This window comes from Microbacterium esteraromaticum (assembly GCF_017303215.1).
GTDB classification, from domain to species: domain Bacteria; phylum Actinomycetota; class Actinomycetes; order Actinomycetales; family Microbacteriaceae; genus Microbacterium; species Microbacterium esteraromaticum_C.
The window spans coordinates 170,924-227,288 of record NZ_JAEMWU010000003.1; the positions used below are offsets into that span (position 1 = coordinate 170,924).

The 56,365-nt window shown below is 67.7% G+C and carries 55 protein-coding genes, 1 tRNA gene and 1 riboswitch (2 of these 57 cut by a window edge); of the genes, 43 read left to right on the forward strand and 13 right to left on the reverse strand.

Annotated elements, in window-relative coordinates; all coding sequences use genetic code 11:
• The 3 genes in view from murI to rdgB are tightly spaced (at most 19 nt apart) and all read left to right on the forward strand, a layout consistent with a single transcriptional unit that may run on beyond the window.
• Positions 1–99 carry the final stretch of a glutamate racemase gene (gene murI / locus JF543_RS13600; RefSeq protein WP_179410380.1) on the forward strand. Its footprint begins 765 nt before the window's first position, so 99 of the gene's 864 nt are visible here — the last part of the coding sequence; the start codon falls outside the window, past its left edge; it ends in the stop codon at positions 97–99.
• A 19-nt stretch (positions 100–118) separates the two neighbouring features.
• Positions 119–856 (forward strand): ribonuclease PH, encoded by a 738-nt coding sequence (rph, locus tag JF543_RS13605; RefSeq protein ID WP_179410381.1) that lies wholly within the window; start codon positions 119–121, stop codon positions 854–856.
• A complete protein-coding gene (gene rdgB / locus JF543_RS13610) occupies positions 856–1,449 on the forward strand; it encodes an RdgB/HAM1 family non-canonical purine NTP pyrophosphatase (protein WP_179410382.1) in 594 nt (197 codons plus the stop codon). Before rph ends, rdgB begins: the two co-directional genes overlap by 1 nt.
• Here the strand turns inward: rdgB and JF543_RS13615 are convergent.
• On the reverse strand, positions 1,446–2,144 hold the full coding sequence (locus JF543_RS13615) for a DedA family protein (RefSeq protein ID WP_206551745.1): 699 nt from the start codon (positions 2,142–2,144) through the stop codon (positions 1,446–1,448). The genes rdgB and JF543_RS13615 overlap by 4 nt on opposite strands.
• Before the next feature lie 177 nt (positions 2,145–2,321).
• Here JF543_RS13615 and JF543_RS13620 point away from each other — a divergent pair, with 177 nt between their 5' ends.
• Positions 2,322–3,242, forward strand: a complete 921-nt coding sequence (locus tag JF543_RS13620; protein WP_179410384.1) for a cation diffusion facilitator family transporter — start codon at positions 2,322–2,324, stop codon at positions 3,240–3,242.
• Positions 3,243–3,260: 18 nt separating this feature from the next.
• Here the strand turns inward: JF543_RS13620 and JF543_RS13625 are convergent, their stop codons facing one another.
• Positions 3,261–5,663 (reverse strand): ATP-dependent DNA ligase, encoded by a 2,403-nt coding sequence (locus JF543_RS13625; RefSeq protein ID WP_206824779.1) that lies wholly within the window; start codon positions 5,661–5,663, stop codon positions 3,261–3,263.
• A gap of 45 nt (positions 5,664–5,708) precedes the next feature.
• Here JF543_RS13625 and JF543_RS13630 point away from each other — a divergent pair, with 45 nt between their 5' ends.
• Positions 5,709–6,545, forward strand: coding sequence for a Ku protein (locus JF543_RS13630; RefSeq protein ID WP_206824788.1), 837 nt, complete (start codon positions 5,709–5,711; stop codon positions 6,543–6,545).
• A gap of 1 nt (position 6,546) precedes the next feature.
• On the opposite strand, the gene JF543_RS13635 is transcribed toward JF543_RS13630, so the two are convergent.
• Together JF543_RS13635 and JF543_RS13640 are read right to left on the reverse strand one after the other, a co-directional pair.
• A complete protein-coding gene (locus tag JF543_RS13635) occupies positions 6,547–7,251 on the reverse strand; it encodes a DedA family protein (protein ID WP_206824790.1) in 705 nt (234 codons plus the stop codon).
• Positions 7,252–7,336: 85 nt separating this feature from the next.
• Positions 7,337–7,418, reverse strand: a tRNA-Leu gene (locus JF543_RS13640).
• 124 nt (positions 7,419–7,542) lie between these two features.
• On the opposite strand from JF543_RS13640, the gene JF543_RS13645 reads away from it, so the two are divergent.
• Positions 7,543–8,805 (forward strand): hypothetical protein, encoded by a 1,263-nt coding sequence (locus JF543_RS13645; protein WP_206824792.1) that lies wholly within the window; start codon positions 7,543–7,545, stop codon positions 8,803–8,805.
• A 241-nt stretch (positions 8,806–9,046) separates the two neighbouring features.
• Here the strand turns inward: JF543_RS13645 and JF543_RS13650 are convergent, their stop codons facing one another.
• Positions 9,047–9,613 carry an HIRAN domain-containing protein gene (locus JF543_RS13650; protein WP_206824794.1) on the reverse strand — a complete coding sequence of 189 codons (567 nt, stop codon included), beginning with the start codon at positions 9,611–9,613 and terminating at the stop codon, positions 9,047–9,049.
• A 14-nt stretch (positions 9,614–9,627) separates the two neighbouring features.
• Positions 9,628–10,365, reverse strand: a complete 738-nt coding sequence (locus JF543_RS13655) for a hypothetical protein (protein ID WP_206824796.1) — start codon at positions 10,363–10,365, stop codon at positions 9,628–9,630.
• A 199-nt stretch (positions 10,366–10,564) separates the two neighbouring features.
• Between JF543_RS13655 and JF543_RS13660 the strand changes: the two genes are divergently transcribed.
• Entirely contained in the window at positions 10,565–11,074 is a 510-nt protein-coding gene (locus tag JF543_RS13660; RefSeq protein ID WP_206824798.1) for a hypothetical protein, read from the forward strand.
• Position 11,075: 1 nt separating this feature from the next.
• Positions 11,076–11,237, forward strand: a complete 162-nt coding sequence (locus JF543_RS13665; RefSeq protein WP_206824800.1) for a hypothetical protein — start codon at positions 11,076–11,078, stop codon at positions 11,235–11,237.
• A gap of 179 nt (positions 11,238–11,416) precedes the next feature.
• Here JF543_RS13665 and JF543_RS13670 read toward each other — a convergent pair whose 3' ends face one another.
• Positions 11,417–16,399 carry an ATP-binding protein gene (locus JF543_RS13670; RefSeq protein WP_206824802.1) on the reverse strand — a complete coding sequence of 1,661 codons (4,983 nt, stop codon included), beginning with the start codon at positions 16,397–16,399 and terminating at the stop codon, positions 11,417–11,419.
• A 477-nt stretch (positions 16,400–16,876) separates the two neighbouring features.
• Positions 16,877–18,340 carry an ATP-dependent nuclease gene (locus JF543_RS13675; RefSeq protein ID WP_206824804.1) on the reverse strand — a complete coding sequence of 488 codons (1,464 nt, stop codon included), beginning with the start codon at positions 18,338–18,340 and terminating at the stop codon, positions 16,877–16,879.
• 246 nt (positions 18,341–18,586) lie between these two features.
• Between JF543_RS13675 and JF543_RS13680 the strand changes: the two genes are divergently transcribed.
• From JF543_RS13680 to JF543_RS13690, 3 genes are all read left to right on the forward strand, one after another.
• The gene (locus JF543_RS13680) at positions 18,587–18,919 is read left to right on the forward strand and encodes a TadE/TadG family type IV pilus assembly protein (RefSeq protein WP_347401170.1); all 333 of its coding nucleotides are present in this window, start codon (positions 18,587–18,589) and stop codon (positions 18,917–18,919) included.
• A gap of 146 nt (positions 18,920–19,065) precedes the next feature.
• Positions 19,066–19,440, forward strand: a complete 375-nt coding sequence (locus JF543_RS13685) for a TadE family protein (protein ID WP_242519761.1) — start codon at positions 19,066–19,068, stop codon at positions 19,438–19,440.
• The gene (locus JF543_RS13690) at positions 19,437–19,883 is read left to right on the forward strand and encodes a pilus assembly protein TadG-related protein (protein ID WP_206824806.1); all 447 of its coding nucleotides are present in this window, start codon (positions 19,437–19,439) and stop codon (positions 19,881–19,883) included. The genes JF543_RS13685 and JF543_RS13690 overlap by 4 nt, the downstream gene beginning before the upstream one ends.
• Positions 19,884–19,889: 6 nt before the next feature.
• Here JF543_RS13690 and JF543_RS13695 read toward each other — a convergent pair whose 3' ends face one another.
• Positions 19,890–21,113, reverse strand: a complete 1,224-nt coding sequence (locus JF543_RS13695; RefSeq protein ID WP_179411809.1) for an MFS transporter — start codon at positions 21,111–21,113, stop codon at positions 19,890–19,892.
• 74 nt (positions 21,114–21,187) lie between these two features.
• On the opposite strand from JF543_RS13695, the gene prfB reads away from it, so the two are divergent.
• A complete protein-coding gene (prfB, locus tag JF543_RS13700) occupies positions 21,188–22,297 on the forward strand; it encodes a peptide chain release factor 2 (RefSeq protein WP_179410428.1) in 1,110 nt (369 codons plus the stop codon).
• Positions 22,298–22,387: 90 nt separating this feature from the next.
• Here the strand turns inward: prfB and JF543_RS13705 are convergent, their stop codons facing one another.
• Positions 22,388–23,365 carry a DUF2510 domain-containing protein gene (locus JF543_RS13705; protein ID WP_179410429.1) on the reverse strand — a complete coding sequence of 326 codons (978 nt, stop codon included), beginning with the start codon at positions 23,363–23,365 and terminating at the stop codon, positions 22,388–22,390.
• 176 nt (positions 23,366–23,541) lie between these two features.
• Between JF543_RS13705 and ftsE the strand changes: the two genes are divergently transcribed.
• Genes ftsE through smpB form a run of 3 tightly spaced genes read left to right on the forward strand, consistent with a single transcriptional unit; the run spans position 23,542 to position 26,027 of the window.
• Positions 23,542–24,588, forward strand: coding sequence for a cell division ATP-binding protein FtsE (ftsE, locus tag JF543_RS13710; protein WP_206824808.1), 1,047 nt, complete (start codon positions 23,542–23,544; stop codon positions 24,586–24,588).
• Complete coding sequence (gene ftsX, locus JF543_RS13715) at positions 24,585–25,499, forward strand: permease-like cell division protein FtsX (RefSeq protein ID WP_206822218.1); 915 nt, start codon at positions 24,585–24,587, stop codon at positions 25,497–25,499. Before ftsE ends, ftsX begins: the two co-directional genes overlap by 4 nt.
• A gap of 51 nt (positions 25,500–25,550) precedes the next feature.
• Positions 25,551–26,027: an SsrA-binding protein SmpB gene (gene smpB / locus JF543_RS13720; protein ID WP_179410432.1), complete on the forward strand. Its 477-nt coding sequence runs from the start codon at positions 25,551–25,553 to the stop codon at positions 26,025–26,027.
• A gap of 44 nt (positions 26,028–26,071) precedes the next feature.
• On the opposite strand, the gene JF543_RS13725 is transcribed toward smpB, so the two are convergent.
• Both JF543_RS13725 and lexA read right to left on the reverse strand, forming a co-directional pair.
• Complete coding sequence (locus tag JF543_RS13725; RefSeq protein WP_206824810.1) at positions 26,072–27,937, reverse strand: S9 family peptidase; 1,866 nt, start codon at positions 27,935–27,937, stop codon at positions 26,072–26,074.
• A gap of 68 nt (positions 27,938–28,005) precedes the next feature.
• Positions 28,006–28,692 (reverse strand): transcriptional repressor LexA, encoded by a 687-nt coding sequence (lexA, locus tag JF543_RS13730; protein ID WP_179410434.1) that lies wholly within the window; start codon positions 28,690–28,692, stop codon positions 28,006–28,008.
• Positions 28,693–29,009: 317 nt separating this feature from the next.
• Here lexA and JF543_RS13735 point away from each other — a divergent pair, with 317 nt between their 5' ends.
• The 6 genes from JF543_RS13735 to JF543_RS13760 all read left to right on the forward strand — a co-directional run bounded on the left by JF543_RS13735 (position 29,010) and on the right by JF543_RS13760 (position 33,400).
• Positions 29,010–29,366, forward strand: coding sequence for a LysM peptidoglycan-binding domain-containing protein (locus tag JF543_RS13735; protein WP_206824812.1), 357 nt, complete (start codon positions 29,010–29,012; stop codon positions 29,364–29,366).
• An 89-nt stretch (positions 29,367–29,455) separates the two neighbouring features.
• Positions 29,456–30,538 carry a histidinol-phosphate transaminase gene (locus JF543_RS13740; protein ID WP_206824813.1) on the forward strand — a complete coding sequence of 361 codons (1,083 nt, stop codon included), beginning with the start codon at positions 29,456–29,458 and terminating at the stop codon, positions 30,536–30,538.
• Complete coding sequence (hisB, locus tag JF543_RS13745; RefSeq protein ID WP_206551760.1) at positions 30,535–31,158, forward strand: imidazoleglycerol-phosphate dehydratase HisB; 624 nt, start codon at positions 30,535–30,537, stop codon at positions 31,156–31,158. Before JF543_RS13740 ends, hisB begins: the two co-directional genes overlap by 4 nt.
• Positions 31,155–31,787, forward strand: a complete 633-nt coding sequence (gene hisH, locus JF543_RS13750; protein WP_179410438.1) for an imidazole glycerol phosphate synthase subunit HisH — start codon at positions 31,155–31,157, stop codon at positions 31,785–31,787. The genes hisB and hisH overlap by 4 nt, the downstream gene beginning before the upstream one ends.
• 88 nt (positions 31,788–31,875) lie before the next feature.
• A complete protein-coding gene (priA, locus tag JF543_RS13755; RefSeq protein ID WP_179410439.1) occupies positions 31,876–32,622 on the forward strand; it encodes a bifunctional 1-(5-phosphoribosyl)-5-((5-phosphoribosylamino)methylideneamino)imidazole-4-carboxamide isomerase/phosphoribosylanthranilate isomerase PriA in 747 nt (248 codons plus the stop codon).
• Positions 32,606–33,400 carry an SseB family protein gene (locus tag JF543_RS13760; RefSeq protein ID WP_206824814.1) on the forward strand — a complete coding sequence of 265 codons (795 nt, stop codon included), beginning with the start codon at positions 32,606–32,608 and terminating at the stop codon, positions 33,398–33,400. The genes priA and JF543_RS13760 overlap by 17 nt, the downstream gene beginning before the upstream one ends.
• Here the strand turns inward: JF543_RS13760 and JF543_RS13765 are convergent.
• Complete coding sequence (locus JF543_RS13765) at positions 33,393–33,779, reverse strand: DUF1844 domain-containing protein (protein WP_179410441.1); 387 nt, start codon at positions 33,777–33,779, stop codon at positions 33,393–33,395. The genes JF543_RS13760 and JF543_RS13765 overlap by 8 nt on opposite strands.
• A gap of 241 nt (positions 33,780–34,020) precedes the next feature.
• On the opposite strand from JF543_RS13765, the gene infC reads away from it, so the two are divergent.
• The 22 genes from infC to tyrS form a co-directional block, all read left to right on the forward strand.
• Complete coding sequence (gene infC, locus JF543_RS13770) at positions 34,021–34,626, forward strand: translation initiation factor IF-3 (RefSeq protein ID WP_179411810.1); 606 nt, start codon at positions 34,021–34,023, stop codon at positions 34,624–34,626.
• Positions 34,627–34,700: 74 nt separating this feature from the next.
• A complete protein-coding gene (gene rpmI / locus JF543_RS13775; protein WP_179410442.1) occupies positions 34,701–34,898 on the forward strand; it encodes a 50S ribosomal protein L35 in 198 nt (65 codons plus the stop codon).
• A gap of 36 nt (positions 34,899–34,934) precedes the next feature.
• Positions 34,935–35,321, forward strand: coding sequence for a 50S ribosomal protein L20 (rplT, locus tag JF543_RS13780; protein WP_206551762.1), 387 nt, complete (start codon positions 34,935–34,937; stop codon positions 35,319–35,321).
• 92 nt (positions 35,322–35,413) lie between these two features.
• On the forward strand, positions 35,414–36,220 hold the full coding sequence (locus JF543_RS13785) for a TrmH family RNA methyltransferase (protein ID WP_206822230.1): 807 nt from the start codon (positions 35,414–35,416) through the stop codon (positions 36,218–36,220).
• Between the two features lie 86 nt (positions 36,221–36,306).
• Positions 36,307–37,056, forward strand: a complete 750-nt coding sequence (locus JF543_RS13790; RefSeq protein ID WP_206551764.1) for an amino acid ABC transporter ATP-binding protein — start codon at positions 36,307–36,309, stop codon at positions 37,054–37,056.
• 32 nt (positions 37,057–37,088) lie between these two features.
• Positions 37,089–38,000 (forward strand): glutamate ABC transporter substrate-binding protein, encoded by a 912-nt coding sequence (locus JF543_RS13795; RefSeq protein WP_206822232.1) that lies wholly within the window; start codon positions 37,089–37,091, stop codon positions 37,998–38,000.
• Between the two features lie 67 nt (positions 38,001–38,067).
• Positions 38,068–38,724, forward strand: a complete 657-nt coding sequence (locus tag JF543_RS13800) for an amino acid ABC transporter permease (protein ID WP_206822234.1) — start codon at positions 38,068–38,070, stop codon at positions 38,722–38,724.
• On the forward strand, positions 38,721–39,638 hold the full coding sequence (locus tag JF543_RS13805; protein WP_179410448.1) for an amino acid ABC transporter permease: 918 nt from the start codon (positions 38,721–38,723) through the stop codon (positions 39,636–39,638). Before JF543_RS13800 ends, JF543_RS13805 begins: the two co-directional genes overlap by 4 nt.
• 42 nt (positions 39,639–39,680) lie before the next feature.
• Complete coding sequence (gene pheS, locus JF543_RS13810) at positions 39,681–40,721, forward strand: phenylalanine--tRNA ligase subunit alpha (protein WP_206822236.1); 1,041 nt, start codon at positions 39,681–39,683, stop codon at positions 40,719–40,721.
• Entirely contained in the window at positions 40,721–43,219 is a 2,499-nt protein-coding gene (pheT, locus tag JF543_RS13815; protein WP_206824815.1) for a phenylalanine--tRNA ligase subunit beta, read from the forward strand. Before pheS ends, pheT begins: the two co-directional genes overlap by 1 nt.
• 84 nt (positions 43,220–43,303) lie before the next feature.
• Positions 43,304–44,269, forward strand: coding sequence for an NAD-dependent epimerase/dehydratase family protein (locus JF543_RS13820; protein WP_206824816.1), 966 nt, complete (start codon positions 43,304–43,306; stop codon positions 44,267–44,269).
• A gap of 47 nt (positions 44,270–44,316) precedes the next feature.
• Positions 44,317–44,410, forward strand: a riboswitch (TPP riboswitch).
• The gene (gene thiM / locus JF543_RS13825) at positions 44,402–45,244 is read left to right on the forward strand and encodes a hydroxyethylthiazole kinase (protein ID WP_206824817.1); all 843 of its coding nucleotides are present in this window, start codon (positions 44,402–44,404) and stop codon (positions 45,242–45,244) included. (Overlaps the previous riboswitch by 9 nt.)
• A complete protein-coding gene (locus JF543_RS13830) occupies positions 45,241–47,367 on the forward strand; it encodes a bifunctional hydroxymethylpyrimidine kinase/phosphomethylpyrimidine kinase (RefSeq protein ID WP_206824819.1) in 2,127 nt (708 codons plus the stop codon). The genes thiM and JF543_RS13830 overlap by 4 nt, the downstream gene beginning before the upstream one ends.
• Positions 47,368–47,624: 257 nt before the next feature.
• The gene (gene argC, locus JF543_RS13835; RefSeq protein ID WP_206824821.1) at positions 47,625–48,677 is read left to right on the forward strand and encodes an N-acetyl-gamma-glutamyl-phosphate reductase; all 1,053 of its coding nucleotides are present in this window, start codon (positions 47,625–47,627) and stop codon (positions 48,675–48,677) included.
• The gene (gene argJ, locus JF543_RS13840) at positions 48,674–49,831 is read left to right on the forward strand and encodes a bifunctional glutamate N-acetyltransferase/amino-acid acetyltransferase ArgJ (RefSeq protein WP_206824823.1); all 1,158 of its coding nucleotides are present in this window, start codon (positions 48,674–48,676) and stop codon (positions 49,829–49,831) included. The genes argC and argJ overlap by 4 nt, the downstream gene beginning before the upstream one ends.
• Positions 49,828–50,727 (forward strand): acetylglutamate kinase, encoded by a 900-nt coding sequence (gene argB, locus JF543_RS13845; RefSeq protein WP_179410456.1) that lies wholly within the window; start codon positions 49,828–49,830, stop codon positions 50,725–50,727. Before argJ ends, argB begins: the two co-directional genes overlap by 4 nt.
• Positions 50,724–51,947, forward strand: coding sequence for an acetylornithine transaminase (locus JF543_RS13850; RefSeq protein WP_206824825.1), 1,224 nt, complete (start codon positions 50,724–50,726; stop codon positions 51,945–51,947). The genes argB and JF543_RS13850 overlap by 4 nt, the downstream gene beginning before the upstream one ends.
• Positions 51,944–52,912, forward strand: coding sequence for an ornithine carbamoyltransferase (argF, locus tag JF543_RS13855; RefSeq protein ID WP_206824827.1), 969 nt, complete (start codon positions 51,944–51,946; stop codon positions 52,910–52,912). Before JF543_RS13850 ends, argF begins: the two co-directional genes overlap by 4 nt.
• Positions 52,909–54,348: an argininosuccinate lyase gene (argH, locus tag JF543_RS13860; protein ID WP_179410459.1), complete on the forward strand. Its 1,440-nt coding sequence runs from the start codon at positions 52,909–52,911 to the stop codon at positions 54,346–54,348. Before argF ends, argH begins: the two co-directional genes overlap by 4 nt.
• Before the next feature lie 97 nt (positions 54,349–54,445).
• The gene (locus tag JF543_RS13865; RefSeq protein WP_206824828.1) at positions 54,446–55,093 is read left to right on the forward strand and encodes a SatD family protein; all 648 of its coding nucleotides are present in this window, start codon (positions 54,446–54,448) and stop codon (positions 55,091–55,093) included.
• Complete coding sequence (locus JF543_RS13870) at positions 55,090–55,839, forward strand: hypothetical protein (RefSeq protein ID WP_206824830.1); 750 nt, start codon at positions 55,090–55,092, stop codon at positions 55,837–55,839. Before JF543_RS13865 ends, JF543_RS13870 begins: the two co-directional genes overlap by 4 nt.
• Positions 55,840–55,879: 40 nt before the next feature.
• Positions 55,880–56,365, forward strand: the 5' end (the start) of a protein-coding gene (gene tyrS / locus JF543_RS13875) for a tyrosine--tRNA ligase (RefSeq protein ID WP_179410462.1). The gene runs 816 nt beyond the window's last position; the window shows 486 of its 1,302 coding nt (coding positions 1–486); the start codon lies at positions 55,880–55,882; its stop codon lies off the right edge, out of view.

The following is a 56,365-nucleotide window of genomic DNA, read 5'->3' on the forward strand; positions in this document are numbered from 1 at the left end:
GAGGTACGCGATGTGCAGCTGGTGCAGACCGGCGTCATCGTGCTGCCCGAGCTCGCCGGCCCCGACGGCACCGATTTCACAGATGCCGCCCGGCACTGAACCCTTTCGAGAGGACACCATGACCGACATCGTCCGCGCAGACGGCCGCAGCACCGATCAGCTCCGTGAGATCACCATCGAACGCGGCTGGGCTGCGCACGCCGAGGGATCCGCGCTGATCAGCTTCGGGGGCACGAAGGTGCTGTGCACCGCCTCGTTCACCAACGGCGTGCCCCGGTGGCTGACGGGCAAGGGCAAGGGCTGGGTCACGGCCGAGTACGCGATGCTGCCGCGCGCCACCAACTCGCGCAACGACCGCGAGAGCGTCAAGGGACGCATCGGCGGACGCACGCACGAGATCTCTCGGCTGATCGGGCGCGCGCTGCGCGCCGTGGTCGACACCAAGGCCCTGGGCGAGAACACCATCGTCATCGACTGCGACGTGCTGCAGGCAGACGGCGGCACCCGTACGGCGGCGATCACCGGTGCGTACGTGGCACTGGCGGATGCGATCGAATGGGGCCGCGAGAAGAAGTTCATCGGCAAGAACGCCACGCCGCTGCTGGATTCGGTCGCGGCCGTCTCGGTGGGCATCATCGACGGCGAGCCGATGCTCGATCTGGCCTATGTCGAGGACGTGCGCGCAGAGACCGACATGAACGTCGTCGTCACCGGCCGCGGGCTGTTCGTCGAGGTGCAGGGCACCGCCGAGGGAGCGCCGTTCGACAAGCGCGAGCTCGATGCCCTCACCGAGCTCGGCATGAACGGCTGCGCCGAGCTCAAGCAGCACCAGCTGACCGCACTGGCGGCCGAGTGATGCGGGTCGTTCTCGCCACCCACAACCCGCACAAGATCGCCGAGCTGCAGCAGATCGTCGCTCTCACCCGGCCCGATCTCGAGGTCGTCGGCTACGACGGGCCCGAGCCGGTCGAGGATGGCGTGACGTTCGCCGAGAACGCTCTGATCAAGGCGCGCGCCGCGGCGGCGCACACGGGTCTTGCCGCTGTCGCCGACGACTCGGGCATCTGTGTGGACGTGCTCGGCGGGTCACCCGGGGTCTTCTCGGCCTACTGGGCGGGGCAGAAGAAGGATGCCGTCGCGAACCTCGACCTGCTGCTGGACCAGCTGCGAGACATCGCCGATCCGCACCGCGCGGCGCAGTTCCGCTCGACGATCGCGCTGGTGACCGCCGACGGCGCTGAGCACGTGGTCGAGGGCATCTGGGCGGGCAGGCTCGCGCATGCTGCGGCGGGGGAGGGCGGCTTCGGCTACGACCCGATCTTCATCCCGGCCGGTCAGGATCCGGCATCCGAGCGCACGGTCGCGGAGTTCTCAGCCGACGAGAAGCAGGCACAGTCGCACCGTGCGCGGGCGTTCGCCGCGCTGGTGCCGCTGCTGGAGAACCTCTAGCCGAGCTCAGCGGGGCCGGTGCCGTTCGCCTCGCTGATCCGGCGGCGGCGCAGCCGCAGCAGTCGCGCGACGACGAACCAGATCATCAGCAGGGCGATCACGACGAGCACGGCCTTCGACAGCACGCCGCTCCATCGTTCGAGCACGGGGTCGATGGCGGGTCCGAACGCGAAGCCGAGGCCGATCCAGATGCCGTTCCAGATCGCCGAGCCCAGGAACGTGTACGTGGTGAACTTCCACAGCGGCATCCGCTCGATGCCCGCGGGGATCGAGACGAACGAGCGCACCAGCGGTACGCACCGCCCGACGAACACGGCAACGCCGCCCCAGCGCTGGAAGAACACCTCGGCCTTGTCGAAGTCGTCGGTGTCCATCAGCGGGATGCGGCCGACCAGCCGGCGCGTGCGGTCGCGTCCGAGCGCGGCACCCAGCGCGTACCAGATCCATGCTCCGACGAGCGCGCCGGCGGTGGCGGCGATCCACGCACCCCAGAAGCTCATCAGCCCCGCGTAGGCGAGAAAACCGGCCCCGGGCAGGATCGCCTCGGAGGGCACCGGCGGAACGAACGTCTCGATCAGCACGGCGACGCCGACGCCGACCTCACCGAGCGACTGCATCAGCGAGAGCACCCAGCCGATGAATCCCTCGTACTGGGCATCGGCGGCGCTGCGCGCCACAAGCGCACTCGTGATCATCTGCGTCGTCCTCTCGTCTCGCGACGCAGGTGCGTCCCTCCCATCGTGCCATGCGCGGGCGCACACGACCTGAACACGCACTGCGCGACGGAGCCCGCGATGCCGATGAGAATCGTTACCGTTCCCGACTGCGCGAAACCGGCATCCGCGGGCATTCGCCCGGCCTAGCCTGGAGGCATGCACGATCACGCACCTGCCCCCGGCGGCATCCGCGGCGCCGGAAACCGCCGCCTGCTTGCCATCTCGCTCGCACTGACCGCCACGATCATGGTGGTGCAGGTGATCGGCGCGATCCTGTCGGGGTCCCTGGCGCTGCTGGCCGATGCAGCGCACATGTTCACCGACTCGTCCGCACTGGTGATCGCGCTGATCGCCAGCATCGTCGCGGCGCGCCCGGCCGACGACCGCCGCACCTTCGGCTACCAGCGGGCCGAGGTCTTCGGCGCGCTGATCAACGCCATCATCCTGATCGTGCTGATGGTGGTCGTCGCCGTACAAGGCGTCGGGCGGCTGATCGACCCGGGTGACGCCGAGGTCGCCGGACCGCTGATGCTGATCGTCGCCGTCATCGGCATGCTCGCCAACGCCGTGTCGATGTGGCTGCTGAGCGCAGCGCAGAAGACCAGCATCAACGTGCGGGGCGCCTACCTGGAGGTCATGGGTGACCTGATCGGCTCGGCGTTCGTGATCATCGCCGCCGTCGTGATCGTGACGACGGGGTGGATGCCGGCTGACGCGATCGCCTCGTTGCTGATTGCGGCGATGATCCTGCCGCGCGCGATCTCGTTGCTGCGCGAGGTGTTCTCGGTGCTCGCCGAGTCGGCGCCCAAGGGCATGGCGGTGAGCGAGATCCGCACGCACCTGAAGGTGTATGACGGGGTCGTCGACGTGCACGACGTGCACGTGTGGCAGCTGACGCGTGGCGCACCGGTGTTCACCGCGCACGTCGCGGTCGACCCTGCGGTGCTCGCGCAAGGGCGCTCGGCGCAGTTGCTGCAGGAGCTGCAGTCGTGCCTGGCCGATCATTTCGACGTCGAGCACTCGACGTTCCAGCTCGAACCCGCCGGGCACGACGAGTGCGAGGCGACGCACGCCTGAGCGTGCCACCTGGTCGGCTCAGCTCTCGCGCCGCACGTCATTCGCTGTCTTATCGGGGCGCAGGCCCCGCCAGCGCGAGTGGCGCAGCACCCCGGCGGGCGACCAGTTCGCGAACTCCACCTCGCCGACCAGCGTCGGTCGCACCCACAGTGCGTCGCGGCGGTCGGCGTCCGGAACGCCCTCGAGTGGCGGATGCTCGATGCGCAGCGGCTGCAGGCGCTGGTCGAGGTCGCGCAGCATCCGATCGGTGAAGCCGGTGCCCACGCGGCCGACGTACCGCAGCCGGCCGGCCTCCTCGGGCACGGCGAGCAGCAGCGAGCCGATGCCACCCGCGCGGTTTCCCTGACCCGTGCGGATGCCGACGATCACCACCTCTTGTGTCTGCGTGTTCTTGATCTTCAGCCACGACGCTGAGCGGGTGCCGGCGCGGTAGGGAGACGCGGGGTCCTTGATGACGATGCCCTCCAGGCCGTAGCCGCGGCTGAGTGCCAGAGCCGCGTCGAGGTCGTCGAACACCGGCGGTACCTGCACGGGCGCGTCGAGATCCGACGCGAGGCGTTCGAGCAGTTCGCGCCGCTGCCGCAGTGGCAGACCGGTGAGATCGTGTCCGTCCAGGCGCAGCAGGTCGAACAGCACGTAGATCACCGGCGTGCGCACGACCTCGCGTTCGATCTCGCGGGGTCGGGTGAGGTGCATCCGGTCCTGCAAGCGCGCGAAGCTCGGGCGTCCCTGCGCGTCGAAGGCGACGACCTCGCCGTCGACGACGGCGTCGGATGCCGGCAGGTCGGGCGCCCCGTCGGCGGTGAGCTCTGGGTAGCGCGACGTGATGTCGGTGCCGCTGCGGGCCCGCAGGGTGAAACGGCCACCGGCATCCGAGGTCTGCCACGTGCCGATGGCGCGGATGCCGTCCCACTTGACTTCTGCCCAGGCGGGCGTGCCGAAGGCGCGCGCAAGACCTGGCGTGCCGGGCTCGCAGAGCATCGGAGCCGGTGCGGCGGGCGCTTCTACCGGAGCCGGCCGGTGTGGTGCGGCGGACGAGGCGGATGCCATCCGGTGCAGCAGCCACTGCGACTTCTCGCCCTCGCCGGTGGTGCGGATCAGGGCGAGCCGTGCGGTTCCGAGCCGGCCGCCGGTCTGCCCCGTGAACGTGCCGATCACCTCGTCATCGCGCCACTTCTCAACGGTCACGGTGCCGGTGTCCCACACCGTCATCGACCCGGCGCCGTACTCGCCGCGGGGGATCTCACCCTCGAAGTCGAGGTACTGCAGCGGATGCGGCTCAGTCATCACCGCGAGGTGGTTCTCGGTGCCCGACGTGGGGATGCCCTTCGGCACCGCCCAACTGACCAGCACGCCGTCGCGCTCGATGCGCAAGTCGTAGTGCACACGCCGAGCGTGGTGCTCCTGCACCACGAACCGTGTCGTACCGGCGGGGGAGGCCCCGGCTGTGGTCGGCATGGGCTCGGGGGTGCGGGCCGCGTCGCGTTTGGCGAGATAGGCGGCCAGCGCAGCCGGGGCGGGAGCCAGGGCGGCCAATGGGTCGAGCCCGGCGTCGACCCGTTCGAGCACCTCGGTGAACTCCAGCTGCCGCAGATGCGGGTCGTCGAGCTCGTGCCACTCACGGGGTGCGGCGACCCAGGGGTGCGCGCGCCCGCGCAGGGAGTATGGCGAGATGGTCGTCTTGGCGGCGTTGTTCTGGCTCCAGTCGATGAACACCCGACCGGGTCGCGCCGACTTCGCCATCACGTGCGTGGCGAGATCGGGGTGGTCGGCCTCGATCAGTCGGGCGAGTTCCTTCGCGACGGCCGAGACCTCGGCGCTGCTCTGCAGACCGGTTCCATCGGCGGCCGCCGGCAGCGATGCGTAGAGGTGGATGCCCTTGCTGCCACTGGTCACCGGGATCGGCGCCAACCCCATCCCGACCAGGACGTCGCGGGCAAGGCGCGCCACCTCAGCGCACTCGGCAAGTCCGGCGCCCGGCCCCGGATCGAGGTCGAGCACCAGCCGATCGGGGTTCGCCCGCTGCCCGGACGGCGAGAACCGCCACTGCGGCACGTGTAGTTCGAGCGCGGCGACCTGGGCGAACCAGGCGAGGGTGGCGACATCGTCGGCGAGCGGATACTGCTTCGGGCCGTCGGAGTGCTCGATCGGCAGGTGCCGCACCCAGTCCGGCGCACCGGGTTCGAGCTGTTTCGTGAAGAAGCTCGGCTCGGGGGCATCCGCTGTTCCCACACCACCCACCCAGCGCTTGCGGGTCACCGGACGCCCCCGCAGATGCGGCAGCAGCACCGGGGCGATCCGAGTGGCGTACGCGAGCACCTCGCCCTTGGTCGTGCCGGTGGCGGGATAGACGATCTTGTCGAGGTTCGTCACACGCAGGCGGCGGCCGTCGATCTGCACGACCTGCCCGGTGCCCGCCATGCAGAAAGGGTAGCCGCCTGCGTGGCCCTGGTGTGTACTGGTGCCATGAGGAGCATCTGGAAGGGCTCACTGACCTTCGGGCTCGTGAACGTGCCCGTGAAGGTGTACTCGGCGATCGAGGATCACGATGTCTCGCTGCACCAGGTGCACGACGAGGACGGCGGGCGCATCCGCTACCACCGCGTGTGCGAAGTGTGCGGTCAGACGGTCGCGTACGCCAACATCGACCGCGCCTACGTCGACGAGGGGCAGACCGTCGTGCTCACGAAGGACGATCTGGCGGCGCTGCCCGCCGAACGCAACCGCGAGATCGACGTGGTCGAGTTCGTGCCCAGCGATCAGGTGGATCTGCTGCTGCTCGACCGGCCGTACTACCTCGAACCCGATTCGAACTCGCCGAAGGCGTACGTGCTGCTGCGCCAGACGCTGCAGAAGACCGATCGCACCGCGATCGTGCGCTTCACCCTGCGGCAGAAGACCCGTCTGGCGGCGTTGCGGGTGCGCGGCGACGTGCTCGTGCTGCAGACACTGCTGTGGGCCGATGAGGTGCGCGAGGCGGCGTTTCCCGCGCTGGAGGAGAGCATCACGATCAGCGACAAGGAACTCGAGCTGTCGGCGGCGCTGGTCGACAGCTACTCGGCCGATTTCGCACCCGAGGAGTTCGTCGACGAGTACCAGAACGAGCTACGCACGCTGATCGACGCGAAGATCGAGGCGGGCGAGGGCTTCGAGGTGACCGAGACGTTCGGCGAGACGGGCGAGGCAGGCGGCGGCGAAGTCATCGACCTGATGGAGGCGCTGCGCGCGAGCGTCGAACGCACGAAGGCCGAGCGTGCGGCAGCGGCGGAGTCGGCTGCGCCGCAGGCCAAGGACGCCGGCTGAGTCAGCTCGGGTCGTCCACCGATGCGTCGGCCGCGGCGGCCTTCTTCGCGCGGTGTCGCTCGACGAGGTAGTGCCAGCCGGTGACGATGATCGTGCCGCCCACGGCGACGAGCAGGATCAGGTCGATGTACTCCACGACGAACTCCGACACCCAGGGGATGTACGCGATGAGGTAGCCGAACATCGTCAGCCCGAAGCCCCACAGCAGAGCGCCGATCAGGTTGTACAGCGAGTACCGCTTCCAGGGCATGTGTCCGACGCCGGCGGCGACAGGGGCGAACGTGCGCACGATCGGCACGAAGCGGGCCAGGATGATCGTGATGCCGCCGAAACGCTCGAAGAAGGCGTTGGTGCGGTCGACGTTCGTGCGGCTGAACAGACCCGATTCCTTGCGCTCGAACACGGAGGGTCCGCCCTTGTGCCCGATGAAGTACCCGACCTCGCCGCCGACGAACGCCGACAGGGCGATCAGCAGCGACACCGGCCAGATGTTCATACCGAAGATGTCGTTGGTGTGCGTCAGCAGACCCGAGATGATCAGCAGCGTGTCGCCGGGCAGCAGGAAGCCCACCAGCAGGCCGGTCTCGGCGAAGACGATGAAGCACACGACGAGCAGCGCCCAGGGGCCGGCTGCTTCGATGATGACGGCGGGATCGAGCCAGTCGGGGAGGATGCTCGCCGGAGCCGTCAGTGCGGAGTGGAGCAAGAGGGTTCCCGTCGTCGGATGTCAGCGGTCCGCCGGACGGCGGACCGGGCCCGTCACGGCCCGGTGATCCGCGCGTCGGCACCGGTGCGGAAGGTGGGACTTGAACCCACACACTCGAAAGCACAGGAACCTAAATCCTGCGTGTCTACCAATTCCACCACTCCCGCGCAGGCACAAGTCTACTGGCGGGAGCGGTGCTCGTTTCCGTCTATCCGCTGGAAATCGTGCCGAGAGCTCCGCGGCTGTGGATAACTTCTGCGCCCGGATCGCGGGTTCTGTCAGGATGCCTGCGTGAGTCATCCGTCTGTGATCGTCGCCGAGAGGGTGCGGCGCCGCCTGCGCCTGGAGCACACCGACCCGTCGGCGCAGCCAGACGAGGCCAGGCGCATCGCGCAGACCGAGGTGCGGCGCCACAACGATCAGGCGCTGCAGCGCGGCGGGGTGATGATCGACGACGAGGCGGCGCTCGTGCGCGACGTGCTCGCGTCGGTGTCGGGGTTCGGAGTTCTGCAGCCGCTGCTCGATGACGACACGGTCGAGGGTATCCGTCCGATGTACCGGGGTTTCAGATTAACACCCGGCGGACGTTCTTGGCCGCTACTTCTCGGTCTCGAAGGGGTTGCCGATGACGGCAACCGCGCCGTGCGCGGGACAGCGCCACGCGAGGGCGATGCCGGTGAGATGCTCGGGGATCAGAGGCCCCCCGCACATGGGGCAGTCCAGGCCTCCGGGGATGCCGTCGGCGCTGAGGGAGTCGTCGGCCATGGTCATAAGTTATGCCATGGGTGGGGGCCTGGGCGACCGACTGCATCGACGAAGGGAACTACTTTGATGGCACTCAAGATCTTCGGCACCGAACCCGAGAACAAGCCCAAGCCGCGCCAGCACTTCTCTGACAACTTCGTCGGGCAGCTCCACGCCAGCTACCAGCTCGACGGCACGCCGAGCGCCCTGGAGGAGTGGCGCATCACGACCGGCGACCCCGAGGTGGCCGACCGCGTCCACGAGCTCTACAAGGGCGAGGCCCCCGAGGAGTGGGAAACCAAGTCCGAGCGCAACCTCCAGGTGTTCACGGATGCCGCCGCCATCGAGGTCATCGTGGACGGCCCCAAGGCCATCCGCCAGCGCATGATTCTGTGGGGCAATGACCGCAAGCCGGTCTACATCTCCGACGGCGAGTTCATCCTGGACGACAACGGGCACCTGACCGAGGACCGCGACCCGGACGCCGAGCTGACGTTCCAGGAGCGCACGGACAAGAAGGCGTACGGCGCCAACCCGTCCGCCGAGATCACCTTCCGCCTGGCCGACGACCCCGACCTGGGCATCTTCGTGCTCAAGTCGAACTCGTGGGGCCTGGCGCACTTCCTGGCCGCCGAGGACATCGAGGGCCAGATCGAGGCGCTCGACGGCCCGGCGATCCTCCGCCTCAAGCTCGTGCCCGTGAGCTTCAAGCCCAAGAACGGCCCGCGCAAGGGCAAGACGGTCAGCTACACGGCAACCGAGATTGAGGTCGTCGGCGCCGCTCCGGCCCGCGACGGTGGCACTAGGTAGACGATCTCGCTGACGAGCGAGATCGGGGCGCCGAGGTCCCCGGCTCTGTCCGTTGTGACTAGCCGTCGTGATCTAGATACCCGGTCGATCCCCGCGTCGTAGGCCGCGCAGGGAGTCGCGTTGGCGTCGACGCCGTCGGCGGTGAGGGCGAGGGGTAGCGCCGGAGAGCGGCTTAGGCGGCGTGTTTGACAAGGTCGTCGGAGAAGACGGGCTGGTTTCGGCGCTGACGGTCATGCAGCGCTCAGAGACGGCGGCGGAGGTGGGCGAGCACCTCCGGGCGAGCTGCCAGGACCTTGGCGGGATCGGTGGATATGACGACGGCCTCCAGTGGCTCGCCAGCGTCGAGGAGCTTGGCGAGGCCGGGGGCCATGCCCTTGTTGTAGTAGCCGATCATCCGGCCCTCAACGTGGATGGCGACGGCGTTGGCGTCGTGGGGGTTGTCCGGCTCGCGGATCAGGTCGGCGGGGCCGAGGCGCTGCGCGCCACCGTAGAGCGTGCGCCCGCGAACCTTGACGCCCCAGATGCCGAGGCGGCGGAGGTAGCGGTTGTCGACGTTGAGGAGCTTGCCGGTCGTGTCCTCTGCGAGCCATAGGGCGCCGTTGCGTCGGACGAAATGCAGGGGCGCCAGGCCGTCGGCGCCGGGCTGGAGGAGACGGGCGTGGTCTTCCTGGTCGAGATAGGCGCTCTCTTGTGGCTCGCGGACCACCTCGGCGCGGAAGGCGACGCGCGTTGTGGGCGGTGAGGAGGGGGCAGTCGGCGCTGGTGGCTTGGCGCCGAGCAACGCGCGGATGGAGTCGAGGAGGCCCATGGCGTCATCCTCCCCTATGCGGCTGGCGGGACCGCATCGGCAGCGTTTCCCTGGTTCAGGAAGTGAAGGAGAGCGCGACCGCGGCTGGTGATGCGTGGCTGGAGCATGCCGCTCTGGCTCATGAAGGTGCGGAGCGGGACGTCGACTAGACCTCGCCGCTGGATGTCGGCGAGCGCATTTTCGACAGGTGCGCTGGATGTGTGCCCGAAGTGGCCGAGGGCAGCCTCTAGAGGCAGGGCGGGACTTCCTGCGCTGACGTTCGCGTATGTGTGTGCGAGATCGTGCGTTTCGAGCCACTTGCGCGGGTGGACGAAGTACGACAGGAGCCAGATGTGGAGGTCGTCTAGCTCGATGATTAGGCGGAGGTAGCCTTCGCGCTCGGCGCGGGACGGCGCGCCGGGATCGAGTGAGGATACCGCGGCGCGGGCGAGGCGTTGCCGCTTGGTCGTGCTCGCAGTCTCGGCGGCCTCGCGCCGGGTACGGGCGAGGGTGGCGAGGAACTCGTCGGAGCTGACGACGTCGGCGACGGTGAGGGCGGTCTCGGCCTGTTCCGCGAGGCGTTGGACCTCGCCGACGATCGCGAGATCGAACTCGCGGCGGCGCTCGCGTTCGCGCATGGCGAGGGCATGGTCCAGGGCGCGACCGGCGAGAGGGCCGACGAGCGGGATGGCGTCCAGTGCCATGCCGCCGACGGTGGCGAGGGTGTCCTCGGAGGGTTCGTGCGACGGGATTAGGTTGGTGAGGTCGGTCATGGGCTGAGCGTATCGGCGTGGGGAAAGCCGATAGCATCCAGTCAGCCAGTCGTGGAGGTCCTTGGCGCGTGCCGCATCATCATTCGACAGCGACGGGTGACTGATAGAGGCCAATGTTGCTCCTTCGCAAGAGAGTCACCCCCACGGTAGACCTCGCCTCCGACCTTCGATGTCGGTGACCGCAAGTACACTCGGGGGCATGGCGAAGGATGACAAAGCAGCTGCGGCAACCGCAGCGGCGAAACGCATTGCGTTTGACCGGGTTCGCCTCATCCACGAAGACCTCGACCGGCTGACCACCGACGCCAGCGAACGCACCGCTAGCATCTCCACCAAAGCGTCGTTCTTGGCCGTGTCTGCGGGGGTGATCATCGCGGCGCTCACCGCGCAAGTCTGGGAGCACTTCCCAATCGTTGGTGTCGTTGCCATGGCGCTCGCCGTTGCGGGCCTGCTCTGCGCAGCCGTCGCGCTCCGGCCCGGCCGACGTCAAGGGACGACCGGTCGCTCGCTTGCGGACCGATTCATCGACTCCTCCGCTTCTGTGCAACAGATCGAACCGATCCTCGTCCGTGAGAAAGCCAGCCATCTCACTGCGCGAGAAGACGACCTTCGAGCCCGCTCTGTGTGGGTGTGGGTAGGCTTCATCGCTCTCGGTGGCGCAGCGATCCTGCTCGCCATCATTTTCTCCGCCGAACTCTTAGGAGCCTGACATGGGACGCCCCGACTACGACCCCGCCGCGAACGACGAACCGCTCTACACTACCCCGGACATGGGTACCGAGTACCTGTACGCCTCCCAGGACCCGCCGTCGCGGCTCACCGAAGGCTTCCTCGGTGAGACCTTCACTGTGAAGGGCGCCGAAACCGACTGACCCCGACCTTCGGTTGCCTGGTCGGGGAACGCAGCGGGAGCTGTTCAGTGACCGCGATCTTCCCATCGATTCCGCATGTATCGACCACAGCCGGAAGCCGCGCGGCGCGTCGCGAGTGCTCCGGAACGGGACGGCGGTCGTGAACCGCGCGCGCGGAACTGACATGCTCGACATCAGGATCAACGAGAGTGAGCAGCGAGCGTCGTGTTCCCTTCGTAAACCAAGCGGTCCACCAGATCGAGCCACGCAACTCCCGCCCCAACGCGTTCGGCCTCCGACTTAATGCTGACGAGCCACTCCTCCATCGGGGCATAGTGCACGAGCTGCCGGGTGGGCTCGTAGAGACAGAGGTCGCCCACCCAGCTGGTCCCCTGGCGTGCCTGTATGTCGGTAGGTAATTGTCTTATGAATCGGACAAGTTCGAGCAAGCACGCACTCCTGCCGGCCGCGTAGGGAAGCCACCGCGGGATGTACTCCGTAAGCTCGTCCGGCCGCATCCAATCGAACGTCCGCAAGCCGATCTCGCCATGCATCGTCTGCGTTGTCTCGGGATGGTTCGGAAGCAATTCGCTCAGCGCGTGCCCAACGAACGCATCAGATCGGCTGTAGGTCTCCGCGTTCGCGTCGACTTCATCAAGAGCATGGGCGAATACGCGCGGCCACACCCGCCTCGCGGCATCCGCGAGTTCCTGAGATTCGGCACCCGCAGTCGCGAGGTGCTGCAAGAAGCTGCTGAACAGGTGGGGTGTGGGGGCGACGATGGTGATGTAGTCCATCAGCAATTCGTCGCCCGCGCCTGCGGACCTAAGCAGTAGAGCGCGGGCTGCAGTCTGGGTCTCAGCACCCCGCTCATCGACGAAGAGGATGCGCTCGGAGGACTCCAGTGCAGCCATCGCTTGCGCTTGTGTTCTGAGCAGCCTGTCCAGGTCTTCATGAGCGGCAGTTGCCACGCAAGCGTTGGATGCCGCGGCGTGCCCAACCGCTCGGATGGTTGCGCTCATGCGTGACGTATCTAGGCGGTCGTGCCGGATAGAAGAGAGCCGGGAAATGACATCTCCGACGAGCGGCGCATCCACGGCGTCATGCAGGTCTTCATCGAACTCGCCCACTTCGCAGTAGCGTGCGAGGTCGAGTACCCAGTCGTAGACGGTCTTGTGGATGCACGGGTCGCCGCTGCACGCATGGCTCCATACGAGATCGCAGCCGCGGGCGAAGCTTAGACAGGTTTCGGTCGCGGCGGATGAGCTAAGCGCTGCTACGGAGTCCGCCACGTCCGTCGAGTTCGCGCCCGCCGCCGTGAGACTGGTCGCCAGCTCAGGAAGGAACAGCCAGGGGAGGGCTTCGGCCGCGGCTCGACGCGTGCCGATGTCGGATTCGTAGTCGCGGGCGCTGGGGTCGCTTTCCGCGTCGTGAGCGGCTTGCCTGAGAATGTCGAGGATCGACTCGATGGCATAGGGGATCTGGGAAGCGAACGGCTCGCTGCTCTCAGCGACGGCGAGGCGAATGGCTTCTTTGGCGATGTGCGCGCGTGCAAGATGGGGTTCGGTTCCGGCGTGTCTTGGAGGGTCGTTGTGGAACTCTTTAACCTGAGCCAAGTCCTGAAAAATCTCAGACGCCGTTGGTGGCTTCCAATCTCCCTTCTGCTCGCGCGGCGGAATCCAATACTTGTTCTGAAGGCTCAGGAGTAGGTTGCCGCGCTCAAGGTCAGCGCGCACCGGGGCGAGCGCTTGTTCAATGTCTTCCGGTTCCTTGACGGACACCTCAACTCCGCCTTCCACACGCTTGGTGGTGATGTTGTTGGCGTCGAACGAGGCCGCCCAGCGGCGCAACCGGGATTCGCTGACATCCGAATGAGTGGCTTTCTCGATGAGCTCGGCACCTAGGCCTCTCAGTTCCTGTTGGCGCGCGTCGTCCGCGCCGAGCACAAGGAGCGGCATCAGGTTCGCGAGTTGCCAGCTGCGACGCTCTGGATTGGTGATTCCTTCATCTGACGGGTGAAGGAAGCCGAAGCCCTCTTTCGCGGCGCGGTATTGTTCAAACGCCCATACATAAGGCTCGACGAGGTACCGGTCGAGTGACCTCGGATCCTCACCAAAGTGTCGGATGGCTGCTCCGATGACGAGGCCGGGCATCGCGAGATTCTCGCATCCGTTGAGCAGATCGGCTTCCAGCGACTCCATCGAAACGCCAGCTTCGACGCTGCGGTCGATCCACCGCTCGATAGCTTGCAGCGCGCTCACGCAAGGATAGGGGCCGCCGGTGCTGCCGCGGTACCAAGCCCATACGGCGTCGTCGCCGACATACTCGCGCTGTACTCCGTCAATGGACAGAGTGACTAGACCCGGTGCATCGTCCGGTCTGGAGCTTTCATCCATGAGGCATCGGACTCTCGCAGCGTGGTTGAGTATCCGGTTTACAACAGGGACCCAGTCTGCTGCAGCGGCCGACTCCACCAACAACCAGAATGGTCCCCGAGTCGGTCCCTGAAGGGCCCCTCCGCCGCGGGGCTCGTGATTTCGGATGCCGTTCCAAAGGCTAGCGCCGCGGTCTCCTCTGTCGTCGATGAAGTAGGCCTCGGTCAACTGCAAGAGGAACGCCGGGTCGTACATGCTTAGTCCCCAGGCGCTCCAGCCCAGGTCAACAGCGGGTGACAGGCGGGACGGGGCGCGTGCAGCGATCTCAGAAAGGCAGTTTCGTACTTCGTCGTCGATATCGGGTCCGAGGAGGGCGAGCAAACGAACGTACCGCTCCTGGGTGATCTCCCCACTGAGATGTTTCGGTCTCCGTCGCGGGATCGAGTAGCCGTCGAAGACGTTGTAGATGACGTCCTCGGTCGATTCTTCGGGGGAGCCGTCATCGGTCGCAGTGGGGCGATGCTCGCGCCACCGAACGAGCAGCCGTTCGCGTAGTTGCAGTCTCAACCGCTGCCCGGCAGGAAGCTTCGTGAGCAACGCAGAGTTGAGCCACTCACATAGCAGCTGGAACGCTTCGTCATCCCGGTCCCACGGTGGCTGACTACCCTCAAGTAGCAGCCGTACGACTGACTCGCCACGCGATACATCAACCATTCCGTTGTGTCGTTGGTGAAGCGAGACCACCTTCACCAACGTTGCGAGAACAGCGTCACGCTGTGCCGGATTCGCGTCGACCATATGTCGCAGCAACTCGTATGCGTTTGGCATCTCGAGCACGGCCTCGAACGGCACATCTCGCCAGCGCACCGAAGACTTCGTGCCGAGCGACTCGAACTGCGTCACAAGTGCGGCCAGCGCGTTCGCGTCGTCGGCCTCCGTAAGCAGACCCTCGCAAGCGAGCTTGGCGGCTGACATGGACCATCGCTTCGGACCGGACGCCTCTAGAGCCTGAACTATGGACGGAGCTTGTACCAGCCGCACGGCAACAGCGAAGCGGCGGACCTCGTCATGCGCGAACGTAGGTCGAGGCTTCCGCAGGTCCTCGGCCGACACCAAACGGTCAGCCCGTAGCGCGTCAAGGGCGGCATACTCGACTCGCGAGTGTCGTTCCGCGTCGGGGAGTTCAAGCTCCTCCTCGCTGATTGCCAGGAGGGTCTGCGTGCGCGCCGCCGCAGGACTGCCGACGGTAGCCCTGCCGATGAGCTTCGTCCACACCAACTGGAGGCAATCCCAATTCCCCAGTGATTCAGTCATCTCGACTCCGGTCAGTGCCAGAAGGTCCACAACCGCCAACCGCCGGTATATCGACTTGGCCGGTGCGTTCCGCAGAGCGCCGGCGATGGTCGGCACCGCAGCGCTCACGACGCGCAACTCTTCGTCGCTGAGGTTCTCGATCTCAAACCGCTCAACTGTCGAGAAGATATCCCGGATGCACTCGTTTACGTCCTCGACGGCTGTATCCGCGGTGACTAGCACGAGTCCGACCTTGGCTGCCCGTGCTTCGACGGCGAGTTCGCGCAACAGCGCGGATCGCCCTTCGACTGCGGCATCCGCCGCATCGATGAGAAGGACACGAGACTCCGCTGTCATTTCGCTGAGGACGGCCCGGAGCGGCATTCCGAGGTCGGAGGATAGCCTCGACACTGTCTCCGGTGCACGGCGGAGATTTATTGCGACGTGCTGAAACTCGTCAGAGGTGAGGTCGAGCGTTTGCGCGGTCGACAAGGTCAGAGCGCTCTTGCCTGTGCCGGATTCGCCGGTGATCAGTACAACGCTCGCGGTCAGGCCCGCTTCCGCGAGCTCGATCTGGACTTTCGCCCGCAGCTCTGTGCGCGGCAGTTCGATCCCTCCAGCAATCACATGGCGGACCGCGACCAGCGCAGAATTTTGTTCGATCTCCAGCGCTTGCCAAGCCGACGCAGATCTTCCAGCCGTCGGGGTCAGGACTGCATGCGCCCGGCGTCGGAGGAGAGCACGGTCGACCTCCGTACCCTGCTGGTCAAACTCGGCAGCAAGCGCGTAGAGGTGATTGCGAAGCTCACCTCCACCGGCGTCGGCTCTTGCGAAGGGCGATAGTCGATTGCCGATATCTGTCCAGTCGGTCTCATCCCCGGACTCGACGCGAAAGTCTAGAATCCACAGGCGACTGAGAAGCGACCAGACCAGGGTGCGAAGCTTGCTCGTGGGCGTTCTCGGGCGTGCTTTCTTGACGAGCCCCGTGAGGTGCTCGTACCGAGCGCGGTACCCGGCGTGCCTTCCTGGTGTGTGGACTTGGTCATGGAAAGCAGATTCCGAGGCGTTGTTGCGTGCGAGGGAGGCCAGCCCCTGAACCTCTTTGAGGGGCGCCGTCATTCCCGCGACCGCGACAGCGACGTACCCGCGCTCTTCTTTGCCGAACTGATCTATCTGATCCAGCAGATTTTCTACGAGTGTCGCCGTCTTCTCGTGGCTCTTGACGAACTGGGGGGAGCGTCGAGCGGCGACGTGAACGACGACACGCGCCTCGCCGTCGGAGGCTTCGACTCTCAAGTCATCAACAGGGTCCGTGGGGTTGGTCTGGAAAGCAACGCGGAGCACTGGCAGCTCATCCGTTTCTGCTCTCCCGTGCCCGAGCAGCATGTCGACGAGATAACTGGTGGCCACCCGGTGGCCGAATGTGCTGCCCCCACCCCCGCCAGCGTATGGGCTTACCACCGCTGTGCTTCGTTCAGGGCCAGCGTCCTCACGCGCACAATCGGCATCAGTCATGCGATAAGTTTCGCTCGAAAGGCTCACCTTCGTAAATCGTGCTTGTCAGCAGGCCTGCCGTCCAACACGCACGGGCTCTAGGAAACCACGCAGAGTATCCAGCGTCGACAAGCGCTTCGGTGAGCTGTCCGATCTTGAGCCGCGCGAGTGGCCGCGATCTGCCTACGTACACGAGGGGGGCGGGGCCCGTTCGGGGACATCGTCAGAGCGGACATGGGGACGCTCACAAACTTGGGCAACACCTTCCACGTCCCCAGAAATCCTGAGTGGAAGATATCCGTCGAAGGCACCTTCGACTACATCAGTGGTCGTCTCGTGAACGTTCTGCTTGTTCCCCTTGGTCAGGCGGGCCACCTCGGACGACAATCCAGCGACAGCCGTATGATGCCGCGGGCGTGCCCCAGAGCTCAGGTTGCAGCCGCAACGTGTAAACGAGCAACCGTTTCGCTGGCATGCGTACCCGAGTTCGAACCGTAATTACTCCGTTGCGCGAAGAGCCCCGTCAACTGGTTCTGACCAGTCTTTTGCGGCAGGCTCCCCGAGCACGTCACGCACCCAAACGTCTGCGACCGCCTCCCAGACCTTCGACGGACGCATCGTCCCACCGAGCCGCGTTGCGATTTCGCCACACCATGCATGATGGTTCGGGATCAGTAGCGCGGCGTCCTTCGCGTCGAGTACTTCGCCCGCAGGTCGTCCGAGTCTTTCCGCGACGGCAGACCAGTGCGTATCCGCCAGGTCCTCTATCGCTTCCTTCTCGGGGGCTCGAGAACCAGGTAGCTGCAGGTATGTGCTCCCCGACGCGATGTCGGCGTCCACCACGCACAATGCCGGCCTAGGAAGTTTGCCGCGTGACGCAACGTCCGAGAGGGCTTGCACTGCAGACGCTGCGCCGACGGGAGTGATCCTGACTCGGGCGAGAGTCTCAGGCGCACCAAGAGCGAGAATTCGCTCAATGAGATAGACGGCCACGTCGTCTTCACAGTAGATGTCGAGTTCGTCGTGCCGCTCATCGTCCATTAGATTGAGCGCGAAGTCGCTACTCACTCCATATAGCACCGTGCGTGATCCTGCTCGGTCCACGGAGATAAACACTCGGGCTACGGATGGCAATTGTTCGAGGATAAAGGGCGAGTGCGTAGAAACGATGACTTGGAGCTTCTTCTCGAGAGCGAGGCGCATGAGCTCAGTCATCAGACCGCGCTGAGCCATGGGATGCAGCGATGCTTCGACTTCGTCGATGATGATGAGAGCCTTATCAGGCGCTTCGGTGACGAGGGCAATGAGGTCAAGGATGGAGTCTTCACCAGCTCCTTGATGAAAATTCGAGTACTCGATCCCGTCGCGAATGAGTACGCCAATCTGTTTTCCCTGAGATCGTTCGATCCTCGCGCCGTCGTATGACCTCCCAAGGGTTCTGCTCACTTGCGACAGTTCGTTCGCCTCCAGGGTCGCTGTCACTCCACGACTGATTGCCTCCTGAGCCGTTCGGCCGTAACCGATCTGCGTGTTCGCCGGCTGGATCCGAGAGACATCCAGGAAGAATGTGTCTCTTTTCTTTCTGTCCGGCGCACCGCGCCAGCGCGAGGTTGGTTTCCTCACGGTGACGGTGTCGGTAACGGCCCCACTTCGTGTTGTGTACCCGAGCACGACACCGCGCACATCTTCCCAAGGAGTCCGCGGGAAGAAGTCGTCAGGATAGAGCGTCGTCGAGCCCGCCGCCGATTGATAAGCAGCAGCCGCTGCTTTGAGTACTGTGCTCTTTCCAGCACCGTTGACTCCTGCGATTGCGACGACCGGGTAGCGGAATTCGACTGACTCTCCGTTCCACCCCCGAAGGCCTTCGATTGTGACCGACGATAAGAACAACGGCCATCCGTGACCATCGTGGCGCGCCGTATCCCAGGTGCTCGTCAGCTTCGACGCTGTCGGTGCCGGCATTTGAATCTCCTTCTAGTCCGTCGCATGCAATATACAGTTATCACTCGATCTCGTGAGTCACGCGCGAGCGTGAGCCTCGTGATGGTCGCTCAGGTGTCGATGATTTCAGCGTCACGGTCACGAACCAGTTAAATACCCGCGGTCAACTGATGACCGCGGCGCTGGTCGTCGTCATCTGGGCCGTTGCGGGACCGGCGCTGGTGAACCTGTTCGAACAGGCGATCTCGCGCGTCTCCGGCATCTGACATGCGGGTGCGGCAGCACCTCGCCGACGAGCGGGGATCGAGTCCCGTCGAGTTCGTGCTCGTCGGGGCGGTGCTGACCGCGCTCACCCTGGCGGTGCTGCAGATCGCTCTCGCCGTGTACGTGCGCAACGTCGTGCACGACGCCGCGGTCGAGGGCGCCCACTACGCGGCCCTCGCCGACACCGGACCCGCCGACTGCGTCGCCCGGACGCAGGCCGTGATCACCCGGGCCGTTGGCGCGGCCTATGCCGACGACATCACCATCGGCGCGGACGACAGCCTCGGGCATCCGAGTGTCGTGGTGCGCGTGCGACTCTTCCCGTGCTCGGGCTGATCGGTGTTCCCTACGGTCCGGAGGTGGAAGCGCGTGCCCCCGCAGAGACGTTCGGCGATGACTGAGGCGGAACAAACGACGCGCCCACTGGCGGATGACGCGGGTTCTGCGGCGTTGGAGTTCATCGTCGCGGGGTACTGCTGCTTGTGCCGCTGGTCTACCTGGTGCTCACCCTCGGAGCCGTGCAGGAACAGACGCTCGGCGCCGAGGCCGCCGCCCGGCACACCGCGCGCGTGATCGGACAGGCATCGGATGCCGAATCGGCGGCCGCCTCGGGCGACGCCGTCCTCGCCGGCGTGATCCGCGAGTACGGCATGGACCCGGACACCGTCGAGGTCGGCCTCACCTGCCGCCCGGCAGGCGCGCAGTGTCCTGCGGCGGGTGCGACCGTGATCGTCACCGTGCGCACACAGGTCTCGTTGCCGTTCATGCCCCCGCTGTTCGGCCTCGACCAGATCACCGCGATCCCCGTCGAGGCGCAATCGGCGCAGAAGATCTCACGCCTGTGGGGGAGCGAATGACGGCCCGCGCCTCTGTGAGCGCCCGCGTGCGCGCGCTCGCCGCCGACGACACCGGCAGCATCCTGCCGCTGATCCTTGGTTACCTGCTGCTGGCGATCGCCGTCGTGCTCACCTGCGTATGCGCCACCGACCTGTACATCGCCCAGAAACGCCTCGACTCCCTCGCCGACGCGGCCGCGCTCGCCGGAGCCGACGGCTTCGTGTTGCGGGTCGACGGTGGCGATGTGCGTGCCGAGCTGACCGATGCGGGTGTCTACGAGCAGGCGGATGCCGTCGTCGCGGCGCTCGACCAGGGAGCGCACCTGGTCTCGGCGGGCACGCCCGACGGTGTCTCTGCTCGCGTCACGGTCGCGGTCACCTGGCATCCGCCGTTGCTGTCGCCGTTCGTGCCGGGCGGTGTGCCGCTCGAAGCGACCGGCACCAGCCGCACGGCGCTGCGCTGACCCGCCCTACGCGGGGTGCCGCGGCAGGTAGCGGGGCGTCCACCGGATGAAACCGGCCGCGCCCAGCAGCGCGACGCCGCCCATCACCCCGGTCGCCACCGGCAGCGACGCCGCCGCAACGACACCGGCGACAATCAGCGGGGCTGCCGCTCCACCGGCATCCGTCAGCGTCCGCCACGACCCCAGGAACGCCGCCGGCTCACGCTCGGGGGCGAGGTCGGCGCCGAAGGTCAGCAGGATGCCACTGGAGAGCCCGTTGCCCACCCCGAGCACCGCCGCCATCAACGCGAACCACATCGTCGCCTCATCGAGATCATGCGTGACCGACAACACGATGAAACCGGCGCCCATCATCAGCATCGCCGGCATCGCCGCCCAGATGCGTCCGAAGCGGTCCATCACCTGCCCGCTCGCGTAGAACAGCGCGAAGTCGATCGCACCCGCCACACCCACCACCAGGGCGATCGTGGTGGCATCCAGCCCCAACGAGACACCCCACAGCGGCAAGATCACCTGGCGGGCCGAGCGCACCGCCGACAGCGCCGCCGCCGACGACCCCAGCCGGGCCAGCACCGCACGGTACGCCCACATGGTGTGCAGCACACCGCGCTGATCGAGCGTGGGGATCGACCCGGTCACCACCTCACCGGAGTCCTCGGCCACCGCCGCGCCGGTGGGCTTGAGCAGTGCCGGGCTGCTCTTCTCGGGGTCGGGACCGAACAACACCAGCGGCACGATCACCCCGGCGCACGCCAACAGCACCCAGATGCTCGACGACTCGGTGCCGGTCAGCTGGATGAGTCCCGCAGCCAGGAACGGGCCGACGAAGACCCCGAACCGGAAGCTCCCGCCCAGCAGAGACAGCGCCCTGGCACGGAACCGCGGCGGAACGCGTGTGGTCATGAACGCGTGCCGGGCCAGCCCGAACGCGGCCGCGCAGAAACCCAGCAGGAACACTGCCGCGGCGAACAACGCCAGTGTCGGCGAGAGCAGCATGCCGACGCCGGCGAGCAACGACGCGATTCCCGCGAAGACCATCGTGAGTCGCTCGCCGATCCGCGCCACCAGCGCCCCGGCCGGCAGATTGCCGAAGAGCTGACCGATCACGAGAGCGGATGCCACGAGCGCGGCCATCGACACATCCGCGCCCAGTCGGGTGGCGATCACGGGGATCAGCGGGATCACCGCGCCCTCACCGAGCGCGAACAGCACCGTGGGGGCGTAGACCATCGGTCCGAACCGCTTCAGGACACTTGCCGCACTGTCGCTCACACCATCACGGTAGCGCGGTAGGCTGAACTGCCATGTTCGAACTCGATCTCTCCGCCGACATCCAGGCCCTGCGACAGACTTTCGGCGACATCCGCGAGGTCGTCGACGTCAACGCCCTGCGCGAGGACATCGCGCGACTCAGCGACGAAGCAGGGGCACCCGACCTCTGGGACGACCCTGAGAAGGCGCAGAAAGTCACCAGCGCACTCAGCCACAAACAAGCCGACCTCAAGCGCGTCACCGAGGTCGAGCAGCGCCTCGAAGACCTCGAAGTGCTCGTCGACCTCGCCAACGAGATGCAGGACGACGACTCGGCCGCCGAGGCACGCGCCGAGCTCGCCGCGCTGACCGAGACCATCAACCAGCTCGAGGTGCAGACGCTGCTCGACGGCGAGTTCGACGAGCGCAACGCCATCATCACCATCCGCTCCGGCGCGGGCGGCGATGACGCCACCGACTTCGCCGAGATGCTCATGCGCATGTACCTGCGCTGGGCCGAGCACCACGGCTACCCCGTCAAGGTGATGGACACCTCTTACGCCGAGGGGGCCGGCATCAAGTCGGCCACGTTCGAGATCACCGCGCCCTACGCGTTCGGAACGCTCTCGGTCGAGGCCGGCACGCACCGCCTCGCGCGCATCAGCCCGTTCGGCTCGGCCGACAAGCGCCAGACGTCGTTCGCCGCCGTCGAGGTCATCCCCCTGATGGAAGAGGCGACCGAGGTCGAGATCCCCGAGAACGACATCCGTGTCGATGTGTTCCGCTCGTCGGGCCCCGGTGGTCAGTCGGTCAACACCACCGACTCCGCCGTGCGTATCACGCACCTCCCGACCGGCATCGTCGTGTCGATGCAGAACGAGAAGTCGCAGATCCAGAACCGCGCCGCCGCCATGCGGGTGCTGCAGACCCGCCTGCTGCTGCTGCAGAAGGAAGAAGAGGCGGCGAAGAAGAAAGAGCTGGCCGGAAACATCACCGCCAGCTGGGGCGACCAGATGCGCTCGTACTTCCTGTACGGGCAGCAGCTCGTCAAGGACCTGCGCACCGGACACGAGTCGGGCAACCCGGCCAACGTGTTCGACGGCGACCTGGACGACTTCATCTCGGCGGGCATCCGCTGGCGCAAGCGCAAAGAAGAGGACTGATCCCGAGCCGATCGCTCACGGGAACAAGACCCACGAGAACAACAAGAGGGCCGCCGGAATCATCCGGCGGCCCTCTTCGTCAGTGCGCGATCAGGGGATCAGGCAGGAAGGTGTTCCCTCGGCGAGCTTCTCGGAGAACTCACCAAGTGCGTCCATGTCCGCGAGTGCGTCCTCACCCGAGGCGATGACCCACAGGGTCTCGTCGGGGATGTCGGAAGCGATGAAGTACTCGGCATAGCAGGTGATCTGCTCATCGGTGAGGTCGTCTGAGGTGAGACCCATCGCCTCGATGATCTCCACGAAACCGGCGGTTACCTCGGCGGTCGACGGGCGGCCCTCGCCGCCGGTCGTACCGGAGTCGTCCGGGTCATCGGTCTCATCCGGAACGGACGAGCCCGAGTCAGAGGTCGGTGCGCTCGAAGGCAGCGAGTCGACAGCCTCGCCCACGGCGAACAGCACGGCGACGGTGAAGATGATCGTGCCGACGATCCCGCCCACGACCGACAGCGCCAGACCGGTGATCGACGGCCACTTCTTGGTGTTCTTCAGGAACACCGCGATCAGCGACACGACGAACGCGGCGAACAGCACGAAGGCACCGAAGATGAAGGTCACCGGGATGCACGCCAGGATCGTGCCGACGATCGCGAGGCCGAGACCGACGAAGCCGAGCACGGGCGTCTTCTTGGGGCCCGCGGGTTCGGCCGGTGCGTAGGCACCGTATGCCTGACCGGCGGCCGGTGCCTGGTAGGCGCCGGGGTACGCCGCGGTCGCGTTGACATCTGCGTAGCCGGGTGCGGCCGGAGGTGCGTACGTGCCGGCGGTCACGTCCGAGGGCGGGTAGACCTGGGTGGGCTGGTCGTCCTGTGACGCGGCGGGGATCTCCTCGCGGAGCACGGTGGCATCCGGGTCGAAAGCGTTCGCATCCGCCTCGGAGGACGGCTGGGGCTCGGGCTGCTCGGCCTCAGGCAGCTGCCCTTCCGGGGCGAAGTGCTCGGTCCACTGCTGGCCGTCCCACCAGCGCTGGCGTCCGGATCCGTCGTCGTACCACCCTGCAGGCGTGCTCATCGCGCCCTCCTCACATCGTCCCGGTCGTGACCGGTGTTCCCCTCATGGCGTCGAAATGCGCCCTTATGTGTATATCAGTCGTGCGCTGCGCGCATGAGCCCCACTTCATGTCCGACCGGGGTCGGGGGAGTGTCGCTGGGCGTACCGGCGCCGGGCGCGCCTAGGCTCGAAGGGCCATGATTCGGTTCGAGAACGTCACCAAGCGCTATCGCGGCACCAAACGCCCCGCGCTCTCCGATGTCGACTTCAACATCGAGGCGGGCGAGTTCGTCTTCCTCGTCGGAGCCTCGGGCTCGGGCAAGTCGACGTGCCTGCGACTGATCCTGCGCGAGGACGTGCCCACCACGGGGCGCGTCGCCGTGCTCGGGCGCGATCTGCGCTCGCTCGCCAATCGTAAGGTTCCCTACTTCCGCCGTCAGATCGGCTCGGTCTTTCAGGACTTCCGCCTGCTGCCGTCCAAGACGGTGGCGCAGAACGTCGCTTTCTCGTTGCAGGTGATCGGTTCATCGCGCGGGTTCATCCAGCAGGCGGTGCCCGAGGCTCTCGCCCTGGTGGGGCTCGACGGCAAAGCCAAGCGCATGCCGCACGAGCTCTCCGGCGGTGAGCAGCAGCGCGTGGCGATCGCGCGTGCGATCGTGAACCGCCCCAAGATTCTGCTCGCCGATGAGCCGACCGGAAACCTCGACCCCGCGACCTCGGTCGGAATCATGCAGCTGCTGACCCGCATCAACGCGGGCGGCACGACGGTGTTGATGGCGACGCACGAGGCCGCTTTCGTCGACCAGATGCAACGCCGCGTGATCGAGTTGCATGGCGGAGACCTGGTACGCGATGAGGTCGGCGGTGGGTACGGCGACACCTCGGGCATCCCGCGGCTGCTGCCCGGCGCCGTGCCGGGCGCCGCCGCCGCCGCGGCACTCAGCGCCATGCAAGAGGTGCAGCGCGAGTCGCTGACCGCAGCAGCGTCGGTGGATGCCGCAGACGAAGCGCCCAGCACGACAGACGCCACGATGCCGGACTCCGCCGCGGCCGTGGCACAGCAGCCGACCCCGTCGCAGGAGCCGTCTCGACCGCAGGAGCCGTCTCCGCCGCAGGAGAGCGCCACACAGGTGGGCCCGCGCACGAACCCGATCATCATTCCCGAGGTCGACGTCGCAGAGCTCGGGATGGCCGACCGCCTGGGCCTCTCGGACGACGACGAGGAAGTGGGGCCGACCTCATGAGATTCTCCCTCATCGTCGGCGAGGCCCTCGCGGGGCTGCGCCGCAACATCTCGATGGTCATCTCGGTGGTGCTTGTCACTTTCGTCTCACTGACGTTCGTGGGCGCCGCGATCCTGATGCAGGCACAGATCAGCACGATGCGCGCCTACTGGGGCGAGCAGGCCGAGGTCACGGTGTACATGTGCTCCCCGTTGTCGACGTCGGCGAACTGCGTCGATGGGGCGGCGACGACCGAACAGGTGGAGCGCATCGAGCAGGACCTGCAGGGCGATGCCCTGGCACCGCTGATCAGCGAGGTGGTCTTCGAAGACAAGCAGGCGACGTTCGATCTGTGGGTGGAGCGCTTCGGTGAAGAGCAGGCCGGAGCGTTCGGTGTCGAGAACATGGGTGAGGTGTTCCGCATCACGCTCGAAGACCCACAGCGCTCCGATGTGATCAGCGAGGCGTTCTCAGGTGTGGCCGGCGTCGATGAGGTGCAGGATCAGCGCAAGCTGCTCGATCCGCTCTTCTCGGCCTTGACAGTGGCCACCTACATCGCCGTCGGAGTCGCGGCGCTCATGCTGATCGCGGCCGTGCTCCTGATCGGAACGACCATTCGGCTGTCGGCCTACGCCCGTCGCAAAGAGATCGCGATCATGCGTTTGGTCGGCGCCTCGAACCGATCCATTCAGTTGCCGTTCGTGCTGGAGGGCGTCTTCGCCGCGTTCCTCGGTTCGGTGCTGGCCAGTGCCGCTGTGCTCGCCGGTGTGCATTTCGGTGTTGAGGGCTACCTCGCCGAACGTGTGCCGTTCATGCGTCCGCTGGTGGGCATGTCCGAGGCGGCGTTCGTCGTGCCGGTGCTGATCGGTATCGGGATCGTGCTCGCGGCGCTGTCGGCCGGATTCGCGATCCGCCGGTGGTTGCGCGCGTAGTATCGCGGCATCGGCATATACTTGTGGGCTGTCTGTCGTCAGGAGAAGAAGATGCCCAGGGAACGCGGTGAGAAGGTCGTTGCGACCAACCGTCGCGCACGTCACGACTACAACATCGAGAAGTCGTACGAAGCGGGCCTGGTGCTCACCGGCACCGAGGTCAAGTCGCTGCGCCAGGGGCGCGCGAACCTCAGTGACGGTTACGCCTATGTCAAGGGCGGCGAGGCGTTCCTCGACGCCGTGCACATCCCCGAGTACTCGCAGGGGCACTGGACGAACCACTCGGCCAAGCGCATCCGCAAGCTGCTGCTTCACCGCGAAGAGATTCACAAGCTCGAGCACGCCGTCTCGGCGGGCGGGTACACCCTCGTCCCGCTGCGCCTGTACTTCTCGGACGGCCGCGCCAAGGTCGAGATCGCCCTGGCGAAGGGCAAGCGCGAGTTCGACAAGCGCCAGGTGCTGCGTGAGCGGCAGGACAAGCGCGAGGCCGAGCGCGCCATGCGCACGCGCAATCGTCTGGGCGAGTAGACCCGCCCCTCTGATCGAACCGGTACGTCAGGCGTCCCGGTAGCTCAGGCGCCCAATCGCGGTTCGAAGTCGAAGGCGCGCCCGAGAAAGCGCAGTTCCGTCTCCAGCGAGGCGATGATCGTCTCGGACGCACGGAAACCGTGACCCTCGCCCTCGAACAGCACATACTCGTGCGGAACACCGCGCGCGGCAAGGGCATCGCGGATCGCCTCGGACTGCGACGGCGGAACCACGCGGTCCTCGCTGCCCTGCTCCAGCAGCACAGGAACGTCGATCCGGTCGGCGTGCGTGAGCGGAGAACGCTCGATGTAGACCGACTCCGCCTCCGGCAGGGGACCGACCAGGCCATCGAGATAGCGCGCTTCGAAATCGTGGGTCTCAGCGGCCAGCATCCGCAGGTCGGCGACGCCGTACCGTGAGATTCCGGCGCCGAAGGTGCCACCGCGCACGAGTGCGCTCAGCACCGTCCAACCACCCGCGGACCCGCCGCGGATCGCGATCCGCGCGGGATCGGCGAGACCGGCGTCGGCCAAGCCGCGCGCCGCGGCGATCACGTCGTCGACGTCGACGACGCCCCAGGCGCCGTCAAGACGCTCGCGGTAGGCGCGACCGTACCCGGTCGATCCGCCGTAATTGACATCGAGCACACCGATTCCGCGGCTGGTCCAGTACGCGTAGGCGGTGGATGCTGCCCCCGAGACGTGTGCGGTGGGTCCGCCGTGCACCATCACGACATACGGCGGCAGTTCGCCGTGCGGCGCGCGGGCGTCAGGGTTGGTCGGCGGGTAATCGAACGCGTGCACCGGCCCGTGCGGGCCGTCGAAGGTCACCGGGCGCGCCTGGGGAACCCAGTCGGGGTCAGCGTCGGCGCCGCCGGTGACCGTCGTCACCGTGCCGCGGTCCAGATCGAGGCACCACAGTCCTGCGCCGACCGTTGCGCCGGCTCCTGAAACGAGCACCCGTGAGCCGCGCACGTCATCGATGCTCGCGCCGGCCGTGATGGGCACGTCCAGTTGCGTGGCGTTGCCGTCCGTGCCGATCCGGGCGATCCGGTCGTCGCCGTTGGTGCGCACGGCGACGATGCTTCCGTCGTCGAGCGGGCGGTACCACCGGTTGCCCAGCACCCACAGACCGCCGCCGGTGTCCGCGTCGGCGGGCGCCACTGGCGTGGGAGCAGCCGCGGTCTCATCGACCCGCACGCGCTGCAGGTTCCAGCGTCCGGACGGGTCATCGAGGTAGAGCAGCTCGTCATCGCTCACCCACTCCGGCTGCAGTGCCGCGCGGGTCGACACCGACATCATCGCATCGCCGTTCACCGATGCCACGTGCAGCAGTGCGAGCTCCCAGGGCATGTGCTCTGTGCTCCACTGCACCCACGCGATGCGGGATCCGTCCGGCGACAGTGCCGGGTGCGCTACGAAGCCAGTAGTCGAGGCGACCACGCGTACGGCGTCGTCATCAGCCGCCGCCGAGCCGTCCACCGGAATCTCGACGATCGCGCGCCGGTGCGGCTGCGGGCGCAGGTCTTCGCGCACAGCCAAGAGGCGCCCCTGCTGAGCGCGCAGCCCCCCGTACGCGGCGCCGGGCGCCGTGAGCGGCTCGGGATCGCCGGACGAGGGCATCCGATACACCCGCTGGTCAGAGCCGTCCACGAAGAACAGCGTTCCCTCGTCGTCGGCGGTCCACGAACCGCCACCGTACTCGTGCACGCGGGACCGGGCGTTCCACGGCGCAGGCAGGATCTCCGCGCCGGTCGAGCTGCGCACCGTGATCCGGCCGCCCTCGGAAGGCACCGACTCACCCCACCAGATCTCGTCGCCGACGAAGAGAGCGCCGTCGATCCGGGGCGCAGCCTGCGCGATCTGAGCAGCGGTGAACGGAGACGGCCACGAACCGAAAGACGAGGTCATGCGCTCGAGCCTAGTCCCGGGTGCCGTCCGACCCGCCGTGGTCGGAGGCCGCTCGCTCGGAAGCGGGCTCAGACCGTGCGCAGCACCGCGACGACCTTGCCCAGCACGACCGCGTCATCGCCGAGGATCGGTTCGAAGGCAGAGTTGCGGGGCAGCAGCCAGGTGTGTCCATCACGCTGACGGAACGTCTTGACGGTCGCCTCGCCGTCGATCATGGCAGCCACGATCTCGCCGTTCTCGGCCGAGCTCTGGGTGCGCACGACCACCCAGTCGCCGTCGCAGATCGCGGCGTCGATCATCGACTCGCCGTTGACCTTGAGCATGAACAGCTCGCCCTTGCCGACCAGCTGACGGGGTAGCGGGAAGATCTCCTCGACCTGCTGATCAGCGGTGATCGGCACTCCGGCGGCGATCTGCCCGACCAGCGGAACGAGCGCCGCATCGCCGACTGCGGGCGCGGTGTCGGCAGGGTTCTCGGTGCTCGCGCCCGGCAGGTCGATGAGCACCTCCATCGCGCGGGTCTTGCCCGGGTCGCGGCGCAGGTAGCCGCTGAGCTCGAGCTGGCCGAGCTGATGCGTGACGCTGGAGAGCGACTTGAGGCCCACGGCGTCACCGATTTCGCGCATGCTCGGCGGGTAACCGTGCCGTGCGATCGAATCCTGAATGACCTCGAGGATCGCCATCTGCTTGGGGCTCAAGTTCTTGCGACGTCGCGTGCGCGGAGCCTCGGCTGCGGGGGCGGTGTTGTCGCTCATCGGTGCTCCTTCATGGTTCCTGCCGGTGCGGATTCCGCGGCGTCGCGGGCATCTGATTCGAATGTCGGTGGCCCGTGGTGGGCTGTCCACATCGAAACGGTATCCGAGAAACGGCCCGAAACGGAAGATCTGTTCGAGCGTGTCGCGCCTTCCTCGTAGACGTTTTCGAAAAAGTCTTGACAGATGTTCGATATCGAAGATAACTTCGGTACGTAGCTTCGCATCCGGCATCCCCGGCCGGGTGCCGGATGCGAAAGCTGCACCATGTCCTCGCTGACTGGCGGGCCGGGTGCAGTGTGACAGGAGAGGAGCCACCCATGAGCACGATCGATATTCAGGCACCGATGGCCCCGGTTCCGGCGACGCGCCTGCGGATCACCGCTCGCGGCCGCCGAGTGGTCGTCATGCTGGCTGCGCTCCCGGTTGTCGTCGGCGTCATCCTGTCGGCTCTCGCCGGCGGTTCCGCACTCGCCTCCGGTGACCTGGCAGAGCCGGTGACGTTCGAAACGGTCGCCGTGATGCCCGGTGACACGCTGTGGTCGATCGCGGACGAGGTCGCGCCGGGTGCCGACCCGCGCGTGGTCATCGAGGACATCAAGCGGTTGAACAATCTGCGCTCCGGCATGATCCAGGTCGGCGCCGAGATCGCGATCCCCATTGTCTACACCGACTGAGCACCGTGTACACCGACTGAGCCTCGGATGCACGCGTGCGCGGTCGTCACGAAGGCGTCGCCGGTGGGCGTGAGACCTACGATGGAACAGTGACCTCTCTTGACGAGCTACCCCTCCGCGACGACCTCCGCGGACTCACCCCCTACGGCGCACCCCAGGCACCGCTGCCGATTGCGCTGAACGTCAACGAGAACACCCATCCGGTGCCCGACGAGGTCGCCGACGACATCCTCGACGAAATCGCGCGTGCACTGCGTGAGGTCAACCGCTATCCGGATCGTGAGTTCACCGCACTCCGTGAAGGCTTCGCCGAGTACCTCGGCCACGGGATCACCGCCGATCAGATCTGGGCGGGCAATGGCTCCAACGAGGTGCTCCAGCACATCCTGCAGGCCTTCAGCGGTCCGGGCCGCACAGTGTTCGGATTCGCTCCCACCTACTCGATGTACCCGCTCCTGGCGCAGGGAACCGGCGCGCGGTGGGTTGCCGGTGCGCGCGACGACGACTACGCGCTGACGCCCGAGAGTGCCGCAGCACAGGTCGCCGAGGCTGATCCCGACGTCGTGCTGCTGTGCGCTCCCAACAACCCCACCGGCACGCCCATGGGACTCGACGTCATTGAGGCCGTCTACGAGGCCGCACGGGGTGTGGTCGTGGTCGACGAGGCCTACTTCGAGTTCGCGCCGCACGACTCGGTCTCGGCGCTCACCCTGTTGCATGGGCGGCCTCGCCTGGCGATCTCGCGCACTATGAGCAAGGCGTTCGCCTTCGCCGGTGCGCGTGTGGGCTACCTGGCCGCCGACCCCGCGTTCATCGACGCGCTCCGACTGGTGCGTCTGCCGTATCACCTGAGCGCGATCACTCAGGCCGCCGCGATCGCCGCACTGCGCAACTCCGCCACCATGCTGCGCATGGTCGACGAGATCGTCGAGCAGCGTGACCGCATCTCGGCCACCCTCGAAGCCCTCGGCTACCAGCCGCACGAATCCTGGTCGAACTTCGTCCTGTTCGGCGGTGTCACCGACCCGCCCGCGTTGTGGCGCGCCCTCTACGATCGCGGTGTCCTGATCCGTGACGTGGGCATCCCCGGTCACCTGCGCGTCTCGGCGGGCACCGAGGCCGAGACCACCGCCTTTCTGGAAGCACTCGCGTCGATAGGATCTCCCTCATGAGCGCCCCCCGCACCGCATCGTCCGCACGCACGGCGAAGCGCACCCGCAGCACCTCCGAATCGACCGTCGAGGTCGAGGTCAACCTCGACGGCACGGGCCGCAGCGACATCGCCACCTCCGTACCGTTCTTCGACCACATGCTCACGGCGTTCGCGAAGCACTCGCTCACCGACCTCACGGTCCGCGCCACCGGCGACACGCACATCGATGCACACCACACGGTCGAGGACATCTCGATCGTGCTCGGCCAGGCGCTCCGTGAGGCCCTCGGTGACAAGGCCGGTATCTCGCGCTACGGCGACGCACTCGTGCCGCTCGACGAAGCACTCGCCCAGGCCGTGGTCGACATCTCGGGACGGCCGTTTCTCGTGCACGACGGCGAGCCCGCGGGCTTTGAGTTCCACCTGATCGGTGGCCACTTCACCGGTTCTCTCGTGCGTCACGTGTTCGAAGCGATCACGCTCAATGCGGGACTGACCGTGCACGTGCGCGTGCTCGGCGGGCGCGATCCACACCACATCGCCGAGGCCGAGTTCAAGGCGTTCGCCCGGGCCTTCCGTCAGGCGAAGTCACTCGACCCGCTCGTCGAGGGCATCCCGTCCACCAAGGGTGCGCTGTGACCGGGCCCCACGTCGCGGTCTTCGACTACGAGTCGGGCAACGTCCACTCGGCGGTCAAGGCGTTGGCGGCCGCCGGAGCCGATGTCGAACTGACCCGCGACCGCGCCCGCGCCCTGGCCGCCGACGGGCTCGTCGTGCCCGGCGTCGGTGCATTCGCCGCGGTGCGCGACGCCCTGATCGCGCACGGCGGTGACGAGATCATCGATCGCCGCCTGGCGGGCGGGCGCGCCGTGCTCGGCATCTGCGTCGGCATGCAGATCATGTTCGAGCATGGCGTCGAACGCGGCCAGGACTCCGCGGGGCTGGGGGAGTGGCCGGGGGCGGTCACCGAACTGGACGCCCCGGTACTGCCCCACATGGGCTGGAACACCGTCGAGCCTGGCGAGGGATCGGTGCTGTTCCGCGGCATCGAGCACGAACGGTTCTACTTCGTGCACTCCTTCGCCGCCAAGTCGTGGGAACTCGACGTCATTCCGCCCTTCCCGCAGCCCGCGGTGACCTGGGCGACGCACGGCGAGCGGTTCATCGCCGCCGTCGAGAACGGGCCGCTCTCGGCCACGCAGTTCCACCCCGAGAAGTCCGGCGAAGCCGGCATCCGACTCCTGCGCAACTGGGTCGAATCCCTCTGACCCCGCACAGGGTTTGAGGACTTCGTCGCCGAAGACTACTCTCGTCTCTCGTGCCCGACCGGGCCGCCCTACCCTCCACAAGGAAGCCATGAACGATTTCGCACAGTCACCAGCCCTGATCCTGCTGCCCGCCGTGGACGTGGCCGGCGGAAAGGCGGTGCGACTCACCCAGGGCGAGGCGGGCACCGAGACCAACTACGGCGACCCCGTCGACGCGGCAGGCGAGTTCGTCGACGCCGGCGCGCAGTGGATCCACCTCGTCGACCTCGACGCGGCCTTCGGCCGGGGCAGCAACAGCTCGATCCTGCGCAAGGTCATCAAGCAGTACCGCGGCATCAACATCGAGGTCTCGGGCGGCATCCGCGATGACGCGAGCCTCGAAGCGGCGCTGGAGTCGGGCGCGGCCCGTATCAACCTCGGCACCGCGGCGCTGGAGAACCCCGAGTGGGCCGCCGACGTCATCAGCCGCTACGGCGAGGCCGTCGCCGTCGGACTCGACGTGCGCGGCACGACCCTCGCGGCACGCGGCTGGACCAAGGAAGGCGGCGACATCTGGGAGGTGCTCGAGCGCCTCGAAGAGGCCGGCTGCAGCCGCTACGTCGTCACCGACGTCACCAAGGACGGCACGCTGCGCGGACCCAACCTCGATCTGCTGCGGGAGATCACCGCGCGCACACCGAAGCCCGTGATCGCCTCGGGCGGCGTCTCCAGCCTCGACGACATCGCCGCACTGCGCGAGCTCGTCCCGCTGGGTGTCGAGGGCGCGATCGTCGGCAAGGCGCTCTACGCCGGACAGTTCACCCTCGCCGAGGCTCTGGATGTCGCAGGGGACTGACGACGCCTGCGACCACGGTGCCCCCGCTGACTCGGCGGGCGTGCCGTGGGAGGGGCGCAGTTTCGAGACCAACCCCCACGCCGCCGACGACGGATCCGCCGACCCTGCGCTGCTCGCCGCTTTGCGGCGATTCCGCTCGGGCGAGGGGTCGCAGGTCGAGGTCGTCGATGCGTTGCGAAGCGCCCGCGTGCTCGTACCGCTGGTCGCCGAGCGCGGCGATGAGGGCGTCGGGCCGACCGGACTGAAGGTCGACAAGACCCAGGAGCTCTCGATCGTCACCGTAGCCGCCCCCGACGGGCGTCGCGTGCAGCCGGTCTTCTCGTCCGTCGACACGATGCGGCGCTGGGACGCTCAGGCCCGGCCGATCCCGGTCGAGGCCGTGCGCGTCGCGCTGTCGGCGTCGAGCGAGCAGACCGATCTGATCGTGCTCGATCCGGCATCCGACACCGAGTTCGTCGTGCGCCGCCCCGCGATCTGGGCGATGGCGCAGAGCCAGCCGTGGGAGCCCAGCTTCCTGTCGCCGGAGGTGTTCACGGCCCTGCGTGAGAGCATCGCGCACGAACTGGCCGTCATCGATGTGTCCATCGCGTCGGGGGACGCGGATGCCCGCATGCGCGGCCCCGAACTGATCGTCACGCTGACGCTGATCGACGGCCTGGACCGCGAGACTCTGGACGCCGTGCTGGCGCGGCTGGCTCAACGGTGGGCGGCCGATGACCGCATGGCGGTTCTGGTCGACTCGCTCACCGTCAAGCTCACACGCTCCGAGGTCAGTTGACCGGGCCGGTCCACTTCTCGCCGGGGCCCTTGCCGATCGGGTCCGGGATGACCGATGCCTCACGGAAGGCCAGCTGAAGCGAGCGCAGACCGTCGCGCAGCGGGCTGGCGTGCGCGCTGCTGATCTCGGGCGCCCCGGCGGTGATGAGCCCGGCGAGGGCGTTGATGAGCTTGCGGGCCTCGTCGAGGTCGAGCTGCTTCTCGGGGTCATCCGCCAGGCCGAGTTTCACGGCGGCCGCGCTCATCAGGTGAACAGCGGTCGTGGTGATCACCTCGACCGCGGGAACGTCGGCGATGTCGCGTCCCGCGGCGGTCGCTGCCTGCTCCTGCTCGGCCCAGGTGTCGAGGCGGTGGTCGTGGGGCTCAGCAGGAATCGTCACTTCGTGTTGCTTTCTGTTAGACTTCTGCGGGCTCCGGAGCGTCACGCTCCGGCACGAAAGAGGATCCAATCCCACCCGCGCTTGCCGTTCCAGGCTACCGGGTTCTGCACCCCGCCGGTTTCGGTGGAAAGGGTGTGACAAGCCGGTGCATCTGAAGCATCGGCGGGTGGGGGAACTCCGAATTCGCCCGAGGCGTCAACAGCGACTCGGTGGCCGACAACCCACGTCTAAGGAGCTCCGCATCAGCGATCCCCGTACCAATGAGCGCATCCGCGTCCCCGAGGTCCGCCTCGTCGGACCCGCGGGTGAGCAGATCGGCGTTGTCCGCATCGAGGCAGCGCTGCGTCTGGCCCAGGAAGCCGATCTCGACCTCGTCGAGGTGGCTCCCAACTCCAAGCCGCCCGTGGTCAAGATCATGGACTACGGCAAGTTCAAGTACGAGGCCGCGCAGAAGGCGAAGGAAGCACGCCGTAACCAGGCGAACACCATCCTCAAAGAGGTGCGCTTCCGCCTGAAGATCGAGGCCCACGACTACACGACCAAGCTCAAGCGCGCCGAGGGCTTCCTCAAGGCCGGCGACAAGGTCAAGGCCATGATCCTGTTCCGCGGCCGCGAGCAGTCGCGTCCCGAGCAGGGTGTGCGTCTGCTGCGCAAGTTCGCCGAGGACGTCGCCGAGTTCGGCTCGGTCGAGTCGAACCCCACCATCGACGGTCGCAACATGGTCATGGTCATCGCGCCGCTGAAGAACAAGTCCGAGGCCAAGGCCGAGCAGAACGCCGTCCGCTCGGCGAACAAGCAGGCCGCGCGCGAGGCGAAGTCCTCGACGGGCAACGACGCCGAGGCCTGAGCCGCCCCCCAGTCTCCCGCTTGCGAGCGGGTATCCACCGTCGCCCGCCAGGGCGCCACACGAAGGAAGAGAAGATGCCGAAGCAGAAGACCCACTCGGGTGCGAAGAAGCGCTTCAAGATCACCGGCAGCGGAAAGCTGAAGAAGCAGCAGGCCGGTATGCGCCACAACCTCGAGCACAAGTCGAGCCGTCGCACCCGCCGCCTGAACCAGGACCAGGTGCTCTCGAAGGCCGACTCCAAGGTCGCGAACAAGCTTCTCGGTCGCGGCTGAGCCCCGCCCGAGCGTACGGAATAGGAATACACGAAAATGGCAAGAGTCAAGCGCGCGGTAAACGCGCAGAAGAAGCGTCGCGTCATCCTCGAACGCGCCTCGGGTTACCGTGGCCAGCGTTCGCGCCTCTACCGCAAGGCGAAGGAGCAGGTCACCCACTCGCTCGTCTACGCGTACCGTGACCGTCGCAAGCGCAAGGGCGACTTCCGTCGTCTGTGGATCCAGCGCATCAACGCCGCTGCCCGCCAGAACGGCATCACGTACAACCGCTTCATGCAGGGTCTGGGCCTGGCCGGTGTGCAGGTCGACCGCCGTATGCTCGCCGAGCTCGCCGTGACCGACGCCGCCGCATTCGCGTCGCTGGTCGAGACCGCGAAGAACGCTCTGCCCTCGGACGTCAACGCTCCGAAGTCGGCTGCCTGAGCATCCGCTCTTCATGCAAACGGGCGTCTCCCCTCGGGGAGGCGCCCGTTTCGCGTCCCGGGGCATCCGCGGCGCGCCGATAGACTGATGCCGTGCTGGAGAATCCTCGCTCGCCCCGTGTCCGCGCTGTCGCCAAGCTCTCCAAGCGCAGTGCGCGCGTCGAGACCGGTCTGTTCCTGCTGGAGGGGCCGCAGGCGGTCCGTGAGGCATTGCGGTACGTGCCCGGTGCGATCGTCGAGCTCTACGCGACGCCGACGGCGTGGGAACGGCACGCCGACATCCGTCAGCTGGTCGCCGAGCACGAGGTCCCGTTCGACTACGTGACCGAGGACGTGCTCGACGCGATGGCCGACACCGTGACCCCGCAGGGGCTGATCGCGGTGGCCCGCCAGACCCCGACCGCTGTGAAGGACATCTTCGCGGCGTCCCCGCGCCTGATCGCGATCTGCGAAGAGGTGCGCGACCCGGGCAATCTCGGCACGATCATCCGTGCGGCGGACGCCGCAGGGGCGGATGCTGTCGTGCTGACCGGCCGCACCGTTGATCCCTACAACCCGAAGGTCGTCCGCTCGACCACGGGCTCGCTGTTCCACCTGCCGATCTCGGTGGGAGGCGACCTCGCCGACGTCGTGAGCCGCGCGCACGCGGCCGGACTGCAGGTGCTCGCCGCCGATGTGGGCGGGGGCGATCTGTTGTCTGCGCGCGCCGACAACACGCTCGCCAAGCCGACCGCCTGGTTGTTCGGCAACGAGGCGCGGGGACTCGAAGCGGATGCCCGCGGGCTCGCCGACCAGGCACTGAAACTGCCGATCTACGGGCAGGCCGAGTCGTTGAACCTCGCGACCGCCGCGAGCGTGTGCCTGTACGAGAGCGCGTTCGCGCAGCGCGCCGAGCACTGATCGGCGCCATCGCGCCGCCGATCACGAAACGATAAAGACCACGACGACCCCCTGTGCTGTCGAGGCCCCGGCCCTAGAGTTGGGCCATGGCAGAGAGCAGAGACGCCCTCGTGGTCGTCGAGAACGTCCAGAAGCACTACGGCGACTTCCAGGCGCTGACCGACATCAACCTCACGGTCGACCGCGGTGAGGTCGTCGTCGTCATCGGACCGTCAGGCTCGGGTAAGTCCACGCTCTGCCGCACCATCAACCGGCTGGAGACGATCACCAGCGGCGAGATCCGCATCGACGGTAAAGTGCTGCCCGCCGAGGGCAAGGCGCTCGCGCACCTGCGCGCCGAGGTCGGCATGGTCTTTCAGTCGTTCAACCTGTTCGCGCACCTGACGATCCTTGAGAACGTCACGCTCGGCCCGATCAAGGTCCGCGGCCTCAAGAAGGCGGATGCCGAGAAGGAGGCCATGGCGTTGCTGGAGCGCGTCGGGGTCGCCGAGCAGGCGCGCAAGCTTCCTGCGCAGCTGTCGGGTGGACAGCAGCAGCGTGTCGCGATCGCCCGTGCCCTGGCGATGCGCCCGAAGGTCATGCTCTTCGATGAGCCCACCAGCGCCCTGGACCCCGAGATGATCACCGAGGTGCTCGACGTGATGATCGGGCTCGCCAACGAGGGTATGACGATGATCGTCGTCACTCACGAGATGGGCTTCGCGCGCAAGGCGGCCAACCGGGTCGTGTTCATGGCCGATGGGCAGATCGTCGAGCAGGCCACGCCCGAGCAGTTCTTCACGAACCCGCAGAGCGCGCGCGCCAAGGACTTCCTCTCCAAGCTGCTCACCCACTGACTCCCGTCCACACATCCCATAAGGAGACGCACATGCGACGTACACGCACACTGGCAGGAATCGGCATCGCAACGGTGGCGTTGTTCGCCCTGACCGCCTGCAACAGCGGAACCCCGTCGGACCCCGGTGGCGACGGCGGCGATGGCGGCGACGCCGGATCATCCACGCCGTGGGAGGTCGCGACGGATGTCAGCCTCGACGGCAGCCCGACTTTCGACGCGATGGTCGAGCGCGACGGCGTCATCATCGGCGTCAAAGAAGATCAGCCCGGCCTGGGCTACCTCGACGTGACCTCGGGCGATCGCACGGGATTCGACGTCGACATCGCACGCTGGATCGCGGCGTCGCTCGGCTTCGATGAGGACCAGATCGAGTTCAAGCCGATCGCCTCGGCCAACCGCGAGCAGGCCATCGTCAACGGCGACATCGACTACTACGTCGGCACGTACTCGATCAACGACAAGCGCAAGGAGCAGATCGACTTCGCGGGACCGTACTTCGTCACGGGTCAGGGGTTGCTGGTCGCGAAGGACGCGCCGGAGGCGACCAAGCTCGAGGACTTCAACGGCAAGACCGTCTGCTCGGCGACAGGCTCCACGCCGATCCAGAACATCAAGGCGAACTTCCCCGACATCAAGACGCAGGAGTACGATCTCTACTCCGCCTGCGTCGAAGACCTGATCAGCGGCAAGGTCGATGCTGTGACCACCGACCAGGCCATCCTGATCGGCTACGCGGCGCAGTACCCCGATGACGTCAAGGTCACGGGTGGACTGTTCACCGAAGAGCGCTACGGCGTCGGTCTACCCAAGGGCGATGACGTGCTGCGCGACCACATCAACACGCTGTTCACCGATGGCGGCGATGTCTGGCAGCAGATTTTCGACAACAACCTCGGCGACTCGGGCATCCAGGTCGAGCAGCCTGCGGTCGACGCGTACTGAACGACATCTGCGGGGGCGCGGATGCATCGCGCCCCCGCAGCATCATCCGACGGAGGAATGAGAAGACGTGGACGTCATCTTCGGCAACCTCGACCTGTGGAGCGAGGCGCTGACCAACACCCTGCTGGTGTTCGTGTTCGGAGGGATTATCGCCCTCGTTCTCGGCATCATCGTCGGCGCGATGCGCGTCTCGCCGGTGCCGATCGCGCGAGGAGTGGGCACGGTCTATGTCAACCTCGTTCGGAACACCCCTCTGACCCTGGTGTTCTTCTTCTTCGTGTTCGGATATCCGCAGTTGGGACTGCCCCCGCTATCGAACACCGTGCTCGGCATCCTGGCGATCGGCATCTACACCGCGACCTATGTCGCTGAGGTGCTGCGTGCGGGTATCAACACCGTGCACGTCGGGCAGGCCGAAGCTGCGCGTGCGATCGGCCTGCCGTTCGGGCAGGTGATGACACTCGTGGTTCTGCCGCAGGCGTTCCGGTCCGTCGTGCCGCCGATGATGAGCGTGTTCATCGCGCTGCTCAAGAACACCACGGTGGCCGCCGGCTTCGCGATCTCCGAGCTCGCCGCACTGCGCGCCACCATCAACGATGCGCCTGACCGGCCCGGTAACCCCATGGAAGTGCTGCTGTGGGTGGCGGTGGTCTTCGTCGCGCTCGTGCTATTGATGAGCTGGGCGCAGCGAACGCTTGAGAACAAGTGGAGGATCGCACGATGACTTCCGTCCTTTACGACGTACCCGGACCGCGTGCGATCGCCCGCAACCGGGTACTGGCAGCGGTCACGGTGCTCCTCGTGCTCGCCGTGATCGGCTTCATGACTTACCGGCTCTGGGAGTCTGGCCAGTTCGAGGCGTCGAAGTGGTACGTGTTCACCTTCAGCAACGTGTGGATGAGCATTCTTGAGGCGCTCGGCAACACGCTGGCCGCGTTCGCGCTGGCCGCAGTGCTGAGTCTTGTTCTGGGTCTTGTGCTGGCGATCGGGCGTCTGTCAGACCACGCCTGGATCCGTGTGCCGGTGACCGCAGTCACAGAGCTGCTGCGAGCGGTACCGGTTCTGGTCATGATGATGCTGCTCTACTACGGTCTTCCCGTCGTCGGCGTCAAGATGGAGCCCTACTGGGCGGTTGTACTGGCACTGATGGCGTACAACGGTTCCGTGCTGGCCGAAGTCTTCCGAGCGGGAATTGAATCCTTGCCACGTGGACAGAAGGAAGCCGGCTACGCGATCGGTCTGCGCAAGAGCGGAGTGATGCGGCTGATCCTCTTCCCGCAGGCTGTGCGGGCGATGCTTCCGGTCATCGTCGCTCAGCTCGTCGTGACCATGAAAGACACGGCACTGGGATTCATCATCACCTACCCCGAGTTGCTCTACTACGCCAAGCTGCTCAGCTCGCAGCAGGGGCGCCCGATCCTGCAGTCCGCCTTCGTCATCGGTGGCATCTACATCGTGATGTGTCTGATTCTCTCGGGCATCGCGAAGTGGCTCGAGATCCGCACACGCCGCTCGCCGAAGGACAAGGTGCTGGAAGCCGAGGCGGCCGTGCTCATGCACGAAGGAACCGACACCGAACTTCTGGTCGCCCAGGGGGACGGCAAGCGGGGACGGCGGCTGGGTCGGGACCGACGCTGAACGGAACGGCCGGTCGTCGCCGCGCCGGTAGACTCTGATCTCGTGTCAGCCACTCCTGAGATCACCCCCGAAGCGGTCGAGGCCGCGGTCACGGCGGCACTCGCTGCCGTCGAAGCCGCGAGCGACACCGCCCAGCTCAAATCCGCCAAAGCCGCGCATGTGGCCGAAGGGTCGCCGCTGGCCGTCCTGAACGCGTCTATGCGTCAGGTCGCGCCCGAGCACAAGGCGACGTTCGGCAAGCTGATCGGGCAGGGGAGGGGTCGGGTCGCCCAGGCCCTGGCCGCCAAGGAGGCCGAGCTGGCCGAGGCCGAGACGGCAGCCCGCCTGGAGGCCGAGCGGGTCGACATCACCGCGCTCGCCTCGCGTTCGCGTGTGGGTGCGCGCCATCCGCTGCCGCTCATGCAAGAGCAGATCAGCGACATCTTCGTCGGCATGGGGTGGGAGATCGCCGAGGGCCCCGAGCTCGAGCACGAGTGGTTCAACTTCGACGCCCTGAACTTCGATGTCGACCACCCGGCACGTCAGGAGCAGGACACCTTCTACGTCGACCCGACGTCGCGTCACCTGGTGATGCGCACGCACACCAGCCCGGTGCAGGTGCGGTCGATGCTCGACCGCGAGGTGCCGATCTATGTGCTGTGCCCTGGTCGCGTGTACCGCACCGATGAGTTCGACGCCACGCACCTGCCGGTGTTCACCCAGGTCGAGGGCCTCGTGGTTGACAAGGGCATCACCATGGCGCATCTGAAGGGCACGCTCGACCACCTCGCCAAGCAGCTCTTCGGAGCCGAGGCGAAGACGCGCCTGCGCACCAACTACTTCCCGTTCACCGAGCCTTCGGCCGAGTTCGATCTGTGGCATCCGACCTTCAAGGGCGGCGCCCGCTGGATCGAGTGGGGCGGTTGCGGAATGGTCAACCCCAACGTGCTGCGCGCGGCGGGGATCGACCCGGAGGTCTACAGCGGGTTCGCCTTCGGTATCGGCGTCGAGCGGGCGCTGATGTTCCGCAGCGATGTGAAAGACATGCGCGACATGGCAGAGGGCGATGTGCGCTTCAGCGAGCAGTTCGGGATGGTGGTGTGATGCGTATTCCGCTTTCCTGGTTGCGCGAGTACGTCGAGGTGGCAGCGGATGCCACTCCGGAAGACGTTCTGGCGTCGTTCCTCTCGGTGGGCTTCGAAGAGGAGGACATCCATCGCGTCGAGATCACCGGTCCCGTCGTGGTCGGTCAGGTGCTCTCGGTCGAGCCCGAGCCGCAGAAGAACGGCAAGACGATCAACTGGTGCCAGGTCGATGTGGGCGAAGACGAGCCCCGCGGAATCGTCTGCGGTGCGCACAACTTCGTCGCCGGTGACAAGGTCGTGGTGACCCTGCCCGGGGCTGTACTGCCCGGGCCGTTCCCGATCGCCGCGCGCAAGACGTACGGCCATGTCTCGGACGGCATGATCGCCTCGGCGCGCGAGCTCGGCCTCGGCGACGAGCACGACGGCATCATCGTGCTGTCGACGCTGGGTCTGGACCCCGAGGTCGGTACTGACGCCATCGAACTGCTGCATCTCAACGATGTCGCCGTCGAGATCAACGTCACGCCCGACCGCGGTTACGCGTTCTCACTGCGTGGCGTTGCCCGCGAGTACGGTCACGCCACGGGGGGTGCTTTCAGCGATCCCGCCGAGCGCGACTTCGCCGAGCTGCAGCCGGGAACGGGCTTCGACATCCGTGTCGAGGATGAGAACCCGATCCGCGGCACCGTCGGCGCGCGCGAGTTCGTCGCACGCGTCGTCCGCGATGTCGACCCGAGCCGTCCCACCCCTCCGTGGATGGTCGCCCGGCTCGCGTTGGCGGGCATGCGCTCGCTGGGCATCCTGATCGACATCACCAACTACGTCATGCTCGAGCTGGGCAACCCGATTCACGGCTACGACCTCGACAAGCTCGACGGCGGCATCGTGGTGCGTCGCGCGGGCCAGGGCGAGCGCATCACCACGCTCGACGGGCAGGATCGCGCTCTGCACGTCGAGGATCTGCTGATCACCGACGGTTCGGGCCCCATCGGCATCGCCGGCGTCATGGGCGGCGGCACGACCGAGATGAGTGACACCACGCGCAACGTGCTGATCGAGGCGGCGACGTTCGATCCGGTCACGATCGCCCGGAGCGCCCGCCGACACAAGCTGCCGAGCGAGGCGTCGAAGCGCTTCGAGCGGGGTGTCGATCCGCTGATCCCGTTCGTCGCCGCACGCCGGGTGGCCGATCTGATGGTCGAGCTCGCCGGGGGAACGCTGACCGACGAGGGCGGCGCGCTGTACACCGAGTTCGAGATCGCCGGAATCGCGCTGCCGCGTGGCTTCGCCGATGGCGTCGTGGGCGTCGACTACACCGACGACGAGGTCGTCGGGGCACTCGAGATGATCGGCGCCGAGGTCGCGGAGCAGGGCGACGGGTGGTTCGTGATCCCGCCGAGCTGGCGACCCGACCTCACTGACAAGTGGACGCTGGTCGAGGAGATCGCGCGCATCCACGGTCTCGACCGGATCCCGTCCGTCCTCCCGGTCCCGCCGTCGGGCCGTGGCTACACGGCGCTGCAGCAGGGACGCAAGCGGGTGGCGGATGCCCTCGCCGCGGCCGGTCTGGTCGAGACGCCGTCGTTCCCGTTCACCACCGAGCAGCTCAACGACCTGCACGGCTCGGCGACCGGCGATCACCTGCCCAGCATCCGTCTGGCCAACGCACTCGACGGACAGGCGCCGTTCCTGCGCCGATCGCTGCTGCCCGCTCTGGTGCAGACCGCGCACCGCAACATCTCGCGCGGTCTGGTGGATCTCGGCCTGTTCGAGGTCGGGTCGGTGTTCACCCCCGAAGAGGGCGTGACCTACGGCACGGACTTCATCCCGCCGCTCGGGGAACGCCCCGACGATGAGACGCTGGCGGCGCTCAACGCGGCCATCCCGCCGCAGCCGAGGCACATCGCGGCGCTGTTCGCCGGCAACATCACCCCGCGTCAGCCGGGGCGCCCTGCCGAGCACGTCGACCTGGCCGATGCGCTGGACGTCGTGCGCGTGATCGGCGTCGCCGCCGGCGTCGACATCGACGTCGCGCAGACGCAGCGCGCCGCGCTGCATCCGGGACGAGCCGGGGCACTGAGCGTGCGCGGCGAGCAGATCGGCTACGTCGGCGAGCTGCACCCGCAGGTCTCGGCCGACGCCGACCTGCCGGGGCGTGTCGTCGTGTTCGAACTGGACCTGGATCGTCTGCTCACCCTCGCGGGCGAGCGCGTCGTCGTCGAGTCCCTGTCGACGTACCCTGCGGCCACGCAGGACGTTTCGCTGGTCGTGGGTGTGGAGGTGCCTGCCGCCGAGGTGCGCGCCGCGCTCGTCGAGGGCGCCGGCGACCTGCTCGAGTCCGTGCGTCTCGTCGACGACTACCGCGGCGAGGGCCTGGGCGACGGGCAGAAGAGCCTCAGCTACGCCCTGCGCTTCCGGGCATCCGACCGTACGCTGACCGCCGCCGAGGCGAGCGAGGCAAAGCTCGCGGGCGTCGCCGTGGCGACGCAGCGCTTCGGCGCGAGCATCCGCGACTGAGTCGCATCGGCGATTCCGCTCACGGTGCCTGCGCTGTGAGCGGAATCGCTTGCGTCTGCTCTCGGATGCCGATGGCATGGACGCATGACTCAGGTGCTGGTGCTCGGCGGAACAGGATGGCTTTCGGGACGGATCGCGCAGCGTTGGCGTGACGCCGGCGCGCAGGTGACGTGCCTGGCACGCGGAAGCCGACCGGCCCCGGACGGCACCGTGCTGTTGCGCGGGGACCGTGACGAACCGGATGTCTACGACCGGCTGCGCGAGCAGCAGTGGGACGAGATCGTCGATATCTCCTCGCGCGCGGATCACGTGGGTGCGGCCGTCGCGGCGCTCGGCGACAGCGCGGCGCACTGGACGTACGTGTCGTCGGTCTCGGTGTACGCCGACGAGGTCACCGTCGGTCTCGACGAGACCGGGCCGCTCCACGCACCCGCGCAGCCGGGCGACGAGTACGACTACAGCGCCCAGAAGGTCGCCGCCGAACAGGCGGTGACCGCCCTGGGCACGCGGGCGGGCATCGTCAGGCCCGGCCTGGTGGTCGGCGCCGGCGACCCCAGCGACCGCTTCGGATACTGGGCGGCGGCCTTCGCACGCGCCGGTGACGGCGCAGTGCTGGCGCCCGACAGCCGCGACCGATTCGCTCAGGTGATCGACGTCGACGATCTCGCCGGGTTCATCACCGCTGACCGGCGCACCGGGGTCGTCAATGCCATCGGTGATCCGCTGCCGCTGAGCGACCTGCTCGACGCCTTCCGTACCGAGTCCGGGCACACCGGTCCGGTCCGGGTGGCCGACGACGACTGGCTCAACGCGCACGGCGTGCAGTACTGGATGGGGGAGCGCTCACTGCCGCTGTGGCTGCCCGCAGACATGCCGGGCTTCGCGCAGCACGACAACCGTGCGTACCGCGCCGCCGGCGGGGGATTCACGCCCCTTGACCAGACGATCCGGAGCGTGCTCGCCGACGAACGCGCTCGGGGACTGGACCGCGAGCGTCGTGCCGGTCTGACCCGGCACGACGAGAGCGAGCTGCTCGCACAGCTCGTCTGAGCCGGGTCCGGTCGACGCCCGATCCGGCGGGCTTCGCTAGACTCGCGCACAGTGACACGGGGTGCCGCAGAAGCGGCTGAGATCACACCCGTCGAACCTGATCTAGTTCGTACTAGCGAAGGGATGTCGTCCATGAGCGATCGTCTGCGCCCATCCGCCCGTATTCCGGCCGCCGCCGCCGAGCTGCTGCGTGAGGTGCGCTGCACACCTCCGCTGACCCAGTGCATCACCAACACCGTGGTCACGGGCTTCACGGCCAATGTGCTTCTGGCGACGGGGGCGGCACCCGCGATGGTCGCCATCGTCGGCGAGTCCGGGGTCTTCGCCGGCATCGCCGATGCGCTGCTGGTGAATCTCGGTACTCCGCCGCCCGAGCAGCGCGCGGCCATGTCCGAGGCGGTGCGCGGCGCGAACACGGCGGGTACGCCGTGGGTGCTCGACCCGGTCGCGATCGGAGCACTCCCCGTGCGAACGACACTCGCCGCCGAGCTGGTCGCCCAGCATCCGACGGCCGTGCGCGGCAACGCGAGTGAGATCCTCGCCCTGGCCGGCACCGGTGCCGGCGGACGCGGCGTCGACGCCGTCGATGCCCCGGAGGCCGCCACGGAGGCGGCCCGTACGATCGCCGCACGGTGGGGGAGCGTGGTGGCGGTCTCGGGTGCCACCGACCTGATCACCGACGGGGAACGGGTGATCCGGATCGCCAACGGCGACCCGCTGCTTACGCGCATCACCGGGGGAGGGTGCGCGCTCGGAGCCGTCATGGCCGCCTTCCTCGGCGCGGCCCGAGCAACCGGGGCCGACGCCATGACGGCGGTGGCTGCGGCGACCCTGGTCTACACCGTCGCCGCCGAGCGTGCGGCGAAGGTCGCCGCGGGCCCCGGCAGCTTCGCCGTCGCATTCATCGACGCGCTCGCGGCGGTCGAGGCAGACGATCTGCTGCGCGACGCCCGGATCGAGGAGGACGCACGGTGACGTACGACCTGTCGATCTACCTGGTCACCGATCCGCACCTGTGCGGTACGCGCGGTGTCGTGCAGACCGTCCGCGATGCGGTCGACGGCGGCGCCACCATCGTGCAGCTGCGCGACAAGCACGCCGCCGACGACGCCATCGTCGACCAACTCGTCTCCCTATCCGAGGTCATCGACGGGCGCGCGCTGCTCGTCGTCGACGACCGCGTCGACGCCGTTCTTGCCGCACGCCGCCGGGGAGCCCGCGTCGACGGGGTCCACGTGGGACAGTCCGACATGCCGGCGACCGAGGTGCGGCGCCTGCTCGGGCCGGATGCCCTCGTCGGCCTCACCGCGAACACGCCGGAGCACCTGGCGGCGCTGCGCGACCTTCCGACCGGGACGGTCGACTACATCGGTGCCGGGGTGATCCGTCCGACGAGTACGAAGCCCGATCACCCGGCCCCGCTCGGCATCGCAGGCTTCGCCGCGCTCGCCGCGCAGAGCCCTGTTCCCGCCGTCGCGATCGGTGGCATCCGCTCGGATGACGTTGTACCGCTGCGCGCGGCAGGTGCCGCCGGTGTTGCCGTCGTGTCACAGATCTGCGCGGCCGACGACGCGCACCTCGCGACCACCGCGCTGCGCGCGCGGTGGAGCGGCGCCGCGGTTCCCCGGGTGCTGAGCATCGCCGGCAGCGACCCCTCCGGGGGTGCCGGCATCCAGGCCGACCTGAAATCCATCGCCGCCAACGGCGGCTACGGCATGGCAGCACTGACCGCACTCACGGCGCAGAACACACGCGGCGTGCACGAGGTGCACGTCCCGCCGGCGTCGTTCCTGCGTGCGCAACTCGACGCGCTCGCCGACGACATCGAGATCGACGCGGTGAAGATCGGGATGCTCGCGGATGCCGAGGTGATCGCCATGGTCGACGCCTGGCTGGACGAGAACCGTCCGGCGACCGTCGTGCTCGATCCGGTCATGGTCGCCACCTCCGGCGACCGTCTGCTCGATGAGCGGGCGGAGGCGGCACTGCACCGCCTCGCGCGACGTGCCGACCTGCTCACCCCGAACATCGCCGAACTCGAGGTGCTGGCCGGACGGCGGGTCATCGGGTGGGACGACGCGCTCGATGCGGCGCGCGACCTCGCGGCAGCCGTCGATGCCCTGGTGCTCGTCAAGGGCGGGCACCTCGACAGCGACGACGCACCCGACGCCCTCGTCGGAGCGGAGGGCGTGATCTCGCACTTCTCCGGTGCGCGCATCGCCACCACCAGCACACACGGCACCGGTTGCTCGCTCTCATCCGCCGTCGCCACGCGCCGTGCGGCAGGGGCCGACTGGTCGCTCGCGATCGCCGACTCCCGCGCCTGGCTGCGCGAGTCGCTGCGCGCAGGAGCGGCACTCGGCGTCGGGCGCGGTCACGGGCCGGTCAACCACTTCGCTGGACTCTGGCAACGCGGCGGGCTCGGCACGCGCCCAACCGCCGATGACGTGCGCGCCGAATGGTGGGCCGGTATCGCGAGCATCCGTCACGACATCGACGCGCTGCCGTTCATCCGCGCACTCGCCGACGGCACACTCGATCGGGCGACATTCCTGCACTACCTGGAGCAGGACGCGCTGTACCTGCGTGAGTACGCGCGGGTGCTCGCCGAAGCTGCGCGCCTCGCACCCACCGCGGCGGAACAGGCGTTCTGGGCTGAGGGCGCACACGGTGCGATCGCCGGTGAGCTGGCCATGCACGCCTCCTGGCTCACGCCGATGACCGGGGTGTCGGCGGCCACGTTCTCGGCCCATCCCACCCCCGTCACGACCGGCTATCTGGACCTCCTGCGCGCGACGGCGTTCACCGGCGATTACGCGACCCTGATCGCGGCGGTGCTGCCGTGCTTCTGGCTGTACGCCGACCTCGGCGAACGGCTACACAGCGGTGCCTTCGGGCCGGAGCCCCTCGATCCGGGGCATCCGTTCGCCTCGTGGCTGGCGACATATGCCGACCCGACGTTCGCGGTCGCCAACGCGCAGGCCATCGCGTACGTCACCGCAGCAGCCGCCAGATCAGATGATGCGCAGCGGTCGCGCATGCGCCGAGCGTTCGACCTGGCCGCCGCGCACGAACGGGCCTTCTTCGACCTTCGGTGACGGCGAACGGCGCGGCGGCCCGGTCGCGTCAACTTGCGCCCGGTGGCGACGACTCGATATCGTCACCGCATGCCTTCGGCCCCGCACAACCGCGCGACGCTCTCCCCGAGCGTCGCCGTTGTGCGCCCGCGCCGACGCCGCGGCGGCCGCCGACCATAGGCGACCCCGCTCTGCGCCGACGCTTCGGCGCGGCTGCCGGTGTCGCCGCCTCGGCCCAGGCCCGTCATCGGGCGCACACCGACCGTTAAGGTAGAAGCATGACGTATACCGTCGCCGTCTCCGGCGCATCCGGCTACGCGGGGGGCGAGATCCTGCGGCTCCTCGCCGCACACCCCGACATCGAGATCCGCACCGTGACCGCGCATTCCAACGCCGGCCAGCCGCTCATCGAACACCAGCCGCACCTGCGCTCCCTGGCGCACCTGACGCTGCAGCCCACCACCCCCGAGGTGTTGGCCGGGCACGACATCGTGTTCCTCGCCCTGCCGCACGGCCAGTCCGGCCAGTACACCGACGCCCTCGGCGACACCCCGCTGGTGATCGACGCCGGGGCCGACCACCGGCTCACCTCGCGACAGGCCTGGGACGCGTTCTACGGCGGCCACTTCCACGAGCCGTGGGCGTATGGTGTGCCCGAGCTGCTCACCGCCGCCGGAAAGCAGCGTGAGCAGCTGCGGGGCGCTTCGCGGATCGCGGCTCCCGGCTGCAACGCATCGACCGTCAGTCTGAGCCTGACCCCCGGCGTCGCAGCCGGAGTGATCGATCCGTCCGACATCGTCACGATGCTTGCCGTCGGCCCGTCCGGCGCCGGCAAGAGCCTCAAGCCCCACCTGCTGGGCAGCGAACTGCTCGGCACCGCCAACCCGTACGCCGTCGGCGGCACGCACCGGCACATCCCCGAGATCCGCCAGGCGCTCGCCGCGGCCTCGGGAGCCACGCCCGACAGCATCCGCATCTCGTTCACCCCCGTTCTCGTGCCGATGGCGCGTGGCATCCTCGCCACGTCCACCGCGCCGATCGTCGAGGGTGTGACCGACGCGCAGATCCGCGGCGCGTGGGAGCAGGCGTACGGCGACGAGACCTTTGTGCAGCTGCTGCCGCAGGGATCGTTCCCGCGCACCGCTGACGTGCTCGGCGCCAATACCGCGCTGATGGGTCTGGCGATCGACCGGGCGGCCAACCGCGTCACGGTGGTCACCGCCGTCGACAACCTCGTCAAGGGCACCGCCGGCGCTGCCATCCAGTCCATGAATCTCGCGCTCGGCCTTCCCGAGGGTCGCGCGCTCACCGTGAACGGAGTAGCGCCGTGAGTGTCACCGCACCCCAGGGCTTCGAGGCGGCCGGCGTCGCCACGGGGCTGAAGTCCACCGGAGCCCTCGACGTGGCCATCGTCGTCAACCGCGGCCCGCGCAAGATCGGCGCGGCGGTGTTCACCACGAACCGCGCCAAGGCCAACCCGATCATCTGGTCGCAGCAGGTGATCGCCGATCGCATCGTCGAGGCGATCGTGCTCAACTCCGGCGGCGCGAACTGCTTCACCGGGGCCTTCGGGTTCCAGACCACGCACCAGACAGCCGAGAAGGCCGCCGAGCTGCTGCAGGTCAGCGCCGGAGATGTGTTGGTGTGCTCGACGGGGCTTATCGGCACCGGCGACGAGGTCTTCCGCGGTCGGGTTCTTGATGGCGTCGAGCGCGGCGTCGCCGCGCTGAGCGCAGACGGCGGTCAGGACGCCGCCGCGGCCATCATGACCACAGACACCGTCGCGAAGACCGCATCGGTGACGCGATCGGGCTGGACGATCGGAGGCATGGCCAAGGGCGCGGGGATGCTCGCACCGGGGCTGGCCACCATGCTCGTCGTCCTCACCACCGACGCCGACCTCGAAGCGGTCGAGGCGGATGCTGCGCTGCGCCGGGCGACGGGGGTCACCTTCGACCGGCTCGATTCGGACGGCTGCATGTCGACCAACGATCAGGTGACGCTGCTGGCCAACGGTGCCACCGGCATCCGTCCAGACCTCGACGAGTTCGCATCGGCCCTGACCGAGGTCTGCCGTGAGCTGTCGCAGAAGCTCCAGCAGGATGCCGAGGGCGCCAGCCATGACATCACGATCGTCGTCACGAACGCCGAGAGCGAGGCCGAGGCCGTGGAGGTCGGCCGATCGGTGGCCCGCAACAACCTCTTCAAGGCGGCGATCTTCGGCAACGACCCCAACTGGGGGCGGGTGCTCGCCGCGATCGGCACGACCGACGCGCGCTTCGACCCCTACGACGTCGATGTGTCGATGAACGGTGTGCGCGTCTGCTCCGCGGGTGGCCCCGACCGTCCTCGCGAAGAGGTCGACCTCACCCCGCGGGCGACGCTCGTCGAGATCGATCTGAAGACGGGCGATGCGGCCGCGACGATCCTCACCAACGACCTGACCCACGACTACGTGCACGAGAACAGCGCTTACGCCTCATGACAGATCTGCAGGACACCGCCCCCGAGGAAGCCGCCTACAAGGCCGCCACCCTCATCGAATCGCTGCCGTGGCTCAAGCGCTTCCGCGATCAGATTGTGGTCGTCAAGTACGGCGGCAATGCGATGGTCAGCGACGAACTGCAAGAGGCGTTCGCGCAGGACATCGCCTACCTGCGGTACGTCGGCGTGCAGCCGGTGGTCGTGCACGGCGGCGGCCCCCAGATCTCGAACATGCTCGACCGGCTGGCCATCCCCAGTGAGTTCAAGGGCGGATACCGGGTCACCTCCACCGAGGCCATCAGCGTCGTGCGGATGGTGCTCACCGGGCAGATCAACCCCACACTGGTGGCGAAGATCAATTCGCACGGCCCGATCGCGACGGGACTGAGCGGTGAGGACGCCGGGCTGTTCGGCGGGCGTCGACGCGGCATCGTGCTCGACGGTGAAGAGGTCGACCTTGGCCGTGTCGGCGACGTGGTGCAGGTCGACCCGACACCGGTGCTCGACCACCTCGCGGCCGGTCGCATCCCCGTGGTCTCGTCGATCGCGCCCGACCTCGATCACCCCGGTCAGTCGCTGAACGTGAATGCGGATGCCGCGGCCGCGGCCCTGGCGACGGCTCTGGGGGCCCGCAAGCTGGTGATCCTCACCGATGTCGCCGGGCTCTACGCCGACTGGCCCAACCGTGATTCGTTGGTGTCGCACATCACGGCGACCGAGCTCACCCAGATGCTGCCCACGCTCGAATCGGGAATGATCCCGAAGATGCGCGCGTGCCTCGACGCGGTCGAGTCAGGGGTCGATGCGGCGGCGATCATCGACGGGCGGGTACCGCACTCGGTGCTCGTGGAACTGTTCACCAGCAAGGGAATCGGCACAGAGGTGGTCGCAGGATGACGAACTGGAACGACGACGCGGCACGCGATCTGATGAGCCTCGGCGGACGGCTCGCGCTGCTCACCCGCGGTGAGGGCTCCTGGGTGTGGGACGCTGACGACAACCGCTACCTGGACTTCCTCGGCGGCATCGCCGTGAACTGCCTCGGTCACGCGCACCCGGTGTTCGTGGAGGCCGTCTCGGCGCAGGCGGCAACGCTGGCGCACGTGTCGAACTACTTCGCCACGCCCCCTCAGCTCGAGATCGCCGCGCGCCTGAAGCGCCTGGCGGGAACCGGTGAGCGCGGCCGCGTGTTCCTGGCGAACTCCGGTACCGAGGCCAACGAGATGGCGATCAAGCTCGCCCGGTTGCACGGTGCACAGCCCTCAGCGGGGGAGGGCGCTGCCCGCACGCGCATCCTCGTCGTCGAAGGAGCGTTCCACGGACGCACGATGGGCGCACTCTCGCTCACCCCGAAGGCCGCCTACCGCGACCCGTTCCTGCCGGCCGTGCCCGACATCGTCGCCGTGGAGCGCACGCTGGAGAGCCTGGAGGCGGCGTTCGCCGAGGGCGGAGTCGCCGCGATGATCGTCGAGCCCATCCAGGGCGAGGCGGGTGTGGTCGAGCTGCCCGAGGGGTTCCTCGCGCGTGCGCGCGCGCTCACGACAGCTCACGATGCGCTGCTGATCCTCGACGAGGTGCAGACCGGGTCGGGACGCACCGGTGAGTGGTTCGCCTTCCAGCGTGAGGGCGTGATCCCGGATGCCGTCACGCTCGCCAAGAGCATCGGCGCGGGCTTCCCGCTCGGCGCGCTGATCACGTTCGCCTCGGCGAGCGACCTGTTCTACCCGGGCACGCACAACTCGACCTTCGGTGGGAACCCGCTGGCCAGCGCGGTCGCCAACGCCGTGCTCGGCTTCGTCGAGGACGAGCACGTGCTCGACAACGTCAACGCGCGTGGCGCGCAGCTGCGCGACGGCGTCGCGGCACTGCCGCTGGTTGTGGGCACTACCGGCGCGGGCCTGCTCATCGGCATCCGGTTGAGTGCCCCGGTTGCGCCCGCGGTCGCCGCGGCCGCTCAGGAACGCGGGCTGATCGTCAACGCGCCGACCCCCGATGTCATCCGCATCGCTCCCGCCTACACGATTGGCGACACCGAGGTGCAAGAGTTCCTCACCCGGTTCGGCGCGGCCCTCGCCGACGTCGCCGCCACCACCACGACCCCCTCGGAGAAGCCATGACCCGCCACCTGCTGCGCGACGACGACCTGACGCGTGCCGAGCAGACCGAGATCCTCGATCTCGCCCTCGAACTGAAGAAGGACCGCTGGGCGAACAAGACCCTGGCGGGGCCCCAGACCGTCGCGGTCATCTTCGACAAGTCCTCTACCCGCACCCGCGTCTCGTTCGCGGTCGGGATCGCCGACCTCGGCGGCTCGCCGCTGATCATCTCGACCGCCAACAGCCAGCTCGGTGGCAAGGAGACGCCCTCCGACACCGCGCGCGTGCTCGAGCGTCAGGTGGCGGCGATCGTCTGGCGCACCTACGCGCAGTCGGGCTTGGAAGAGATGGCGCGCGGTACGCGCGTGCCGGTCGTCAACGCCTTGTCGGACGACTTCCACCCGTGCCAGTTGCTGGCCGACCTGCTCACGATCCGCGAGCACAAGGGTGAGCTGGCCGGGCTGACGCTGACGTTCTTCGGCGACGGGCGCAGCAACATGGCCCACTCGTACCTGCTCGCCGGTGTCACGGCGGGCATGCATGTGCGCATCGCTTCGCCCACCTCCTACGCCCCGCGCGCCGATGTCGTCGCCGCGGCCGAGGCCCGCGCCGCCGAGACCGGCGGATCGGTCACACTGCTGACCGACCCGCGTGAGGCCGCGCTGGGCGCTGATGTCGTCGTCACCGACACGTGGGTGTCGATGGGCAAGGAAGAAGAGAAGATCATCCGCCTGCGCGAGCTCGGCGGATACAAGGTGACCACCGAGATCATGTCGCTGGCTGATCCCGAGGCGATCTTCATCCACTGTCTTCCCGCGGATCGCGGCTACGAGGTCGACTCCGAAGTGATCGACGGCCCGCAGAGCGTCGTCTGGGACGAGGCCGAGAACCGACTGCACGCGCAGAAGGCGCTGCTTGTCTGGTTGCTCGAGAAGAAGACGCAGGCGACGGATGCCGTCGCCGGCGGCGAAGGAGCAGTCAAATGAGCGCGACGAACGGCGAGGGAGTGCACGGCACCAACGAGGGATCGCTGTGGGGCGGACGCTTCGCCACGGGCCCCTCGCCGGAACTGGTCGAACTGAGCCGCTCCACCCACTTCGACTGGGCGTTGGCGCTGTATGACATCGCCGGCTCCCACGCGCACGCCAAGGCGCTCGAAGCAGCCGGTTATCTGGACGCCGCCGAGGCCGAGGCGATGCACGCCGGACTCGACCGGCTGGCCGCTCGTGTGGCGGATGGCTCGCTCGTGGCGCAGCCCGGCGACGAGGACGTGCACGGTGCGCTGGAGCAGGCGCTGATCGCCGAGGTCGGGGCCGAGCTGGGCGGCAAACTGCGCGCGGGTCGTAGCCGCAACGACCAGATCGCCACGCTGGTGCGCATGTACCTGCGCGACCACTCCCGCGTGATCGCCCGCGACCTGCTGCGGGTGATCGATGCGATCGTCGCTCAGGCCGAGTCCCACCCGAACGCCATCATGCCGGGTCGCACGCACCTGCAGTCGGCGCAGCCGTTGCTGCTGGCCCACCATCTGCAGGCCCACGCCTGGCCGCTCGTGCGTGACCTCGAGCGACTGCGTGACTGGATGTCACGGGCATCCGTCTCGCCCTACGGCGGGGGAGCACTGGCCGGTTCGTCCCTGGGTCTTGACCCGGCGCTCGTGGCCAGAGAACTCGGCCTGTCCGGCCCGGCCGAGAACTCGATCGATGGGACGTCGGCGCGTGATGTCGTCGCCGAGTTCGCGTACATCTCCGCGCAGATCGGCATCGACCTGTCCCGGTTCTCTGAAGACATCATCATCTGGAACACGCGCGAGTTCGGCTTCGTCACGCTCGATGACGGCTTCTCGACCGGTTCGAGCATCATGCCGCAGAAGAAGAACCCCGATATCGCCGAGCTCGCGCGCGGCAAGGCGGGGCGTCTGCTCGGAAATCTCACGGGTCTGCTGGCGACGCTGAAGGGTCTTCCGCTGGCGTACAACCGGGATCTGCAGGAGGACAAAGAGCCGGTGTTCGACTCGGTGCAGACGCTGGAGGTGCTGCTGCCGGCGTTCGCGGGCATGGTCGCCACGATGCGTTTCGATACCGCGCGGATGGCGGAACTGGCCCCGGAGGGCTTCTCGCTGGCGACCGACGTGGCCGACTGGCTGGTGCGCAAGGGTGTGCCGTTCCGGGATGCGCACGAGGTCTCGGGCGCGCTGGTGCAGGCGTGCGAGGAGCGGGGGATCGGACTGGAGGATGCCGACGACGCCCTGTTCGCGCAGGTCTCGCCGCTGCTCTCGCCCGAGGTGCGGGAGGTGCTGACGATCGAGGGATCGGTGGCGTCGCGTGCCGGGGTCGGCGGGACGGCCCCCGTTCGGGTGACCGAGCAGCGGGCCGAGCTGGTGGCGCGCGCGCAGGCGTCGGCGCACGCCCTCGGCCTCTGACGGATTGCTTCTGTCTGACGGATTCCCGTCGCACGACTGTTCGCGAGAAATAACTCATACGGTTATATTTTGCGAATAGTCGTGTTACGGTTATGCCATGACTGTCGTGGCAGTGATCGCTGACATCATCGGCTCGCGTCGCCTCGAAGACCGGACGGCGGCTCAACGCACGTTCGACGAGACGATCGCCAGAGTCGAGAGCGAGCATCCGCTCGCCGAACAACCGTTGCGGCCGACCGTCGGTGACGAGCAGCAGGGTGTCTACGGCGGCCTGGTCGAAGCGCTGACTGCGGTGCTGCTTCTGCAGCTCGCGCTTCCCGACGGGGCTGAGTTCCGGTTCGGTCTGGGCGTAGGGCCCGTCACCACCGTCGAGTCCGCGCATCGCGAACTTGCTGACGGGCCCGGATGGTGGGCGGCGCGCGACGCGATCGAGTTCGTGCACGCCCGACAGGAACGGGCCCTGCCGAGCGCCCGCACCTGGATCGTCGGTGCCCCGGGGCAGGATGAGGGCATGGTCACTCTCATCGCCGCATCGAACGCCTATCTGATGGCCCGCGACGAGATCGTCGTGCGCATGACGGCGCGGGAGAGGCGCATCGCCTACGGCCGGTTCGGGGGCATGTCGCAACGAGACCTCGCCGAGCAGGAAGATGTGACGCAGCCGAGCATCTCGAAGTCACTGCGCAGCTCGGGGGCAACCGCGTTGCTGGAGGGGCTCGATGCGCTGCGAGGTGGCCTCTCGTGATTCTCGCCGGCCTCACCCTCGCGGCCATCGGCGCCGCCGATCTTCTGCGGCGATTCGTGCCGCGCCGTGCGCCGCGCCTGCTTGTGCTGTGCGTGCTGATCGCACTCGTCATCACCGCGGGCATCTGCAGCGACGCCCTTGTGCCGGCCGTGATCGCCGTCGTGCTCGGCGGCGCCTGGATATGGACGATGCCGCTGGACGCCACAGGGAGGGCATCCTTCTGGCCCGCCGTGGTGCTGGCCGCGATCGTATCCGCGACCACGGCGCTGATGCCCGCGCGCGATGCGCCGGGCCTGATCGGGGAGGTATGGCACCTGCCGGCGCCCGAGGGTGAGATCGCCTTCGATGTCGCCGTGCTGGCTGTCGGCGTCGTGCTTTTCGTCGGGGAATCGGCGAACCTGATCGTACGCGCCGCGCTGGACCGGGAGGGCACGTGGAGACCCGCCGAGCAGGGTGGGCTGTTTCGAGGCGGACAGCTGCGTCAGCCGCCGCAGGCCGCCACCGGCTTTCAGGGTGGCCGGCTGATCGGTCCGCTGGAGCGCTTCCTGGTTGTCGTGCTGACGCTGGCGGGCGCCTACGCTCTGCTGGCGGCGATGCTCGCGGCGAAGGGCATCGTGCGTTTCCCCGAGATCTCGAAGGACGGCGAGACCGGGGCGCGGGCGGAGTACTTCCTGGTGGGCAGCCTGGTCAGCTGGGTGGTCGCCCTGGGAGCGGCCTTCCTGTTGTGGTGGGGCATCCGCGTCTGATGAACCGGCGCGACGCGTGCGCGCTGATAGCCTGAGTGTCGTGTCTGAAACCGCTCTGACGACAGCGCCCGTGGCGCTCGACCCCGCGTTCGAGAACGTGTGGGACGAGCTGGTCTGGCGTGGGCTCGTCCACGTGTCCACTGATCAAGAGGCGTTGCGCGCCCTGCTCGGCGGAGACCCGATCACGTATTACTGCGGCTTCGACCCGACTGCTCCCAGCCTGCACCTCGGCCACCTCGTGCAGCTGCTGACGCTGCGCCGCATCCAGCTGGCCGGCCACAAGCCGCTCGGACTCGTCGGCGGTTCCACCGGTCTGATCGGCGATCCGCGACCGACGGCCGAGCGCACGCTGAACACCCGCGAGACGGTCGCCGAGTGGGTGGACCGCCTGCGCGCGCAGGTATCGCGCTACCTCAGCTTCGAAGGCGACAACGCCGCCCGGATGGTCAACAACCTCGACTGGACGGCGCCCCTGAGCGCCATCGACTTCCTGCGCGAGATCGGCAAGCACTACCGTGTCGGTACG

What these genes read in the sequence shown, in the direction of transcription:
- thiM (WP_206824817.1), top strand. Translation starts at nt 44,402, where the DNA reads ATGAGCGATCGTCTGCGCCCATCCGCCCGTATTCCGGCCGCCGCCGCC.
- rpmI (WP_179410442.1), top strand. Translation starts at nt 34,701, where the DNA reads ATGCCGAAGCAGAAGACCCACTCGGGTGCGAAGAAGCGCTTCAAGATC.
- lexA (WP_179410434.1), bottom strand. Translation starts at nt 28,692, where the DNA reads ATGAGCGACAACACCGCCCCCGCAGCCGAGGCTCCGCGCACGCGACGT.
- JF543_RS13805 (WP_179410448.1), top strand. Translation starts at nt 38,721, where the DNA reads ATGACTTCCGTCCTTTACGACGTACCCGGACCGCGTGCGATCGCCCGC.
- JF543_RS13665 (WP_206824800.1), top strand. Translation starts at nt 11,076, where the DNA reads ATGGGACGCCCCGACTACGACCCCGCCGCGAACGACGAACCGCTCTAC.
- JF543_RS13695 (WP_179411809.1), bottom strand. Translation starts at nt 21,113, where the DNA reads ATGGTCTACGCCCCCACGGTGCTGTTCGCGCTCGGTGAGGGCGCGGTG.
- JF543_RS13850 (WP_206824825.1), top strand. Translation starts at nt 50,724, where the DNA reads ATGACGAACTGGAACGACGACGCGGCACGCGATCTGATGAGCCTCGGC.
- JF543_RS13705 (WP_179410429.1), bottom strand. Translation starts at nt 23,365, where the DNA reads ATGAGCACGCCTGCAGGGTGGTACGACGACGGATCCGGACGCCAGCGC.
- JF543_RS13650 (WP_206824794.1), bottom strand. Translation starts at nt 9,613, where the DNA reads ATGGGCCTCCTCGACTCCATCCGCGCGTTGCTCGGCGCCAAGCCACCA.
- JF543_RS13760 (WP_206824814.1), top strand. Translation starts at nt 32,606, where the DNA reads ATGTCGCAGGGGACTGACGACGCCTGCGACCACGGTGCCCCCGCTGAC.
- rplT (WP_206551762.1), top strand. Translation starts at nt 34,935, where the DNA reads ATGGCAAGAGTCAAGCGCGCGGTAAACGCGCAGAAGAAGCGTCGCGTC.
- JF543_RS13615 (WP_206551745.1), bottom strand. Translation starts at nt 2,144, where the DNA reads ATGATCACGAGTGCGCTTGTGGCGCGCAGCGCCGCCGATGCCCAGTAC.
- rph (WP_179410381.1), top strand. Translation starts at nt 119, where the DNA reads ATGACCGACATCGTCCGCGCAGACGGCCGCAGCACCGATCAGCTCCGT.
- argF (WP_206824827.1), top strand. Translation starts at nt 51,944, where the DNA reads ATGACCCGCCACCTGCTGCGCGACGACGACCTGACGCGTGCCGAGCAG.
- JF543_RS13680 (WP_347401170.1), top strand. Translation starts at nt 18,587, where the DNA reads ATGCGGGTGCGGCAGCACCTCGCCGACGAGCGGGGATCGAGTCCCGTC.
- JF543_RS13660 (WP_206824798.1), top strand. Translation starts at nt 10,565, where the DNA reads ATGGCGAAGGATGACAAAGCAGCTGCGGCAACCGCAGCGGCGAAACGC.
- smpB (WP_179410432.1), top strand. Translation starts at nt 25,551, where the DNA reads ATGCCCAGGGAACGCGGTGAGAAGGTCGTTGCGACCAACCGTCGCGCA.
- JF543_RS13865 (WP_206824828.1), top strand. Translation starts at nt 54,446, where the DNA reads ATGACTGTCGTGGCAGTGATCGCTGACATCATCGGCTCGCGTCGCCTC.
- ftsE (WP_206824808.1), top strand. Translation starts at nt 23,542, where the DNA reads ATGATTCGGTTCGAGAACGTCACCAAGCGCTATCGCGGCACCAAACGC.
- rdgB (WP_179410382.1), top strand. Translation starts at nt 856, where the DNA reads ATGCGGGTCGTTCTCGCCACCCACAACCCGCACAAGATCGCCGAGCTG.
- priA (WP_179410439.1), top strand. Translation starts at nt 31,876, where the DNA reads ATGAACGATTTCGCACAGTCACCAGCCCTGATCCTGCTGCCCGCCGTG.
- JF543_RS13670 (WP_206824802.1), bottom strand. Translation starts at nt 16,399, where the DNA reads ATGACTGATGCCGATTGTGCGCGTGAGGACGCTGGCCCTGAACGAAGC.
- argH (WP_179410459.1), top strand. Translation starts at nt 52,909, where the DNA reads ATGAGCGCGACGAACGGCGAGGGAGTGCACGGCACCAACGAGGGATCG.
- JF543_RS13725 (WP_206824810.1), bottom strand. Translation starts at nt 27,937, where the DNA reads ATGACCTCGTCTTTCGGTTCGTGGCCGTCTCCGTTCACCGCTGCTCAG.
- argB (WP_179410456.1), top strand. Translation starts at nt 49,828, where the DNA reads ATGACAGATCTGCAGGACACCGCCCCCGAGGAAGCCGCCTACAAGGCC.
- JF543_RS13690 (WP_206824806.1), top strand. Translation starts at nt 19,437, where the DNA reads ATGACGGCCCGCGCCTCTGTGAGCGCCCGCGTGCGCGCGCTCGCCGCC.
- JF543_RS13630 (WP_206824788.1), top strand. Translation starts at nt 5,709, where the DNA reads ATGAGGAGCATCTGGAAGGGCTCACTGACCTTCGGGCTCGTGAACGTG.
- JF543_RS13820 (WP_206824816.1), top strand. Translation starts at nt 43,304, where the DNA reads ATGACTCAGGTGCTGGTGCTCGGCGGAACAGGATGGCTTTCGGGACGG.
- JF543_RS13675 (WP_206824804.1), bottom strand. Translation starts at nt 18,340, where the DNA reads ATGCCGGCACCGACAGCGTCGAAGCTGACGAGCACCTGGGATACGGCG.
- JF543_RS13625 (WP_206824779.1), bottom strand. Translation starts at nt 5,663, where the DNA reads ATGGCGGGCACCGGGCAGGTCGTGCAGATCGACGGCCGCCGCCTGCGT.
- JF543_RS13655 (WP_206824796.1), bottom strand. Translation starts at nt 10,365, where the DNA reads ATGACCGACCTCACCAACCTAATCCCGTCGCACGAACCCTCCGAGGAC.
- argC (WP_206824821.1), top strand. Translation starts at nt 47,625, where the DNA reads ATGACGTATACCGTCGCCGTCTCCGGCGCATCCGGCTACGCGGGGGGC.
- hisB (WP_206551760.1), top strand. Translation starts at nt 30,535, where the DNA reads ATGAGCGCCCCCCGCACCGCATCGTCCGCACGCACGGCGAAGCGCACC.
- JF543_RS13795 (WP_206822232.1), top strand. Translation starts at nt 37,089, where the DNA reads ATGCGACGTACACGCACACTGGCAGGAATCGGCATCGCAACGGTGGCG.
- JF543_RS13735 (WP_206824812.1), top strand. Translation starts at nt 29,010, where the DNA reads ATGAGCACGATCGATATTCAGGCACCGATGGCCCCGGTTCCGGCGACG.
- prfB (WP_179410428.1), top strand. Translation starts at nt 21,188, where the DNA reads ATGTTCGAACTCGATCTCTCCGCCGACATCCAGGCCCTGCGACAGACT.
- pheT (WP_206824815.1), top strand. Translation starts at nt 40,721, where the DNA reads ATGCGTATTCCGCTTTCCTGGTTGCGCGAGTACGTCGAGGTGGCAGCG.
- ftsX (WP_206822218.1), top strand. Translation starts at nt 24,585, where the DNA reads ATGAGATTCTCCCTCATCGTCGGCGAGGCCCTCGCGGGGCTGCGCCGC.
- JF543_RS13790 (WP_206551764.1), top strand. Translation starts at nt 36,307, where the DNA reads ATGGCAGAGAGCAGAGACGCCCTCGTGGTCGTCGAGAACGTCCAGAAG.
- JF543_RS13620 (WP_179410384.1), top strand. Translation starts at nt 2,322, where the DNA reads ATGCACGATCACGCACCTGCCCCCGGCGGCATCCGCGGCGCCGGAAAC.